The following is a 55646-nucleotide window of genomic DNA, read 5'->3' on the forward strand; positions in this document are numbered from 1 at the left end:
GCAAAAGAGTTCTTCTAGACTAGACATGAGGGCAAATTGGGCGGGATTTTTAGCAATTTCAGCCTATCGAGTTTGCCCCTTTCTTGTCCCATTCCTTATCCCGAACTCAGGTTCGCTACTTGATCGACAGCGCAACCTGAAGAGCCTGATTCAGGATTTCAGTCGCTTTTGCTCGATTTGCAACTCCGTCTTTGGCAAGGTACTGGGTCGCGATCACGGTCAGTGCTCGGCTCTTGTACTCCTTCGTGTCTGTCCCTTGGGCAACTTGTAAAGCTTGCTCAAATTGTCCATTTTGAGCAAATGATCGAGCTAAAGCAGGCATCAACCAATCTAAATGAGCAGAATTATTAGACAGCGATGGAATCGACTGCACAATTTGCTGTGCCTGCTGTGGTTTTCCTGCCTCAGCATAAGCAAGCGCGACTTCAGGAAGGATGCCTTGAACTCGTTCTCGTTGAGCAATCTGCAACGCTTGGTCATACTGCTGATTTGCCAGATAATATCTGACGATTTCAGAGAGAGCCAAGTTTTTTGCACTTGAGAGCGATCGCGCCACCTTTACCGCCTCAGCAGCTTTTCCAGCTTTGGCATGCCGCAGCGCGATCACTTGCAACACTTGCTCTCGGTCTGTCTGCGTTTTAAGCTGACCTGCCAACTCACGCGCAGTCTGAAGCTGTCCGATTTCAGCATATCCTCTGGCTACTTGGGCAACGGCAGAATTGCGAAATGGGGATGGGGCTAATGCCTGTGCTTTCGATTGAGCGGTCGCTAAAATCGCCTTAGCTTGACTCAATTTTCCTACGGCCGCGTACTGAGTCGCAGCTTTGCTGAGAAGATGGACTGGCTCGGAGGGAAACTGAGTTGATCGCAGGGCTTGAATTTCCAGTAGAACTTGATTGAGTAGCGCGATCGCTTGCGGTTTCTGTCCACTCCCAATCAGCAAATCGGAGACTTGAAGTGTTTGCGTGATATCCCAGGAACTATCTGCTTGCGATTGCGACTGAGAACGAGCACGAATGCTCTCTAGAGCCTGCTGAAGCACGACTGGCAAGAATTCTGTTTGCCCAGTGCGCTTGAGTTCAAAAGCAATCCCCAGGAGAGTTTGCCGCCGCATTCGGAGATTTGGATTGCGTTGAGTAAAGGCGATCGCTTCATCTAAAACTTGCCTCGCTTGCTCAGGCTTTTGATCCTCCTGATACGATTCCACCACTCTAATCATGGCGATCGGGCGAAACCAGTTATCCACTCCTCGAATAATTGCCAGCGCAAAATCGTAATACCCTGCTTTTGCGTATTCACCCGCTCTGTTGAGCAATGATTCTTCTGGTGAGGTGGCACTGAGGGTACAGTTCGCGATCGTTTGAGTACGCCCAATCTGGAACGCTTTTGTGAGCAATTGTTGCCCTTTACTCGCTTGACCTACCAGCGTGTAGCCGTTGGCAACCCGCATCAACGGTGTTGCTTTATAACAATCACTCTGCATCGTTTCTGTGAGGGATAGCGCCTGATCCAAAACGCTCACAGCCGCGGGAGATCGATCAATTGAGGCATATTGAAACGCAATCTCAGCCACTAAAGGAGCTTTAGACTCGCTTCTTTCCTTCCCAAATCCCGGCTGGCTGGGCAATAGCACCGTAAGCAGAGCGATAGCCATTAAACTTTTACTGCGTCTGATTCCTAGTGCCATGTCTCTGCCCTCACGTTTGGAAATGTGACTATAACTTATGGTGACGCAAAATCAATGGTGACGCAAAATCAAATGATGAGTTCGGCTTGTGCGAAGGTTCACCCAAACTTTATCAATGCTTATAACTGTTATAGAGAGCGGGGGATTGTGTGCTAGACATGAGGATGGCTTTTAAGAAGCTGCGTTTAGAAGCAGAATTCAACGATCCTGATCCACACGCCTAGCACATTACCAACATTAGGTTTAGTATCGCTATTATTGTTTGAGACTCAGAATAAGATGACAGAGACCAGCATAGTTTATGACTACGAACAGAATGAGGTGCGCGTGTTCACTGATCGCGGTGGCGTTGCCAATCAGATCGAAAAGCGACTTAAGGGGGACTGCACGATCGCAGAGAACAGATCCGGCGATCGCATCACTTCTTGGAACATCACGATCAATATGAAGTATTGCAGAAATGCTTATGCGATCGCTAAAGTTCTGCGTTTCACCCTGCAAGTAGAGCCGCGCAATCTCTGCTAAATCTGATTCTCTCTGTGATGGTGATCGTCCGTTAGCCATAGAAAACTTGTCCCAGCGCTTACAAACTTCATTTCACGAGGGTGAAAGTTCTGCAAGTTCACATTATGGCTCCGCTGAGACCGACGGCTATTCACCTCAGCCCACGCAATTCGACTAATGGATCGAATATTCCCATACCAAGTTGCGTTCAATCTGGACTTTGACTCTAGTATGTGTGAACCGCAGTATAAGCCTTCTAGTTAAATAAATCAGCTTCGCACACAACAAAAACGGCGCCATAAATCTCGGCATTCATAGCTTTTATAGGTGAAATAACCATTAAAAGCTGCAAATACGGAATCAATGCCGCCGTTTTTGTTATTCAGTTTGTTCTCGGCTCGATCAGATTTGGCTCACAATTTCAAGCCAATCGCTAGAACCAGGGCGAACGAGGGGACTCGAACCCCCGAGTGGAGGAACCACAATCCTCTGCCTTAACCACTTGGCTACGCTCGCCATTGCGATACTTAGTATAGCACAAGAAACGAAGATGGATGAAAAATTCAGAGAACTTGTAAACGTGATACAACGTCGAAAGAACTCGGATCGACAGTCGAAGTGGTGTGTGATGAAAACTTCTCAAATTGTCCTAGGTGTGTTGGGGTTAGGTGTGGTTGGCTTTGCAGGACTCATGGTTCTGACCAATCCTGATGAAGCAGCCTTCGGCGAATTTGCGCTGGAGCAGGTTAAAACTCAAGGATGTAGAGAAGCACCGCAATTTATTCGTAGTCAGTGTCCTCGATTTGTGCAAGACAATCAGGCACAGGTGAAACGGCTGATTCTGCAAAGCACTGCTCGTCAGAATTACGGATTGTTTAGTCTCTACAGCACGACACTATCAACGCGATCGATCGTTCCAGATTTGCCGATTTTTCTGGATTTACCCGCTTTTCAGTTAGAAACGGTTGGCTTGATGGGCAAGTTTTATATCTATCAAGCCGAGAAACAGCCACGTTAGGCTTGATTCAACTGATAATTGTCATCTTTTGCAAGGAGTTTTTCTCGCATCTGCGGAATTGCAAAGAGTAGCGTGACGGCGTATGCCAGCATTCCGCTGCTGTTTAGAAATGGAGGCATAAACAGCGGCAGAATTAAAACAAACTTTCCTAAATGATTCGCCTTTCCAAATAAGTAGACAAACAGCGGAATAAACCAAACAATTCCCATAATCCAGGTTTGCGGATTGAACAGATGAATACAATTAACGATCGAAAAGAACTGATGTTCAGCCGATTCGCGTCTTAGGTAATACATCAAAATTAAAAAGGCAATGAATCCAACGGTTAAAGATGCGATCGGCTTTCCTCGCAAAAATGGATTCATAAATCCATGCACAAAATCATGCGTAACTCGTAATCCAGTGCTATCGACTGACATCACAACTCGATTAATCACCGTTTGTCCATGTACTGTGATCGGTACTTCGCTTGTAATTCCTGCAAATACTCCGGGCAACATCCGTTTGAGATAGCTTGTATAGATAGAGTTCCCCAGGATAGGCAGGGGTGCAAGCAGTAGAACTACGATCGAAGCAAATGAGTAGAGAACGACTCTAACCTGGCGTTTTGCAATGAAGTAGAGAATGGCGATTGCAGGAAATAGCTTAATACAAAAAGCTAACCCAAATAGTGCCCCCGCTAGAAATCTCTGGCGATGTTGCTGGTGTAAAAAGAAACCTAAAATTGTGAGATAGCAAACAAGAATATCAATTTGTCCTCGCTCAAATGCAGCAAGAACAGGAAAAGAAGTCATCGCAAATAGTAGTGCTTCTCCTTTAATTTTGAAATTGCTTCGACGAACTAATTCAAATAAAAGAAGCCACAGCAAAATTAGGATAAACGAACTGTAGATGATCTTTGCCGTTGAATAAGAAAATATGGCAAGCGGTGTGAAAAATAAAGCGGCGATCGGTAAGTAAATAAATCCCGACATAAGTGCTTCTCCTGCATTCACAGGAACGAAGAACTCAGGATGTTTTGTCACATGATTGATGTATGGATCTAAACCGTATAGAACCGATTTTCCTGCAATGTAATAAGGACGAAAATCGATTTGATAGGACTCTAAAACTAAATAAACAATGAATACAGACGGCAATAAATAGGTAAAATAAGCTCGCATAAATCGGAAAAGATCTTTTAGGAAAATTGGGATTTGAGACATGACGATTCGCGCTCCTTTACCGTTGTGAGCGTAGCATTTTCTTTTGATGCGATCGCGCCTTCCTTGTAGAGAGCTGCTTTTTTCCCTATCTTTCGTAAAATCAGCATCAATAAAAACCTATGGTATACCGACGACTGCACTTTATTCTCAAGCGTCCATTGCCTGTGTACCATAGAGTGTCTAGACCCTATTTACAGATGTAGCAGGTGAAGCATGACCGCAGTGACTCCCAATCCAACGTCTACCAAACCCGCCTTTACCGAAGGCATTCAATACTTTAGCGATACAGTGCCAGGGTTTGAGACGTATGGCAAAACGTCTGCGATCGCAATCGGACAAACCGCTATTTCTGATCCAACCGATCCGACCGCAGGCTATCAAACGCTTCTGGCTGCGGACGCGCTGCGCTACTTGATTCTGCAAATGACTGCAAGTAAAGCGTCGGGTCATCCGGGCGGGTTTGCAAGCCAAGCCGAAGCCTATGCTGCATTCGTGATGCTCGGTCACAAAAATATCATTACTGAAGTCGGACACCACGCACCGGGCTTTTATAGCGCTATGTTCCTCGATCGCTCCCTCGAAGATATGGGCATCGAAACCGTTCAGCAACTGCGCGATCGCTTCCGCGAAAAACATGGTTTGCTCGGTCACTTGTCCGGTTTTATTCCAGGCATTCTTGCGCCCGCAGGGCCGCTCGGTCAGGGACAACACTTCGCAATGTCAGCCGCGCTGTTACACCGCGATAAACTTTTCCCGTTCACGGTGGGCGACGGAGGCTTGGGTGAGCCGTACATCATGAGTTCGATGGCGCACTTCAATACGGCATTTCCAGGCGTGACGAATTTCCTTCCGGTGCTGGTGTGGAACGGCTATTCGCAAGAGCATCACAGCATGGTCTCGCTCAAAACCAACGAGCAAATGATCGAATACTGGAAGGGCAACGGATTTGAGAATGTGATCTTGGTGGATGCGAAGGATTTTGACGATCGCAATCAACCTAGTGATTACGTTGATAGCACCGTTTTCTCGCTGGAACAGCGCATCAAGTTCGCGAACGCCGTTCTGACTGCTGCCGACAAAGCCGCAACACTAGCGCTCGGCGGTCAGTTAACGGTGTTCATCATCAAGCAGCTTAAAGGCGCAGGAGTTCACGCTAAAGGGTCGAAGTCTCACAATCTTTACGCACAGCATACTTTGGAGAACGAAGACATTATTGCTGCACTAAAAGCCCGTGCTCTAACTCCAGAAGCTTGGGAACTGGTGCGATCGAACTGTGAACGAGCCGGCGGCGGATCGGCAAGCAAAACGGTCGTGACTGAATTTGAGCGCACTCTACCAGACTTGGGACAGTTGCCGCTCGAAGAGTATGCGGTTGGGGGTGATGCTAAGGTTTCAACCACGGCAATGGGTCGATTGGTGGGGCATGTGGGACAGGTCGATCGTGCTTTTCTCGTCACCAATGCAGACGGAAACGAAGCTTCAGGAATCGCCAACATTAACCAAGTGCTGAAGATTATTCACCCGACTGAAGATTCGCTCTACCACCAAGCGCCGAATGGTCAAGTGTATGAACCGCTGAGTGAAGATGCTTGTGCGGGACTGGCAGCAGGATTGGCACTCATGGGAAGTCGATCGCTATGGTGTTCTTATGAATCGTTTGCGATCAATGGTTTACCGATTTGGCAAACAGTGACGCAAGCGATGGCAGAATTACGCCGTTCTACACCTTCGACAATTACCTTATTTACGGCTGGCGCATTAGAGCAAGGTCGCAATGGCTGGACACACCAGCGCCCCGAAATCGAAGCGTATTTTGCTGCAATGATGCGAAACGGCAACGTATTTCCGTTGTTCCCACCCGATGCGAACAGCATTCAAGCCTGTTACGAATGGGCGCTGACGACGAAAAATAAAGGAATTGTGATTACCGCAAGTAAGTCACCGTTACCGATTCGGACAACGTTTGAGCAGACTCGACAAGCGATCGAGCAGGGTGCGATCGTGCTGCATGAATCCACGGGATCGAAAACGATCGTGTTTGTGGTGATCGGGGATATGACGCTTAACCCTGTGTTTGCTGCCGCTTCGACCTTGGAATCGCAAGGGTTTGGAGTGCGAATTGTGTCAGTGGTGAATCCGCGACGGCTGTATCGTGCCAGCGATGTCGCTTGGGAGATTTGCTCAGATCCAGATGGCGGATTTATCGACGATGCAACGTTTGAAACCTTGTTCGGTGGCGATGTACTGATCGGGGTGACAGGGGGTGCAAGCGGAATGCTAGAGCCGATTATGCTCCGGAGTACCGCAAGACGGGATACGTTCGCCTGGAAGCGGGGTGAAACGACTGCAACGGCTGGAGAACTGATGGCAGTTAACGGCATCACGGCAGAAGGATTGGTTAAACGATCGATCGAACTGTCGAAATAGTTGAGCTTTGGCAAGACGAATTAGAGCCGATTCGTCTTGCCAGAGTGTTTTCAATCAATGATTGCAATTCATAACACCGCGATCAGCTCAGATCAGCGAACTGGGCATGATACGCTTGCTCTTTTCAAACTGTGAAACAATGGAAGACAATACAAAGGCTTCAGTTTGTGTTGGCACATTTGATCAATTCGGAATGCCGATCGCCCTCACCAAGCATCTGAGCGAGCCTGCTACAGTCGCATTTCAAGTCGTTACCCTTAATGTGCTGCTCGCTTCCTCACTCGGTCTCGAAGTCGCTGAAACCACGGTTGTTCATCATAGAAATGGTTCTTGCATCCGAATTGAGCGTACCCTCAAAGGCTTTACGGCATCTCTATCGGAGAGCGATTCCGTCGAACCTACAACACCAAAACCCTGAATAATTGCGGCAGAATGAAGATCGTTCGCAATCTTTGAGTAACAACATGGCACAGATGGACGATCGCAAAAAGCGCATCATGGAACACCTATCCCGCAGTACCAACGACTTTAGCAAACCTTTGCCTGCAAGCTCTCTAGAGCGTAAACAGCGAATTTTGGATCACGTTCGTCGGACGACGGGCTAGTGTAAATTCAAGAGCGATCAAGTTTACGATCGCTCTTGCTTATTTCTGGCAAATCGGAATCTCAATGCAAAACTCGGTACCTTGATTCAATTGAGAGCGGCACTCTAGCAAACCTCCGTGTTTTTGCACCACAATCTCATAGCTGATTGCCAACCCCATCCCCGTTCCTCTCCCGATCGGTTTTGTTGTAAAGAAGGGATCAAAGATTTGAGCTTGGGTCTCCGCTCCCATCCCCTTGCCGCTATCCCGAACAGAAATCAAAGCGCGATCGCCCTCAACTCGCTTTGTCGTAATCCAAAGTGTTGGCACCTCTTGATCCGATTCTTCGAGCGCATCGATCGCATTACTCAGAATATTCATAAATACCTGATTGAGTTGTCCGGCATAGCATTCAATTAAAGGCAAAGCTTCATAGTTTTTGACTACCTTAATCCCGCGAGAGGCGCTGTCTGATTTGAGCCGATGCTGCAAGATCATTAGCGTATTATCAATTCCCTCATGAATATTCACTGCCTTCATTTCCGCTTCATCAAGCCGAGAGAAGTTCCGCAGCGATAGGACAATCTGGCGGATTCGCTCAGTTCCAACTTGCATTGAAGCAATGATCTTAGGTAAGTCTTCGCGCAAAAACTCCAAATCAATCTCACTGGCTTGGTCTAAAAGCTCGGCTCCAGGATTAGGATAGTATGCCTGATACGCATCAATCATACTCAGGAGGTTGTTCGTGTAGATGCTGAGGTGGCTGAGATTCCCGTGAATAAAGTTAACCGGATTATTAATTTCATGAGCAACACCCGCCACCAATTGACCTAAACTGGACATTTTCTCAGTCTGAATTAATTGGCTCTGAGTTTGCTTCAAAGTAGAAAGCGCGTCCTTTAGTTGCTTTGCCTGCTGGCGCGTTTGAATCAACAACTCTGCTTGTTCAATCCCAATGCTTAATTGCACTGCAACCTGGCTCACAAACCGAATCTCGGCATCTGTCCACTGACGCGGAAAATCGCATTGATGTACGCAAAGTAAGCCCCACAGCAAATTGCCTCGTAAAAGCGGTGCAACAATGTTGGCTTTGATCTCAAATCGGTCGAGTAAGGCACGATAACAAGGCTGAAATTCAACCTGATTCACATCGGAAATCGAGCTAACGCGCCCCTGTCGATTGCGCGGATACATCTCGTCGAAGCAACGGTCTTCCACATCCAAACCTAGAATCCCTGGAAACCCCGTCCCGACATCCTCGGCAATGACTTTTCCCCAATTGTACTCGCTGCTGCAGTCGAACTGATAGATGCAAACTCGATCGACGCTGAGCGATCCTCGCAGTTCTTGAGTGACGGTTGCAAAAATCGTCTCAACCTGGAGCGACTTCCGCATATTCGTGACGACATTAAATAAAATGCGCTGCTGCTCGGTTGCTTGCTCCAGTCGGGCAGTCCGTTCTTGTACCTGTAGTTCCAAGCTGGCATTGAGCGCCTGCAATTTTTGATGCGTCTCGTATTGCTGAATCGCTGTTGCAAATTGCTGCGCGATCGCACCCGCAAATTCTAAATCCGTCGCCGTCCAAGGCTCAATTTTTCCTCGACAAGATTCGCGCCAGACCTCAAACGACTGACGCGGGTAGAGTTGTCGATGATCGGGATCGACTCTTCCTGCCCAGAGAATTTCCGTTTCGATCTCGTCGCGAAATATAGTGAGATATCCTAACAATTGCCGTCGATACCAGAGCGGAATGACCAATAAGCCGCGAATATTGGTGAATCGGAATGCAGGCTGGAGGTTCCGTAAACTTGATTCTTTATAGAGGTCTACGATCTCCCAAATGGGCGCTTGCTCATGCTGAAATCGATCTTTCCAGGCACTATATTCTTCAAGCAGTGCAAAGGGCGCATTTTCAGGCATTGTTGGCTGGCTCCCTGCCTGAAATAGCCGGACACAATTACTCGGAAGCTGCGGATTGCGAGGCGGAATCGCTGCCAAAGATTCGGCGTAGACCCACAACCGCCCCCCGGAACCATTAAACGCAGCAACCGTACTCTCTAATGCAGCTTGGAGTTCGATCGTAGATAGCGAGTGCAGTAATCCACTAATTTGATTCAGCATTGCCTCACGGGCTGCCTTAGCGCGGGCTTTCTCGGTCAGCGTCGATTGCGCGATCGCAACAGTGAGCAAATCGACCACCAGTTGTAGCGCTTCAATTTGCTCTTCGGAGATCGTCTGCGGCTCGACGTGATGGATAACTAGCAATCCCCACAGCACTGTCTCCTGCAAGATCGGAATCACTAGAGACGATTGAACGCCCATTGCCGTGAGATATTCCGCGTGGCAAGGATCAAGCGGACGATAGCGAATTTCCTCTGGTGCTGCCGGATCGATTCCACTCTGTCCGATCTGGCGCTCGGCTAAATTCACCATTGATCGCGCTCGCGCTTTGACAAATAGTTCCCTAGCGTGGGGTGGAACATCATCTGCGGGAAAGGTTAATCCGAGCAGTGATGGTAAGCGCTGCTCTCGAATCCACTCCGCAACGACCCGCCCGGTCTCATCGGCTTGAAACTGGTAAATCTTGACGCGATCGCAATTGAGAAACTGACCAATTTCAGTTACGGTTGCTTCAAGAATTCCAGACAAGTGTTGCGATCGCCGCACCCAAGACGTGACTCGACTGAACAGTTCTGCGTCCGGGCCTGGAGCAACCGTCTGAAAACCCATACTAACCACCTTATTTATATTGTTCCATGAGAGCAATAAGACTTCATCTTTGCTTCAAGGATCAGTATGGGCAAAGTCTTCTAAATTTTGACAATGAACAGAGAAGTTTTAGCGATGATAGGGCTGGGCTGGCTTAGAATGGCGCGATCGAAAATCTAAACAATCCTTTGCCGCAGGGGTCATCGCGCTATGCGGATTAACTGCACATTTCATGTAGGGATTGTTATTAAAGAATTGGCACTTCTTACACGGATACTGGGCAAGCTGGCGATTGGTTTTGACTTCTTTGCGGCTGAGTTTCCAGGTGTCGGCAATAATACACACAACGCCTGCCCAAATCGCAACGAAACAAATCGGTACGAGCAGGAGCGAGGCATCCTGCACAATTTGTGAGTCTGCGGTTGCACGATCCGCAGGAGGTTGAACGATTTCGGTACGGAGGAGAGGCTTTTCTGAGGGCGACATGGTGACAGGAGTGAGGCGCACGGTTGGGGTTAATCCTTCTATTATTTGTATCGATCGCGCCCAAACACTATCTCTACCGGGGGAATTGAGTTCTTCTCTACTGCGGTATGTCCATAGAAAGAGGTTCACTTGAAAGGCGAATAGCCCGCGAATGCTCAGCAGAAACGCCAACGTTGCAATGGTGATGACGTAAGAATCACGTCTGTATTACAGAGGAATTCTCTTAAACTGTGTAACCTTGAGTGAGCGCTAGAATGACCTAAGCTAAATCTTGCTCGATAGAGACCCATGAGGAGGATTTGAGTTAAACTAGCTCGAATACCAAGCGCCTGATGAGGTTAATGGCACTGCTTGTCCGCTTTTCCACCTTGCTATTTTTCATAAAGTCTGAGTAAGCACTTTTGCTTATCGTACAAAACATCACGAAAGCATAAGATATCTTAAGATTTTCTTTATTTCCCGCTCAGAATTAAGTATCTATAGTAGGGATACGCGGTAAGACCCCATGAATGATTTACTTTCTAGCCCGCCACTTCGCGCTCTGATTGTTGACGATGACTTGGACTCTGTAATTCTGTTAACCACACTGCTTGAAATGCACGGGGTTGATGTGACTTCCGCTTTCTGTGCAGATCAAGCCATGCAGAAACTACGATCGCAGCCTGACATCTTGATTGCAGATTTGGCAATGCCTCATATCGATGGCTACGACCTAATTCGCCAGATCCGCACCCTACCTCCAGAGCAAGGCGGTCAGATTCCTGCGATCGCGGTTTCGGCTTGGGTTGCGATTGAGGCGCAAAATAAGGCGGTCAGTGCGGGCTTTCACACCTTTATTACCAAACCTTACCAACTGACAGAACTGCTTGAAACGGTCTCACAATTAACAGACTGGAGACCGCTCGAATCTGGGGTTACAGCCTAATAATCTTTGTCGCTGTTTTTGAACGTCCGCCGCATCACCCACTGTAAGAGGTCTGGAAACAGTCGATTTGAGAACACTGAGGCTCCCGCAGACCCAACAATCACTTCAGTCTTTTTATGTTTTACAGCGTCTAGAATTGCTTTCGCTACATCGTCTGGTTTCTCGACGACTGGGACGCTGAGAACTTGCTCTAGTTGCTTGCGACGAGCGATCGCGTCTTCTTCATCCTTGCCGCGAAAAATTGCCCGCTCCATGAAGTCGCTCTTGATCAAATTCGGATAAATGCCACAGACGGTAATCCCTTTGGGGGAAAGTTCAGATTGTAAGCTTTGAGTGAGTCCGGTTACAGCAAACTTAGAGGCTGAGTAAGGCACAAGGTAGGGGATAGGAACTTTACCCCCTGAAGATGAAACGTTGACGATCGTGCCGCTTCCTTTTGAGAGGAAATGCGGTAACAAGGCGTGAATGGTGTGAATGTATCCCCACAGATTTATATCGATTGCCGTATGCCAATCTTCGAGCGTAAAACTATCGGCAGGCCCTGAGATATAAACGCCTGCATTATTCACTAACACATCGATCGATCCGTATTCAGAGATAGCTCGATCGATCAGTGTTTTTACTTGGTCTGCATCGCGGGTATCGGTTGGAATTGCCGTAACCCTGGGCGCGATTAATTTTAATTCTTGAGCAGCGGCGTTGAGGCGATCGGCGTTACGGGATGCTAATACAAGGTTGTAGCCACCTTGAGCGAAGCGGAGGGCAGTGGCTTTCCCAATTCCTTGAGATGCGCCTGTGATAATTACTGTAGAAGCCATAACAATCATTGAGATAAAGCGTACTTTTAGTGTGGTTTGAATCCTATCAAATTCGTCTAACCTGCGTTAGATTTTGATAGTTAATCGGCGAAATAAGCAGATTTAGTTAATATTTAGAGATACGCGAAAAGGCTTAAGTTTCAAGGCAGAGTAGAGATTCGCCCCTCAGAGAGATAGCATTGTGTCGTTAAGTTTCTAAGCTGTCATGTAATGCAATTTCATTGCTGTTTCTGCATAGTAAAACAAAAACTTATTTAGAAAGTTTCTTGTTAAAAGCTCGGTCTTTGTCTGATCAAGTTCTACAACACCGCCTAAGAATGTTAATATTTGCAAAGCGTTTGTGTTGAAGCAGCACCTGTGGAAATTTGCCGCTCATTCTGAATGTTTGTGGAGTTATCCCGTGGTTTCTTTTCGTTCCGCCCCGATTCGGTCTACACATGATTCTGGAATCAACATCGATCGTGGTGTCTTCGTTGCGCTCTCGGTTATTGGTGTGTGGGCTGCGAGCCTGACAATTTTGCTCACCACTGATGTCAACTCGATGCCGCTATTTGTAAAGATTGCAGCGATCGCGCTACAGACATTTTTGTATACCGGATTATTCATTACGGCTCACGATGCGATGCACGGCGCTGTTTCTCCTAGCGATCGTAAACTGAATGACTTTATTGGCTCAGTTGCACTCCGCGTTTATGCGTTGTTTTCATTGAAAGAAATGATTCGGACGCATTGGCAACACCATGCCCATCCTGCTTCTGAGTCTGATCCTGATTTCCATGACGGTCAACACAAAAATTTCTTTGCCTGGTATTCCTATTTCATGGTGCGGTACTGGAGCTGGACGCGCATCTTTGGACTGGTTGCAATTTTCCACATTGCACATCGCTTATTTCACATTCCTGAAGCAAATCTAACTCTGTTTTGGGCGATTCCATCGATTTTGAGTTCGGTTCAACTGTTCTTTTTTGGAACCTTCTTGCCGCATCGTGAGCCTGTAGGCGGATATCAGAATGAAAGCCGTTCACAAAGTACGAGCTGGTCGCCGCTCTGGTCGTTTCTTAGCTGCTACCATTTTGGCTATCACCTAGAGCATCATGAGCGCCCGGATTTGGCTTGGTGGCAGCTTCCTGAACTGCATCAGCGCCGACTCAAAGAGGAGCATTCTGCTTAAATATCATGTCAAACTGGGTAGAAGTTCTCAACGAGTATTCGACGAAAGATCTGGAGCAGCGGAAGGTTTGGTATTCTCCGGTTGTAGAAGCCTACGATCGAGCACGACCCCGCTATCCAGAAGCGTTGATTCAGCGAGTGGTTGAGGTTGCTCAGTTGTCGCCTGAATCGAGAATTTTGGAAGTCGGTTGTGGATCGGGCCTAGCGACAGTAGATTTTGCTCGGTTGGGATATGAGATCGATTCGGTGGAGCCGAATTTGGAGTTCTGTCGGTTAGCTCAGCAGAACTGTGCCGCTTATCCGCAGGTGAACATTATTCCTCAGACCTTTGAAGAGTGGCAGGTTGAGTCTGGAAAGTATCAGATTGTACTCGCGGCAAATGCTTGGCACTGGATTGCATCTGATATCAAGTATGTGAAAGCCTCTGAAGCATTACAAAACAATGGTGCTTTGGTGTTGCTATGGAATATGTCACTTGAGCCGAGCCGTGAAGTGCATCGGGTACTGGATGAGGTTTATCAGCAGATCGCACCGTCGATCGCTCCCCAGTATGAGGGCAAGGACACTCAGGAAGAGATTTTGCAAGGGCTTGGAAAGTTAATCGGTGATTCAGGACTATTTGAGGCTCCAGTAACGGAAACGATCGCCTGTGATCGGATTTATGAGGTCGATCGTTATTTGGAGCTTCTAAGCAGCTATTCGCCGTACATCGCTTTGGATGCACCGACGCGAGAAGCGTTGTTTCTGGGGTTGCGGAGTGCGATCAACCAGCAATTCGAGGGCAAGATTCAGCTTTTCAACCTTTCTGCCTATCAGATTGCAAGGAAGCGGTAAATGCTGACTATCGAAACTGAGTAATCAGAAACAGATAGCAACCAAAGTTAATCAATGCAACCATCACTAGCAACATCAACTAAAAGAGTCCTCTTTGCTGCCACCAAAGATCAATGCGCTGCAACATCACCAGCACTTTTGCACCAATTAGCGCCCCGACCATGCCAGCAACCACGATCGAGCTTCTTTGCGTCGGCTTAATCGTATCTCGGCGGAAATTTCGCAGCGACAACCGCAGCGCAACGGTATAAGCGATTGCCTCAAAGAAAATGTGAGGATGAATCTTAAATGCACCAATCCCGATATAAACAGGAAAATTCACACAACGTTTTGAAATAGAGGAATTGCCTCACTATACCGACAGTCTTTGACAAATTAGCGGCATCGTTTCAGAAATCAAAGCTTCTTTACAGACGGTGGCTTGATCGCTGATGTAATCGATCCCTGAAAAAATGGTGATCGCACCCTGTAACAATTGGAACACTCAATGCTAAATTATTCGCTGATTATCTAGGTGCAATCGCACATTTATCAGGCGTATGACTCGATCATTTGCAGCGTTAGTCAGTTTAGTGTGTCTATTTCTAGGTTCCTGTGGATTTCTGATTACAACCTCAGACTGTTATGGCTCAATTCGGGCAGGTGTGATTAGCATCTTTATGTCTGCACTAGCTTGGGGCTATTTGAAACTTGTCAATGAAAAGCCGATCGGCTTCTGGCTGATGCTCTATCGCAGTGGAGTGGCAATTGCAGGCACGATCGTTGTGTTTGCAGTCTGGCGAATCTTAGGTGCAGTGCAAACTACAGGTTGTCAATTAGGCTGATTTAGCGCCGCTCTTAGATTTCCTTGATGCTCAGCCAATAAGCGATCGCACTCTGCTTTTGAAAGTCCTGTCCAGTGCATCATCAAAGCAGTCTTCACAGAGCGATCGCCCTTTTCGAGTAATGCTGCGGCTTGTTCTCGATCTAAATCGGCGAGGTCACAGAGAATTCGTAAGGCGCGATCGTGCAGTTTAGTATTCGTCACCGCCACATCAATCATGCGATTGCCATAAACCTTGCCTAATCGAACCATTGTTCCCGTTGAAAGAATATTCAGCGCTAGTTTGGTCACGGTTCCCGCTTTTAACCGTGTGGAACCTGCTAACACTTCTGCCCCGACTAACAAGCGAATATCAACATCCACCTTAATCTGAACTTGTTCTTGAGGCACACAAGCCATAAAAATTGTGGTTGCTCCGCGTTTTCTTGCTTCTGCTAAAGCTCCATGAACATAAGGAGTCGTCCCACCTGCGGCAATACCCACCACAACATCGATCGTGCTTACCTGCCGCTCCGCGATCGCCGCCGCTCCTTGATCCGCCAAGTCTTCTAGCCCTTCTGAACTTCTCACCAAAGCATCCGCGCCACCCGCAATAATGCCTTGCACCATTTCCGGAGATGTACAAAAAGTAGGCGGACACTCTGCCGCATCTAACACGCCTAAACGACCGCTTGTTCCTGCACCGACATAAAACAACCGTCCGCCTTGACGTAACTTTTCTGCGGTTAAATCAATCGCTTTCGCTAAAGGTTCTCGTGCCTGTGCGATCGCGCTAATCGTTTTCGCATCTTCCTGGTTAAACACATCAACCAGCTCGATCGACGAAAGCTGGTCGAGATTTGCACTCGCTGGATTAACTTGCTCGGTGAGTAAATGTCCGCGCTGTTGAAGTTGCATAACCATTCGGAGAAAAACGCAACCTGTATTCTACCGCTTTGAGTACAGCGAAACTTAAATCCTGATGCTTCTGAACCCTGCTAAAGACAGAGGAACCTTAAGCCAATAAAAACGAAGGTAGAAGTGGACGACTTCTCGATGGGGAAACTATGCCATTAACAGGTAAGGTTGCAGTCATTACAGGCGCAGGATCAGGAATCGGACGAGAGTCAGCACTATTGCTGGCTGAACACGGTGCCATCATCGCTGGAATCGATTGGTCTGCAAGCGAGATCGAGGAAACGGTTGAAAAAATTCAGCATCGGGGCGGCAGTGCGATCGCAGTGGTGGCTGATGTTTCTCAACCGGAGCAAGTAGAATGTGCGATGAATGAAATCGCTCAAAAATTTGGGCGGATTGATATTGTTTTCGCTAACGCTGGAATTAATGGCGTTTGGGCACCGCTTGAAGAGATTACTCCTGAAGAATGGAATGAAACTGTCAATACAAATTTGAACGGAACATTTTATACGGTCAAATATGCTGTTTCATATTTAAAAAAACAGGGTGGAGCAGTGATTGTAACCGCCTCCGTGAATGGAACTCGAACCTTTAGTAACACGGGTGCAACAGCTTACGCTTGTACCAAAGCTGCCCAAGTCACCTTTATGAAGATGATTGCACTGGAACTCGCAAAAAATAAGATCCGGGTGAATGCAATCTGTCCAGGTGCGATCGGAACCAATATTTTCAACACTGCACATCCAAAACACATCGAAACAATCAAAGAGCCTGTGGAATATCCGCATGGCACTGTGCCCTTAAATGGTGGCTTACCTGGAAGAGCCGAGCAAGTGGCTGAATTGGTGCTCTTTCTTGCTTCGGATGCCGCGAGTCACATTACAGGTACAGAAGTTTGGATCGATGGTGCAGAATCTTTGTTAGTTGGCTAATGTTAGTTAGCTAATGTTAGTTGGCTAAATTGTTTATCTGGTCAAGATCATGCCTCAAGTTTTTGGAAAGCTTCCTACCACTCGTCAGCCCTGGATTTCGTTGGGTAATGTCGATCGCGTTGACATTGCCGAGCGCTCAATTTTGCTCACTTGCGGCGAGGCTTGCTTAAAACTTAGTATTTTGGCGACGAATCTAATTCGAGTGCAACTTGCCCCAACGGGCGAATTTCTGCCGCGTCGATCGTGGGCAGTGAATCGACCGGATGAAGAGTGGAAAACAGTCCACTTTGAGATCGAAGATAAGGAAACAATCACAATCAGAACTGCTCAAATGCGGGTCGTGATTGAACGTTCTCCCTGTCGCATTCGCTGTTTTGATCTAGAAGGCAAACCGTTTGCACAAGATACAAACATTGCTTGGCGGATGGGACAGGTTGCTTGCTGGAAAACGATCGAAGCTGACGAACATTTCTATGGCTTTGGGGAACGGGCAGGACTATTAGACAAACGATCGCAGATCAAAACCAATTGGACAGTCGATGCGCTGGATTACTCATCGATCGATGATGAGATGTATCAGGCAATTCCATTTTTCATGGCACTGAGACCGCAGTTAACTTACGGCATCTTTCTCAACATCCCACATCTCAGTCAGTTCGATTTAGGTGTCACTGAACCAGGCACCTGGCAGATGCAAGCTCAGAGTCCAGAATTAGACTACTACATCATTCATGGCACCACTCCGGCTCAGATTCTTGAAACCTACACAGAACTCACCGGACGAATGCCGCTCCCGCCGAAATGGTCGATCGGCTATCATCAATGTCGCTGGAGCTATGAATCTGAAGATGTCGTGCAGGAACTAGCCCAGGAGTTTCGATCGCGCAAAATTCCCTGCGATGTGATCCATCTCGACATCGACTACATGCACGGGTATCGGGTGTTTACCTGGAGTCCAAAGCGCTTTCCTGATCCAGCAAAGCTAATTGCTGAACTGAAGCAAAATGGCTTTAAGACGGTGACGATCGTTGATCCCGGTGTGAAATATGAACCGGATGGAAACTATCCGGTCTATCACGAAGGCTTAGAGAAAGATTGTTTTGTGAGAAGTGCAGACGGTAAGTTAGTCGCGGGCTATGTGTGGCCTGATAAGTCTGTGTTTCCTGATTTCTTGCGCTCCGAAGTGCGTCACTGGTGGGGCGACTGGCAGCGAACCTTAACTGATGTTGGAGTTGAAGGCATTTGGAATGACATGAACGAACCTTGCATTGCCGATCGACCCTTCGGAGATGAAGGCAAATATATCTTTTTCCCAATGGATGCACCCCAAGGCAATCCTGAAGAACAGGGAACCCACGCAGAAACACACAATTTGTATGGCTACAATATGGCGCGTGCTTCGGCAGAAGGCTTAAAACGACTCCGACCAAGTGAACGATCGTTTGTTTTAACGCGCTCAGGATTTGCCGGAATTCAGCGCTGGTCTTCGGTTTGGATGGGTGACAATCAATCGCTTTGGGAACATCTCGAAATATCCTTACCAATGTTATCGAACATGGGATTATCGGGGGTTCCTTTTGTGGGTGCTGATATTGGTGGATTTGCCGGAAATGCAACCGCCGAACTATTTGCGCGTTGGATGCAGGTGGGAATGCTTTATCCTTTGATGCGGGCACATTCAGCCCTGACGACTGCACAACATGAACCCTGGGTGTTTGGCGATCGCGTCGAAGCCATCTGCCGCGAATACATTGAATTACGTTATCAATTGCTGCCTTATTTCTACACTTTATTCTGGCAAGCTTCACAAACAGGTGCGCCGATCCTCCGACCCTTGCTGTATGAGTATCCAAATGATTCAAAGACTTATCACCTTCATGATCAAGTGCTGCTCGGTACACATTTGATGGCAGCTCCCGTCTATCGTCCTGGTGTGGAATATCGCGCCGTTTATCTACCAGAGGGAACCTGGTTTGATTGGTGGACAGGTGAAAAGTTCAGTGGTAATCAACATATCTTGGCTCATGCTCCACTAGAACGAATGCCAATGTATGTCAAAGCGGGCGCAATTATTCCAATGCAGCCTGTGATGCAATATGTCGATGAACATCCGATCGACCAGCTTCGATTGCGAGTTTATCCAGGTGAAGGTGAATTTACGCTGTATGAGGATGATGGTCGATCGTTTGACTATGAATCGGGTCAGTTTGCTACCACAACTTATCGAGTTAACAATTTAACTGTTGAGATTGAAGCACGACAGGGACAGTGGCAACCGAGCGATCGAACTCTCTTAGTTGAGATGGTTGGGGTTGGTGAACAATCAATCGAAGATGACGGTACTGCAAAGCAATTAGTATTTGATGTCTAAGTCGCATGAAGCAGCGATGGCAAACTAGCTTGGACAGAGTTCAGTAGCGATAGACTACCTGTTAACCAAGTGAGCGCAGAAATGCTGTTAATCTGCTTTTCTCGATAACATAAACTTTCTGTAACTTGCCATATGGAACTAAAACTTTAGCATCAGAAAAAGCCACGATCGGCATCACAAACTGTAAGCTTTTTTGTTTTCTGACTTGTAAAGCCTGTTTCATAGCCTGCTCAAGAAAGTCTTTCTCAAAGGGATAAGTTGTGTTTCCTATGCGTCGAACTAACTGTTTCCCATCTGTTGTGACTTCTCCTCGATGAGACTTAACATCAATCACATACGCTTTGTTTTGAGGAGAGATACAAACAATATCAGTATCTCCTAATCTATTTCCTAAGCGCATACCATACTCAATTTCCCAGCCCTCCTGCTTTAACTGAGAAAGTTCCTGAGCAATTTCTTCCTCACCCTTCGCACCTTGATCAGCATGATTAGCACGTTTCCACCAAAACATTCCATTAGCAGCGAAACCCAAGGCAGCGATCGCAAAAAGTACATGAAAGATAAATGCGAAATTTAGTGGACTTTGAGCTTGGGAAACATTGATAGAAGGAATTTGCTTTAAGAAATTGTTAGTGATTCTAACTAAAAAGAAAGGTAAGAAAATACAAAATCCTGCTTCAGTAAAAGAAGTGATAGCTTTTACTCGTCTCTTTGCTGCTAGCTCACGCACATTCTGTCCTGCTTGACGATTTGCTTTGGGCATAGGTTTTGAATACTGTCACAAACTCTATTAAGATTGCCCAATTTTGAAGATTATAGGATCGTCAATACTGATGCCTCCTAAACCAATATTGCTACGGCTTAAGAGGCGTTTAGAACTCATCAAAGAAATATCGCTTAAACTACACCCGTCACCGTTTCAGCACAATTCGATAGCGGGCTTTTCCAGCTTCTAAATGTGCTAATGCTTCATTAATTTGATCAAAGGCAAAGGTTTCTGTCACAGGTTCAATTCCATGCCGCACCGCAAACTCCAGCATCTTTGCTACAGTTGCCGGACTACCAAGCGGACTTCCTGATACAGACTTCTGCCCACTAATCAACGGAAAAGCACCTAACTGAATTGCACCTGGAACGACTCCAACAAAATGCAATCGCCCTTTGGGACGCAGTGCATTGATATAAGCTCCCCAGTCTAAATCTGCATTCACAGTTGAAAGAATAAAATCAAACGACTCCGCAACGGCTTTGAGTGCTTCTGGATCGCGAGAGTTCACAAAATGAGCCGCACCCATCTCTTGAGCTTCAGCCGCTTTATCGGGATTCGTTGAGAAAGCCGTCGCCTCACAGCCCCAAGCTTTGAGAAATCGAAGTGCCATGTGTCCAAGCCCACCAATACCAATCACCCCGACCCTATCGGTCGGCTGCACATCAAACTGAACGATCGGATTAAACACCGTAATTCCCCCACAGAACATCGGGCCTGCCTTGGCTGGATCGAGTCCTTCGGGTAGCGGAGTCACCCATTCTTCAAACGCCCGCACTTTGTCCGCAAATCCGCCGTACCGACCGACGATCGTTTGCTCTGCGGTCGCACACAAATTCTGATCACCCGACATGCAAGATGAGCAATGCAAACATGAATGTGAAAACCAACCCAGCCCCACCCGTTGACCGATCTTGAGTGTTGTTACTTGATCGCCCACTGCCGCGATCGTTCCTACCACTTCATGCCCTGCAACCGCCGGATACTGACTCATTCCCCATTCATTTTTGAGCATACTCAAATCGCTGTGGCAGATCCCGCAGTATTCAACATTGATTTCGACTTCTTGATCTTTCAGCGCTCCTGGATCGTATTCAAAGGGTTCCAGTGTTCCGCCTGCTGTTTTAGCTGCGTAAGCGTGAATCATGCGTGTTTCCTTGTAGGTGGCAATTAGCCTTTAATCATAGGGAAAATAGCTAAAGACAAAGATAGTTTTAGAAACAATTTAGAGTTCTACAATGATCGAATTGCATGAATCAATCCTTCGCAAACTCGTGTAAGAAAGTCGAAATCAATTGTTTCAATGCGATCGCTCGGTTTGTGATAGTGCGGATTTCTCAAGTTTGCCGTATCTGTAACCATTAATGCGCGATAGCCTCGATCCCAAAACGCAGCATGATCGCCTCTACGAGTATCCGGAACAATCTTTCCCCGCATTCCAGCAGGCAACCATTCACAACCAACCTCCGATCGACGAATTCCTCGACTCAATCGAATCAAATCTGGAATTGTTGGAATGTTGCCAATCAACGCGATAAAGTTTCCCTGATCTGGATAAAATCGCTCTAATCCTGCGGGATAGCGTTGTGAGTTGCGATCGTGATTACAATATCCCAACATTTCTAAAGCAATCATCAAGCGCAACGGTTCACCATTTAATGAAATCGCATACTGTGTGTTCCCGAAGGTATCCGACTGTGTAAAAATCTCTTCTAAATCAAAGGCAACTAATCGAATCGGATACCGCGCTGATTGTTCATAAAATGCCTTTGCCATCTCTAACAGCACAGCCACACCGGTTGCATTATCATCTGCACCCGGAGAATTTGGTACTGCATCATAATGTGCGCCAATCAGAATCGGAGGCTTTGTATTCTCACGCCCTGGTAGATTCAGAATCCAGTTGTAGTGCGTCCGCTTGCCAACCTGAAACGCATGAGATTCAACCGTTCCCCATTGTGCAAACTGTTCGCGGATGTATTGCTGAACATAAAAATGTCCCTGAGTTGCAAAGAACGGATCACGATCGCGCACCACCGCTTCGAGGTGCGATCGTAGTCTTGCAGTGGTCTCTTGCATCTACACCTCTATTAAACAAACTCACCTTTTGCAACTAAGATAACTTTGCCGCCTACTGAAATTTCAAAAGCTTCCTTTTCCTTTTTCGCTTGTAGCAGCAACAATGAAGGTCGCCCAATTCCGTAGCCTTGCTCCACTCGAATGTCGATGCTTGCACCGCGCTTCGCGTTCGACCTCTGACCGAAATAATCATGCTGCACCAGATAAGCTGCTAAACATCCATTTGCACTACCGGTGGCTGGATCTTCGGGTGTTCCTGCGATCGCTTCAACAAACACGCGCACACTTAAATGATTCTCTGCACTTCGAGTTTCAGGACAAAAAATCAGAATTGCCTTTGCTTCAGTCGTTTCGATCAGCCTAAACAGTGCGTCTCGATTCACCTTTGCTTGTTGCAAGGCAGCTAAATTCTTAAGCGGTACAATAATAAATGGTAGACCTGTAGAAACTTCCTCAATCGGAGTGCGATCGTCAATCTGTAACGGATTCAGTCCCAAGACAGATGCGATCTGCTCTCTTTCTAGCTGTTTCCCAAATGTTGGTGTATTTTGCCGCCTCCACAGTAGGTCAATCACTCCACCGGAATACGTTACTGTAACGGGAATTTGCCCAACTTGCAGATTCAAGCTAACAGTAGATACTGATTCCTGAATGACAGCTTGTTGCAAAATGAACGCTGTTCCTAAGGTGGGATGTCCTGCGAAGGGAAGCTCCTGATTTGGAGTAAAAATGCGGACTGGATAGCCCTCGTTCTGGGGCGTCTCCGATAGGATGAACGTCGTTTCTGAATAGTTCATTTCCTTTGCGATCGCCTGCATTTGCTCGGTTGTCAGCGTCTCAGCTTGACGAAAGACGGCAAGGTGGTTCCCAGCAAACTTACGCTCAGCAAATACATCCACAATGTAGAACGGTAGCGACATTCATTCCTCTCCAGTATGTGCCAGAAGATACATTAAAAGACAAATCACTTTTTAATGTGAAGAAGATCTATCTCCTCCGGACAGTCCCATTTTGTACCAGGAAAACTTTATACTAAGTTCTGACAAAAAAGTATTGCTGTTTACAATTTTGAAGTCAAACTAAAATGTTGATACTTGGACTTATGTGGGTCGCGTCGTGGTTTAGCGGCATTCCCAGTTTGGGAAGCAAGCTTCTAGACACACCCAAATATCTCACCCATGTTCTATGTCATAGCCGCGTGTGTCAATCCACGCTGCCGCGATCGTCCTCGCCACACCTCGCGATCGCAGCCCAGAACTCTCTCAACTTTGATCTCACCACATCAGACTCCCACAATCATACTCAATCAAGCTGGCTGAACACAGTCGAAGAATTACTCTTATCCTCAAGCTCGAACTCCCATCATCTCAGCGAGTTCCTTGATTCAATGCAATCTCTGTTTGAACAGTTGCCAGTAGTTGCTCCCTCGAAAGACACAGCTTCATCGGTCGCGATCGTAGAGGTGACAGATGACGGAACTCCGCTAAATCACTCAGAACCTCTCGTCCCAAGGCTTGGATTTTGGCACTGTCCCACTACTAAAACTGCATCCAGTGGCTTTCAGCTTTGGGTCAAGGGTTGTCAAATTGCCACAGTCCGCGATCGTGCCTCCGCGCAAATGCTAGCTGATCAGGTCACGCAACTGCTCGAAATTCCTAACCTTGATGCTGCAGCGCTTAAAGCCGTACTCGACAACAACCAGTTTGCAGCAAAACTGGGTGATCGCACCATTTTCACCATCAGCGATCGTGTTGCCTCTCGGCTCGGTCGCCCTGCTGAACTTCTAGCTATTGAGTGGGTGAACAATCTCCGGGTTGCGCTTGGACAAACCAGCATTCCTTTAGCAGAAGCGCAGATAGAGATGTACCAGTTAGCAAAAACCGACCACAGCATCGGGGGCATGGCATCCTGGTATGGCCCTTATTTTCACGGTCGCCAAACCGCAAACGGCGAAATCTTCGATCAAAACGAACTCACTGCCGCTCATCCCACCCTGCCGCTCGGCACCTTTCTCAAAGTGACAAATCGGCTCAACGGCAAGAGTGTGATCGTGCGGATCAACGATCGCGGCCCCTATTTTGATAATCGCGTCCTCGACTTGTCTAAGCGAGCCGCAAGGCTGCTCAGCAGCGAGGAGCGCGGAGTCGTGCCGATCGAAGCCACAGTGATGGAATCTGCCTTGATTGCACAAACTAAAAAACCGCCGCAGCAGGTCGCCCGCGTGATTACAGGCTACTGATGCAAAATAATGTGTCGCTTTGCATCGATCGTCAGCCAGCCTTCTTGTTTAAGCTGTCCAATCAGGCGCGTGACGGTGACGCGGGTAGTGCCGATCGCATTGGCTAGCTGCTGATGAGTCAATCGCACCTGAAGCCTTGTCCCGCGCTGAGCAGGTTGTCCAACTTCGTGCCGGAGTAAAACCAACAACTGTTTCAATCGCTCTTCAACGCGACGGCAACCCGATAGCGCGAGAAACGCTTCAGACTGCTGCAATCGGCGGCTGAGATGGCGAAAGAGTCCTTGACACAGCGCCGGAGATTTCTCAACTTCTGCAACGGTCAAGGGCAACAAATCGACATCGGTCAAAGCGATCGCTTGATACGGCGAAATCCACGTCAGCGGCAAGCCAAACGGCATCGAAGGGGTTGCCATTCCCAGTAACGCCTCATCTCCCGTCGGGTGCAGCGTGTTAAGAAGAACAACGCCTCGACATACCACCCAAAGCTCATTTGAACGTAAAGGAATTCCTTGACCGCCGCGAAATGGCTGTAGAGTCCGCTCCCGATAAAGCTGTTCGAGAAGAAGGCGCGAATCAGGTAGCTCAATCAACGGTGCTGCGAACGATTGGATCATGAATTCTGCTCCCGTGCTGAAATCCCGTCTCTCACTCTAAGGCTCTAATACCAAGGACAGGTAATTTCCAGATTGGCGTTTGGTTAAGATTTGACGATGAATTCTCCAGAGCGTGGCGCGAGTGCGACTTGCAGACTTCCGCTTCTGGCGACAATAATAGTTGCTAACGCTTAGCGAAAGGGTAAGCCAGTGGCACAGGAGAAAACAGTTTCAAGCGGTAAAGCATCGATCGAGTCAACTTACTACGGCTTGTTAGGGTTGCATCCTTCGACTTCGGTGCGAGAGATTCGGCAGGCATATCGAGAATTGAGCAAGCTCTATCATCCTGATACCACTGAGCTACCGCAAGCGATTGCACTCAGAAAATTTCAGTACCTAAATGAAGCATACGCGACCCTCAGCAATCCTGAACGTCGCGCAGCTTACGATCTGTCGATTGGGTACTCTCGCCTAGTCGTGGTGCGCCCGTCACCCAGCCTGCACAAAACTGACAAGCCAGAACCGAACTCTTCTGCTTATTTAGATGCCACCGATCGCCCGCTTTCGCCCGGAGAAGTGTTTGCGCTGTTTATTCTTGGAATCACATTTGTCGGCTGTTTGATTTTGGCGATCACGATCGGCATTACTCGCGGCGATCAAGCTTTTCAGCCGCTTACCGTCCAACGTCCACAGGTTCAGCCGGTAGAATTCATCCAGAACGCTCCCACGCTTTCTCCAGATCGAGCGACAATAGAATCTGCTGAAATGAATCCCTCTTATGACTCTACCTCCCGGTGATACTCCGCTTTACAACCATCCTTTGCCTGCGATCGAAGCTTGGCTAACCGAGCAAGGCTGTGAGCAAGACCCACAAGACTTGCACTGCTGGACGATCGAGCGCCCTAGATGGCAAGCCGAACTAATGCTTGATGTCGATCAACTGAGTGTGCGTTATCTCAATGTGAACGGGCGCGATGTTCAGCGATCGTTCAAATATTCGCTCAGCCGCCAAGATATCGAGGATGCTGTCTTTGCAGGACCTTAACCCCAATGACGCAAGCCAAACCGAGATTCAGCACGTTTGAAGAGTACCTCAATTATGACGATGGCAGCGATCGGGTATACGAATGGATAGACGGAGAGCTAGTTGAATTGCCGCCAGAATCAGAACCGAATACCGCGATCGCGCAAGAACTCTTTTGGCTGTTTGCAACCGCGCAAATCGTCTCACGCCGACTCATCAAGCTTTATGCGTGTCAACTTCAAGTTCCTGTAATCGAATCTGGAGATGCGGCAAATCGGTTTCCTGATTTTGTCGTTTTGCGAGAAGAGCATCTTGCGCTAACCCAATCGCAACTCACCATTACCTCAGAGATGCCGCCGCCCATTCTGGTGGCTGAAATCGTTTCTCCCGGTGATACAAATAGTGAAAACTACCTTCGCGATTATGTAAGAAAACGCGCTCAATATGCAGCCCGTGGCATTCCTGAATATTGGTTGATCGATCCGACTCGCAAAGTCGTGATTGTGCTGTACTTGGAAAGAGAGCAGTACCGCGAAGTGGGACAGTTCAGGGAGAAAGACCGTATTTCTTCCCCGACTTTCCCGGACTTAACGCTAATGGCTGCACAGATTTTGGCCGCAGGACGATAGCCTAGATTTTATTCCCAACCTTTCCAAATCGGCGCTCTCGTTGTTGATAGGAAAGCAAGGCGCGGTGAAACTCAGTGCGATCGAAATCGGGCCAAAGTGTATCGGTGACATACAACTCCGAATAAGCCGCTTGCCACAGCAGAAAATTGCTCAATCGCATTTCACCGCTCGTCCGAATTAGTAAATCTGGGTCACAAACTCCCGCTGTGTACAAATGCCGCTCGAATAAGCTTTCGTCAATATCTTCGGGTTGAATGATCCCTTGCTGAATTTGAGCGGCGATCGACCGACACGCTTTAATAATTTCTTGCCGTCCACCGTAGTTCGTTGCAATGGTGAAGCGAATGCCTTGATTGTCCTTAGTTTCTAACATCGATCTCTCAATTTCTGCTTGTAAGCTCGTCGGCAGCGCATCTAAATTACCGACGAACTTAATCCGCACATTTTCTTTCATCATCTCGCGCAATTCTTGACGTAGCACCCGTTCAAACAGTGTCATCAAAAATTCCACCTCTTCAAGCGGTCGTCCCCAATTTTCAGTTGAGAACGCGTATGCCGTTAGCGCTTCAACTCCCCAATCGCGGCAGCAGCGCAATAAATCTTTCAACACATCCACACCGCGACGATGCCCCATAATTCGGGGCTTGCCTTGGCGTTTTGCCCAGCGCCCGTTCCCATCCATAATCACTGCAACGTGGCGGGGTAAGCGATCGTGGTCTAAATCAGCAGGCAGGTCTCGTAAAATCGTGTGCTTGGCAGTAGTCATTGTGGTTTCGGGGGAACGCCGATGAAAGGGATGAGAAATCAATCTGGTTTTAGCAGAATTAAGAGTCGCCACGCTTGCGTTCGTTTGGAATCCGGCGATCTTTTACACGACCTTCATTCAGTAAACGCGAGAATAAGGATACTGCCTTTATCCGGAGTTGACGACCGAGACTTTTCAGATCGCGTGAGACGGGTTCGCGATCGCCCGATTGTGAAAACCGTTCTTCCAAAAGTTCCTTTAGTTTACTGCTCGTTAAGGGACGATTTAAAGTTCCCCGCTCAGCGAGTGAGATTGATCCCGTTTCTTCAGATACAACGACGCAAATACAGTTTTCCAGTTTTTCCGTAATTCCCATTGCGGCACGGTGGCGAGTTCCGAGTTGTCTTGAGGCAGTTTTTTCTGACAGCGGCAGAATTACTCCGGCGGCAATGATGCGTGACCCCCGAATTAGAACTGCGCCATCATGTAAGAGCGTCGTGGTCTGAAAAATTGTTTGTAGAAGTTCTTTAGAAAGTTCCGCGTTCAGTTTAACACCTGGAACTGAGAAATCTCGATCGTCGATCGCAATTCCTGTTTCAATAATCATCAATGCCCCAGTTCGATTTTGGGACAGCCCTTTCACCGCCTCTACAATCTCATCGCTCACGCTGTCGGAGCCTGGCAGACTCCGGCTCGAAGGCTGAAACAGTTGTGCAATTTCCCCGCGTCCAAGCTGCTCTAAAAATCGACGAAATTCTGACTGTAGAATGAACGCCATTGCCACTGCTGCCCCAACGACAAGATTATTCAGCACGAAGCTCAGCAGCGCCAGATCCATTCGGCGACTAATTGCTGCTGCCAGCATCAGCACAATAAAACCGCGCACCATCCACAGCGTTCGCCGTTCTCGCCCAATGATCACCAACATGACGTAAGTGAGCGCTAGCACCAGTCCTACGTCAAGCAGAAATCGCAGATTTTGAACAACAAAGGTCAGCACAGATTGCAAAGCGGTTGTCAGGAGAAGCAAGGATGAGGATTGAGCAATCGTCTTTGATGGAGCAACGTCAATCAAGGCTTTCTCTAAGCTTAGAGCGGAGAATTGCCACTGAATTACCATCTTTGCCAATCCTCACCCTTTATGGTTCCATGCTTCGTCCTTATTTCAGTCTGTCCGGGACGCGATCGTGTCGAATCAGATCTTCGTATGTTTCTCGCTCTAGGATAATATTTGCTTCTCCTTCGTGAACGAGTACCGCCGCAGGTTTGGTGAGACGGTTGTAGTTCGATGACATACTGTAATTGTAGGCTCCGGTTGCCATGACAACGAGAATATCACCCGGTTGAGTCTCTGGCAGCGCGATGTCTTTGATCAGAACATCTCCAGATTCGCAGTGCTTTCCGGCGATCGTCACCGTTTCTTTTGCTTCATCTGACATCCGATTCGCAATCACTGCCCGACAAATTGCCTGATACGTAATTGGTCGCGGATTATCCGACATTCCACCATCGACACTAATATAAGTGCGAATTCCCGGAACGGTTTTACGTCCGCCAACGGTGTAAGCAGTGATGCAAGAAGAACCGATCAGCGATCGACCCGGTTCACTAAGCAATTTCGGCAGGGGTAAATTTTCCGCTTCACACGCTTTAATCATCGATTCACAAACGATTCTCACCCATTCATCAATGCTTGGCGGATCGTCGTTCTCGTTGTAGCAAATTCCCAAACCGCCACCAACGTTAATCTCTGAGATCGTCAAACCATACTGCGCGGCTTTTTTCACCCATTGCAGCATCACGCCGCCTAAATCCCGGTGTGCTTGCAGTTCAAAAATCTGCGATCCGATGTGAGCATGAAGTCCAATCAGCGAAATGCTCGGATTTTGACTGACGAATTGGAAAACTTCTTCGACGTGGTTTGGATCAAATCCAAATTTGCTGTCTAAGTGTCCGGTGCGAATGTACTCGTGCGTGTGACAATCCAAGCCGGGTGTGATTCTCAGCATGATTCGGATTGGACGATCGCTCTCAATCTGCGTTAATCGCTGCAATTCCAAACGATTATCAACGACGATCGTACAGCCCGATTTCGCCGCTAATTCCAATTCAGCGATCGATTTGTTATTTCCATGCAGATAAATCTTGGCGGGATCAGCCCCTACCTGAAGCGCCGTATAGAGTTCGCCTCCGGTTGCCACATCGATTCCTAAGCCTTCATTGGACACGATCGAGCAAACTGCGAGACAATTCCAAGCTTTCGAGGCGTATAGCACTTGAGCCTCTGCCGGATAGTAGCGTTGAAACGCATTGCGATACTGTTGGCAAGCCGTTCTCAGGCCTGCTTCATCCAAAATATAAAGCGGCGATCCAAAATGTTTCACTAACTCGGTGACATCACAGCCGCCGATTTCGAGATGCTCTCGATCGTTCACCTTGGCGGTCAGCGGCATTAAGAATTGATTGGGAGAGCGATCGGAACCGGATTCCGGTAAATACTGGCGACCCGAATTGTGCGCGACTTGCGCTTGCGTCACTACCATTGCTTGCTTTGTGTCCTCAATGATTCTGGGGAGTTTGGCAATCTTGCCACATTGTTCTAGTGTACAAGCGCAAGGGTATTCAGGTGGACACCAGAGGATTAAGGAAAGCTGTTAAAGCGCGATCGAATGCGGCAAAGTAAGAATGTCTTTGAAGCGATCGGGTCTGGAAGGTTTTAAGAACCGAACCTTCTGCTAACAGCGTCAAACTGGGATGAAGTTGCCCAAATGCAAAGATGACTTGATCTTGATAACCTTGAGCATTTTCGCAAGTTCATGCAGTCTGTAGCTTTTTGCCGAGTAGTGATCGTGCCCATTCAGGTGCAAGTGTATCGCAAGCGTGAACTGTCGGAGTTTGAATGAGTTCGATTTCATCGATCTCTACGATCGCTCTCACAGTCAAAGTTTGGCTTTCAAAAATGAATTGCACCTGATCGAAACAGGGTTCTTCTTGAGTGAAGAGCCTGTCTTCGAGTGCCAGAACATTGACCAACAGTGAACCGATACGGGAAACCTAGCCTGTCTAGTAAATCAGCAAAGTTGCTGTCTTTGGTCATCAGAACAACGGATTGCGCTGTTGCTACCTCGAAAATCTCAGGATCTTCAGCATCTCTCAAACCAACATCTCTTAAGGCGAATGCTGTAATGCCAAACGTATTCGTGATCCAAAGCGCGATCGCAGGCGATAAATGTGCATCGAGCCAGATCGTCATGCAACCAATACTGAATGATTGAGCTTACGTGAAGCATATATAAAGAGATGCTTTCAAATCATCTGCTTCCAAATCGGGCATCTCTTCCAAAATTTGCTCAGCACTCAATCCAGCAGCAAATAAATCCAAAACATCTGATACTCGAATTCTCATCCCGCGAATGCAAGGGCGACCTCCACACTGTCTGGGATTAATCGTGATCCTTCAGAGTAGTTCTGACATCGTGCTGCGCTCCGCAACAAAACCATGTTTCAGTCCAACAAGATCAAGCTTCGATACAATCAGAACCGTTCTGTTACTTGTAACATTGTGAATCGCATCACGCTCCAAACGATCGCTCCCTCCCTCCTCCCCCAAGTCCTCGAACTTGATCGCATTTGTTTCGGGGGTTTATGGACGCTCGAAGGCTATCAGCGCGAAATCGATAGCCCGAACAGCGAACTCATCGCCATCACCTCTGGCGATCGTCTGATTGGATATGGATGCTTTTGGGCGATCGTAGACGAAGCGCACATTACGATTATTGCCGTTCATCCTGATCATCAGCAACAAGGATTGGGAAAACTGCTTTTGTTTGCGTTACTTGATCGTGCTCGTCAGCGTCAGATGAAACACGCTACATTAGAAGTCAGAATTTCTAATCAATCCGCAATTTCCCTATACGAGAAATTTCAGTTTAAGGTTGCGGGACAGCGTAAAGACTACTACACTGACACAGGCGAAAATGCGCTGATTCTTTGGCGCGGCGGACTCCAAGCAGCAGAATTTCAGAGCCTTTTGAAAGAAAAGTGGCTGAAGATACGCGATCGTCTTACGCAGTGCGATCACATACTGATCGATCCCGAATCTCTATTAAGTCTCGAAAAAACTAGCTTGACTAAACCATAAGAGATCGATAAGAATCTCTCTTTGGTCGTAAATCTAACCATTTCTAATCGAGAACTGATCGCACACGTTCGGTAATCTCCCCATTTCCCTGTTGTGAAGCGTCATAACCGGAAAGATCCACTATGCTAGAATCAGACCTACGCAGCAGGTGATGGAAATACGCCATGTTTGAACGCTTCACAGAAAAAGCCATTAAGGTGATTATGTTAGCCCAAGAGGAAGCACGCCGCTTGGGTCATAACTTTGTGGGTACAGAACAGATCCTCCTGGGTCTGATCGGAGAAGGAACGGGTGTCGCTGCCAAAGTCCTCAAGTCGATGGGAGTGAACCTCAAGGACGCTCGCATCGAAGTTGAGAAAATTATCGGTCGCGGATCGGGCTTTGTCGCAGTGGAAATTCCGTTTACCCCACGTGCAAAGCGCGTCTTGGAACTATCACTTGAAGAAGCTCGCCAACTCGGTCACAACTATATTGGAACCGAACACCTGCTTTTAGGTCTCATCCGAGAAGGGGAAGGCGTTGCTGCAAGAGTCTTAGAAAACCTTGGCGTTGACCTCTCGAAAGTACGTACTCAAGTGATTCGGATGCTGGGTGAAACCGCCGAAGTCACTTCCGGCGGCAGCCAAGGTCGCACCAAAACCCCGACTTTGGACGAATTCGGCTCGAATCTCACCCAAATGGCAGCCGAAGGCAAACTTGACCCCGTGGTCGGTCGCCAAAAAGAAATCGAACGAGTGATCCAAATTCTCGGTCGCCGGACGAAAAACAACCCTGTTCTCATCGGCGAACCCGGTGTGGGTAAAACTGCGATCGCAGAGGGACTCGCTCAGCGCATCGCCAACGATGATGTTCCTGACATCCTGGAAGATAAGCGCGTTGTGACCCTCGATATCGGTCTGCTGGTCGCAGGGACGAAGTATCGAGGTGAATTCGAGGAACGCTTAAAGAAAATCATGGATGAAATCCGCTCCGCCGGAAATGTCATTCTGGTGATCGACGAAGTTCACACCCTGATTGGTGCGGGTGCAGCAGAAGGCGCGATCGATGCCGCCAATATTCTCAAGCCTGCCCTTGCCCGTGGTGAACTGCAATGTATCGGTGCAACGACGCTCGACGAGTATCGCAAGCACATCGAACGAGATGCCGCCCTGGAACGTCGCTTCCAGCCCGTCATGGTCGGTGAACCCTCGGTTGATGAAACAATCGAAATTCTCCGTGGCTTGCGTGAACGCTATGAGCAGCACCACAAGCTGAAGATCGCAGACGAAGCGCTTGAAGCTGCGGCAAAACTCTCAGATCGTTACATCTCAGATCGATTCTTGCCGGATAAGGCGATCGACTTGGTCGACGAAGCCGGATCGCGGGTGCGGTTGATTAACTCGCAATTGCCGCCTGCCGCGAAAGAACTCGATCGCGAACTGCGTCAAGTTCTCAAGGATAAAGATGATGCGGTGAGATCCCAGAACTTTGATCGGGCGGGTGAACTGCGCGATCGCGAAATGGAGATCAAAGCAGAGATTCGAGCGATTGCACAAACTCGCAAGACAGAATCCACTGATGAAAATGCTTCCCCGGTTGTGGGTGAAGATGACATCGCGCAAATTGTGGCATCTTGGACAGGTGTTCCGGTGAACAAGCTCACCGAATCCGAATCCGAGAAGCTGCTGCACATGGAAGACACGCTGCATACTCGCTTGATCGGTCAAGACGAAGCAGTGAAAGCCGTGTCAAGAGCCATTCGTCGGGCGCGGGTTGGATTGAAGAATCCGAACCGACCGATCGCATCGTTTATCTTCTCTGGTCCGACTGGAGTTGGTAAGACCGAATTAACGAAAGCGCTTGCCGCTTACTTCTTCGGTTCAGAAGAAGCGATGATTCGGTTAGATATGTCGGAATTCATGGAGCGTCACACCGTTTCTAAGCTAATCGGTTCGCCTCCTGGATATGTCGGTTACAACGAAGGTGGTCAATTAACCGAAGCCGTTCGCCGCAGACCTTACACTGTTGTGCTATTCGACGAAATCGAAAAAGCACACCCCGATGTCTTCAACATGCTGCTGCAAATCTTGGAAGATGGTCGCTTGACCGATGCCAAAGGACGCACCGTAGATTTCAAGAACACGCTGCTGATCATGACCTCGAACATTGGTTCTAAAGTAATCGAGAAAGGTGGCGGCGGACTTGGATTCGAGTTCTCCACAGAGAACGAATCGGAATCGCAGTACAACCGCATCCGCTCCTTGGTGAATGAAGAACTGAAGCAATACTTCCGTCCTGAGTTCCTGAACCGACTCGACGAAATTATCGTATTCCGTCAGTTGAACAAGGCGGAGGTCAAGGAAATTGCCGACATCATGCTCAACGATGTGTTCAAGCGTCTGAAAGAGCAAGGAATTACGCTGCAAGTCACCGAGCGATTCAAGGATCGTTTGGTGGATGAAGGCTACAACCCAAGCTACGGCGCACGCCCATTACGTCGGGCGATCATGCGATTGCTGGAGGACTCGTTAGCTGAAGAGATTCTGTCAGCACGGGTGAAAGATGGCGATACCGCAACCGTTGACGTAGATGAAAATGGACAAGTGACGGTTCTACATGGTCAAGAACGCGAATTGTTGCCGCAAGCAGCAGAATAGGTTCTGACGATCGCATAACTCAAAGCGGCGGAGAGGTTTTAGAACTTCCCGCCGTTTTGCTTTGCAATTTTGGTGAAAATGGGCGAGCTATTCAAATTAATACCTTATTTTTTTAGAAATTGGGCTAGAGGAAGCGGAAGAACTGCGCTCTGCTCTTCGACAAGCGCTTGCAACTCAAGATGCCATTCCCGTCAGCCATAATTCTTATGGACAGAAATACCGAATCGATATTGAGATGACACGATCCGACAAACAAGCGATCATCAGAAATATCTGGATTGTTCGAGACAACGAAAACTTTCCTCGCCTAGTCCCTTGCTACGTTCTCTGAACTATGGAAATGGAAATATGAAACTCTTAGACGTTGTTGCACTCACTAAAGATTTACCAGACCAAAACCTTTACAAAAGGCAAGTCGGTACGATCGTTGAGGTTTACGATCTCACTACCTTTGAGGTCGAATTCGTTGATCCTTAAGGAAAGACGTATGCAGTACAGACCCTGAATGCAAACCAATTAATTCAGCTTCACTAAAAAGTCTTCTAAACGTTAGACTTATACAGTTCAAATATCTCATTCAGGACAATTACAGAAGAAATGGGCGGTCGTATTTATACAGCAAAAGATTTCTCAATGGTCGCGAGTTCAATAGCAGGTGCTTCAAGTACTTTTCGAGCTATGGAACCTGAGCACCGAGCAAGAGTTGCCTTGTATCTCCATGAAATAGGTTCAACACTTAAGCAAGTTTCTAATGCTCTACGTAAAGGTGAATCTCTTGATGAATTGCAGGGTGCAATGCAAATACACGTTTTGATGTTTGCGGAAACTGTTGCTGGCGTTGTCGATCCAGGGTTAATCGATTACCTTCAAGCGATACTCGGCGAACATTGGGTATACGAAAGTTTAGAGTCTCAGATTTACGACAAGGACTATCCATATCTTCAAGGTAGTGAGCAAGATGATTTTCCAGAACATGATCATCTTACGCCCAAGCTTGGACTTACTGAGTATCGCTTAGGAAAACTGGATGAAGCTGCTGGAATGTTTAAAGCTCTTGCAACAGCACTTCAAGCACAAGGTTAAACTCAGGTCGCTGGACATAGAGAGTGTATGAATTTGAATCTTGTGCTTAAAGACTATATCCCACTCTTTCAAACAGTTACTGGTGGGCTACTAACATTTATTGGAGGATTACTAGGTAATATTCTTATTCAACAAAGACAGAGACGTGCTGAGATAAACAGCTTAGCTTCGGCTTTCTATGGAGAGATACAGGCGTTAATGGGAATAGTTGAGAAGCGACAATATATTCAGGGAATTAAAGATGCAATTAATGATCTGCGAGCAGGTAGAAAGATTTTTTATCAGATGCGCGTGACACGAAAATATTTCAACGTATATGAAAAGAACTTAGACAAGATAGGAATCTTACCTAATCCACTACCTGAGAAGATTGTTGAACTTTACACAGTTATGACAGCAATTTTGGAGGATCTAGATATACTTAACGAGCCAAATTTTTATGAGGAAGATCCTGAGATAGTCGCCTCACATTTAGCAGAGTTGCTATCTCTATTTGTGTATGCAACCGAATCAGGTCAAGAAGTTTGCCGACAGATAAAGAGTATGAAACTGCTGAGGTGAAGTAGAGAGAATTTTATCAGTTCACGAAAATTCCTGAAGAATACAGTTATTGATAATTGGAACAATTTTTCATGTTGTCGTAGTAATAAAAGATTTTCCAAAGCAGAACCCACACAAAGGACTGATTGGAGCAATTGTTGAAGCTATGATACTGACACCTTTGAAGTCGAATACGTTACTCTTGGGAAAAACTTATAGGCTTTAGACATTAGATTTAGATCAGTTGCTGCAACTTCACTATCAGCCATTTCTTCAATTGACTCAATAAAAAAAATGCTTCCCCGAAACCAGAGAAGCATTTTTCAATTTAGTAAGCGTCTTGCAGTTCGTAGAAGTCGTGGGAGATGTAGTCCTTGCGGAGTGGATAGCCTACCCAGTCTTCCGGCATCAGCAAGCGTTTCAAGTTCGGGTGTCCTTCAAAGACAATCCCGTACATATCAAACGTTTCTCGCTCCTGCCAGTCTGCGCCTTTCCAAATCCAGAACACAGACGGCACTCTCGGATCTTCACGTGGTAAGAACACTTTCAACCGAACTTCATCCGGTCGATCGGCGTTGTCTGTTAATTTAATCAGGTGATAAAAGCTCACTAACTGATCGCCAGGACCCAAATCGTATCCACCCTGACACTGAAGGCAGTTAAAGCCACTCGCATACAGCGCGGTACAAAACGGAATCAGCAATTCCGGTTCAACTTTAATCATTTCAACGCCACTGGCATCTAGTCCCATGAACTCATGATCAAAGCCGTTCTGAGTCAGCCACTTTGAAGTTTTGCCAGCTTCAACGATCGTTGTTTCAGTCGCTTGTTTTTCTTCAGCCACGATCGCTCTTCTCCTTTTCCGCTTCTAATACCGCAGGCACTTCTAGACCCAGCGCTTCTGCCAACTCACGTGGCGGTGAAATACGCGTATCCGCTTGCAGGTATTTACCATCGTGAACGAGCGGTGCAGCATGCATGTTGTGAGTCGTGCTGTAGTAACGGTGCGTTTGCCGCAGTTCACCCCGTTCTTGAATCGACTCGTTTGAAATTTTCTTGCGGAGTTTAATGATCGCATCCACGATCGCTTCCGGTCGTGGAGGGCATCCCGGCAAATAGATATCTACTGGGATTAGCTTGTCCACGCCTCGAACCGCAGTCGTAGAGTCAGCGCTGAACATTCCGCCTGTGATCGTGCAAGCACCCATTGCGATCACGTATTTCGGTTCGGGCATTTGCTCATAGAGACGCACCAAAGCCGGAGCCATCTTCATCGTGATTGTGCCTGCGGTAATGATCAGATCCGCTTGGCGAGGGCTTGATCGGGGCACCAGACCAAAGCGATCGAAGTCGAATCGAGAACCAATCAATGCGGCAAACTCGATAAAGCAGCAAGCCGTTCCAAACAGAAGCGGCCACAAGCTCGATAATTTAGCCCAGTTGTACAAATCATCTACTGTCGTCAAAATGACGTTTTCGGATAATTCTTGCGTCACACCTGGACGCTCGATGGGATTGATAAGTGACCCACTGTTAACAGCAGGTGCTTCAGGATTCATGACCATTCCAATGCTCCTTTCCGCCAAGCGTAGACCAGACCGACAACTAGAATCGCAATAAAGATCAGGGCTTCAATAAACGCCAGCAATCCGAGGCGATTGAAAGCGACTGCCCAAGGGTACAGAAACACCGTTTCTACGTCGAAGATCACGAAGACCAAAGCGAACATATAGTAACGGATATTGAATTGAATCCATGCACCCCCGATCGGTTCCATCCCTGACTCGTAGGTGGTACGACGTTCAGGACCTCGACGGCTAGGGCGAACTAGCTTAGAAGCCAGAAGAGCCAGAACCGGAACTAAACTGCAAATCAGCAGGAAGCCTAATAGATATTCATAGCCGCTTAGGACATACACAGGTATTCGCCGCCTCTCGTTCTACAAAGTGGACTGGTTTACGTCGCTTTACACTTTAATTATAGTGTGCCGCAACATATCATCGTGCGCTGAAACCGCGCCCAAATCAAGGACTCTGATGCGATCGCTTCTGAATCGAAGTCATCAAGAGAAATCTATCGAAGCTGAGTCATTTCTAGAAAGAGTATATGACGATCGCCAAACATTTTCGCTTTAGACGATCGATGTTTGAGGAGATCGCAATAATGTCATAATAATTAACGAACACTTTAAGGTTTGGGTCACTCCCTGACGTTTTGCCATGAGTACCGAAGCTGCTGATCCGAAAGAAAACGCGCTAGAGCCTGAAGTTAAGCCTATCGATCCGAGAGATCTCGATCGACATGAGTGTGCAGCCTGTGGCTACACCTACGAGCCAACGAAGGGCGACGATCGCAACGATGTCCCCGCTGGCGTGGCGTTTGAGGATTTGCCGTTGACTTGGAAATGCCCAGTTTGCGGTGTGCCGAAAAAGCGCTTTCAGAATGTGGGGCCGCTGAATGCACCTTCTGGATTCAAGCAGAATCTAAGCTACGGGTTGGGGGTCAACACCTTAACGCCAGGGCAAAAGAACCTCCTCATCTTTGGCGGACTGATTCTGGCATTTATTTTCTTTCTAAGTCTTTACGGGTTGCAGTAGTGCAACGGATTGAACCCTTTATTCACTGAGATCAAGTGCGATGTATCGGATTTTGAGAGCCTGGAAACAGTTTGTAATTTTGTTAGCGGTTGTCTTCCTGGCGACTGGCTGTAAAGGGTTTTTACCCGCGGTTGTAAATAATCCATGGCAAGTGGTGCCGCTGCCGATCGAGGAAAATATGCTCGATATTGGGTTCACGGGTGACAAGCAGCACGGCTGGATGGTGGGTACGAATTCAGCGCTGCTTGAAACGACAAACGGCGGTAAAACCTGGAAGCAGAAGGTTTTAGAACTGGGTGAACAAAAATATCGCCTCACTTCAGTTCATTTCTTAGGAAACGATGGTTGGATTGCCGGTCAGCCTTCGATTTTGCTGCATACTAGCGATGCCGGTAAATCGTGGTCACGTCTGCCACTGAGTAGTAAGCTTCCCGGATCTCCGGAGAAGATAGTTGCACTGGGTAAGGACAGTGCTGAGATGACTACCGATGTGGGTGCAATTTATCGCACCACCGATGGGGGGAAGAACTGGAAAGCCCTTGTTTCCGAGGCGTTTGGGGTGATGCGGAGTATTGATCGCACTCCCGATGGCAAGTACCTCGCTGTTTCTTCAACAGGTAACTTCTTTTCGACCTGGAAGCCCGGTCAAGATATTTGGCAACCTTACAACCGTAACAGTTCACGCAAGCTACAGAACATGGGCTTTGCTCCTGACGGCCATTTGTGGATGTTAGCTAGAGGTGGACAAATTCAATTCACTGCTTCAGACAATCCAGAAGATTGGCTAGAAGCTCAAAATCCTGAATTCTCGACCAGTTGGGGGCTGTTAGATTTGGGATATCGCACTCCCAAAGAACTCTGGGTTGTCGGCGGAAGTGGCAATCTCTTAGCAAGCTTTGATGGCGGTAAAACTTGGCAAAAGGATCGCGATGTTGAAAACATTCCCGCCAACCTTTACAGAGTTATTTTCTTCGACTCAAACACAGGATTCATCATGGGTCAGCGAGGGACTTTATTAAAGTATGAATCCACTCCGCAAACTGCATAACTGAGGATCAGGGGATCAATTTCACAGATTCCCTTGTGAGGGTATCTCCCGTCCCGTATGATACAGATAAGGCTTTTGTTCGTTGACTTCTGGAGAGAGCTAATACATGGCAGGTACTACTGGTGAGCGTCCGTTTGGGGACATTATTACAAGCATTCGCTATTGGGTGATTCACAGCATCACGATTCCTGCATTGTTTATTGCAGGTTGGTTGTTCGTCAGCACAGGTTTGGCATACGACGTTTTTGGTACGCCTCGCCCGAATGAATACTATCCCACTGCCCGTCAAGAGCAGTTGCCGATCGTCAGCAACCGCTCCGAAGCAAAGCAGCAGGTTGATAAGTTTGCCTCGCAAGTTGGCAAGTAGTTTTTAGTTCTACGAGGTTATAAAACAATGACAAGCAACACTCCGAACGAACCGATTTCATATCCGATTTTTACCGTTCGCTGGTTAGCAGTGCATACTTTGGCAGTTCCAGCGATCTTCTTTATTGGCGCGATCGCTTCAATGCAATTTATTCAACGATAGGAGCTTGAACTGTGGCAGGAATTAAAGGTTCTCCAAACCCGAACAAGCAGCCCGTTGAGCTGAATCGGACTTCGCTGTATTTGGGTCTTTTGCTAATTTTTACGCTGGGGATTTTGTTCTCTAGCTATTTCTTCAACTAGATACTCGTTTCATTTGTGTTAGGAGGATAAGACTGTGCAAACTGGTGGAAGAATTCCCTTGTGGCTTGTGGCAACGGTTGCAGGCTTGGGTGCAATCGGTGTTTTGGGACTGTTCTTTTATGGTTCCTACACCAGCATTGGTTCGTCGCTGTAAGCCGATCGAACCGTTCAGATAAGAAAAGCCGTCCAATGGGTTATGTTGGACGGCTTTTGTATGCTAATGCGTTTGGAACTAGAGGCTAGATGCCGCTTGGATCTTCGCGCTCGATGTACAAGAACAACAAACCGAAGACGACCGTGGGAACTAACCAGGTCACGACGGGAATGAGAATCCAGGGCAGATATGAAGCTGCGTATGAACCTGTCATAAGAAAAGTTTCCTATTCGTTAGATGATTCCATTTGTGAATGTACCTGTGAAGGGTGACACGGATCTGAGGTTTCTCAAGATTCTTAACATTCGGATGAGCAGGTGTAGTGCTTAATTGATCGATTCCAATTCACTTAGAGACTGAATCTTAACGTCGCCCCCCTCGATCGTATCGAGTTGCACTAGCTATGGAGCAAACCCATTCCAGTCCCTAATTCGCAGGCTAACAGTAGAATTCAGGTGCTCATCGAGTTCAATCATCATGCCCGTATCCTCAAACATTCCCAAAATCATTCTCGATACCGATCCGGGTGGCGATGATATTTTTGCGCTGCTTTGGCTGCAAAGTTTCGCGAAACAAGGTTTAGCAGAATTGATTGCGGTCACGACCGCAGGCGGCAATGTCTCGACTGAAAAGACATTTTCTAGTGCAAGTCGAATTCTAAGCTTAGGGGGATTGGCAGAGGTGGAAGTGGGGCGGGGAGTTACGATCGCTCATTCCCCCAATGATGCTTCACACATTCACGGTAACGATGGCATGGGTAATTTATCCTCGCAGCTTCCCGATGCGATTCACAGCTATGAAATGGCTCGGCACTCTGATGATCTTCTAATTGATCGATTGAATGCGATGCCTGGGGAAATTACGATCGTCGCGATTGCCCCACTCACAAATCTCGCAGCCGCAGAGAAAAAAGCCCCCGGTGTTCTCAGAAACGCAAAGGAAATTATCATCATGGGCGGTGCATTCGGCTGTCCCGGCAACATTACTTCTCATGCAGAATTTAATGTCTGGTTTGATCCAGAAGCAGCAGAGATTGTGCTGAATAGTCGTTGTGATTTGGTGATCACTCCGCTCGATATTACGCGGCGGCTGATCTTCACGAGAGAAGTGGCACAGTCGATCGTTCAAAGCAATCCACACAGTGAATTAGCACAATTTTTGATCAGTCTTTGTGAGTTCATGATTGGTACTGCCTTAGAGTATCGAGAAACAAATGAAATCTTAGGGTTTCTTGTGCATGATGCGGCAACTTTAGGGTACTTGTTTTACCCAGAAACAATGATGTGGAAACGGGCAAGAGTGCAGATCGAAACGCGGGGAGAATGGACACGAGGACAAACATTGATCGACGATCGTAATCTTGCAAAGCAACCTGCAAATGCTTGGGTTGCCACCGAAGTCGATGCAGCAAGATTTTTCACCAGCCTGATTGAAGATTTGAAGACGCTGATTCGATGCAAACATAAAAGGGTCAGATAAAAGCTGACCCAATCAATGCAATTAGCAATCTAAAGTGTTTTCCAGTTCCCAAGGCGTGACGCAACTCGTAAATTGATTCCATTCTTGGTGTTTGAGCTTGAGATAAGCAGTGGCGAATGGTTCACCCAGCGATCGAGTAATCATTTCATTCGATGCTAAACACCGCAGAGCGTCGAGTAGATTCTTAGGTAAGGGTGTTGCTTCACCCGCAGGTAGCGGATCAGTATAGCTATTGTTATCGCGTCTAACGCCCGGATCACGTTTTTGAACGATGCCATCTAATCCGGCTGCAATTAATGCGGCCGGTAATAGATAAGGATTCGCTGCACCATCGGCTAAACGGAATTCAAAGCGTCCAGCGTCGGGAATGCGAATCGTATGTGTGCGATTGTTGCCACTGTAGCTCGCTGTGTTCGGAGACCAGGTTGCACCGGAGAGTGTGACAGGTGCATTGATGCGTTTGTAAGAGTTGACGGTTGGATTCGTGATGGCGCAGAGGGCTTCGGCCGAATGCAGTACCCCTGCAATGAATTGATAACCGAGTTGGGACAGTCCTAACTCGCCTTGCGGGTCGTAGAAGAGATTTTCCTGTCCGGCATTGTCCCAGAGTGAAACATGGGTGTGACAGCCGTTTCCGGTAAGATGGGCGAACGGTTTTGGCATAAAGCTGGCTCGGAGTCCATGCTTTTCTGCGATCGATTTGACCATGTATTTGAAGAACGCTTGGCGATCTGCCGTCACTAACGCATCCGCATACATCCAGTTCATCTCGAACTGCCCGTTTCCGTCTTCGTGATCATTCTGATATGCGCCCCATCCGAGTCCTAACATCGCATCGCAGATTTCGCGAATGACATCATATTGACGCATTAAAGACTGTTGATCGTAACAAGGTTTGCTTTGGAGATCGCGCCCATCTGCAATCTGTTCACCGTCTGGACTGAGCAAGAAATACTCGCATTCTACGCCCGTTCGCACTCGGTAGCCGAGGTCTTGTGCCTGTTGTAGAACTCGCTTCAAGACAACACGCGGCGCTTGCTCTAAAGGTTCTCCAGTAATAGTGTGTAAATCCGCGGCTAGCCAAGCCACTTCAGGTTGCCAAGGCAGTTGAATTAAGCTGGATGGATCGGGAATGGCTAAAATATCTGGATCTGCGGGAGTCATGTCTAACCAAGCGGCAAAGCCTGCAAATCCGGCTCCGCTGATTGCCATCTGATCAATGCTTTCAGTCGGAACGAGCTTCGATCGCGCCACCCCAAACAAATCCGTAAACGAAATCAGAAAGTAGCGAATCCCTTGAGATTGAGCGATTTGGGAAAGCGTCGTCATAATGAGTGCTGGAGTAGGGTTTGAATGTGCGATCGGATAAAGGCTGCGTCGTTGGGATTGTCATAGGGATTGCCCGCTCGATGACCCCAGATCGAGTCGATTGCATGATATTTTGCATTCGACAAGAGAGCAGCTTCTGCTGCACAATCTTCCGGTGTAAAGTACAAATCTGTTGTTGCAGGCATTACAAATGTTTTTGCCTGAATCGCACTCATCGCCGCAAGGTAATCTCCCTGGTAGATTGGATTGTCGCTGACATCGCAATGCAGCCAAGTATCAATCATGGCTAAAAGGTTGTGCGGGTTGCGCTTACGGTAGTTCATTTCCCAAAATCGCGTGATGTAGTTCTCCAGCGAACTATATCCAAGCTGATAGTAGCAACCCTCTCGATAGAAAGCCTGGGAAGCCGCCCAACTTGCATAAATGCGGGCAAAGGCTCGAAATCCACGATCAGGCACTGTTTCAAATCGCGTTCCTGTCCAAGCTGGGTCAGCCGTCAGTGCAGTTCGTAAGCTTTGCAGGAAGATGCGATTGTGATCGGTGGTTCGAGCCGTACCGCAGAGGGCAGCAATGCGTAACACACGATCGGGATAAAGCGCTCCCCAGTGATACGCCTGCTGTGCGCCCATTGACCAACCGTAGATCAGGGCAAGTTGTTCAATCTGAAAGACTTCCTGAAGGAGCCGTTGCTGTGCACGAACGTTGTCAAAGTGACTAAACCAAAAGCCTTGTTCTTCTAAACCAACATCACTATTGCTGGGCGAGGTTGATAGACCATTGCCCAGCATATTCGGAATGATAATGAACCATTCGCTTGGATCTAAGATTCCGTCGGGGCGAATTAACCAATCGATATCGGTGTGCTGCGCTCCGTATGAAGTGGGGTAGAGAATGGCATTGGTACGATCGTGGTTCAACGTCCCGTAGGTTTGATAGACAATCTGTGCTTCGGGTAAGGCCGCACCACAGTACAACGAGAAGTTTTTCAGCGTAAAACAACTTGCAGATTGGGTCATACTAGCTCTTTTGCAAAGTTGTAGTTCACTTCAACATAGCCTTGATCTTTGAAGGTGAACTGCTCTCTTAACTGCTGATGGGCTGCGGAAAGTTGATGAAACGGAATTGAGGGATAAAGATGGTGTTCTGCATGAAAGGGCATATTCCACATCAAAAACTGAAGCGGAAATAGGGTTCTGGTCGATCGAGTGTTCGTAAACGGATTGTCATCATGGGTGCATCCGGTATGTTCCGACAACAGAATCATCCGCAGAATCGGCTGTCCAACGGCTAACGGCAGCACCCAATAGACGACAAACCAAGGCTGATGAGCATAGATTGAAACCGCGATCGCAACCGCATACACGGCTAACTGCGATCGGACTGAAAGCATTACACCCGCACGAGCTTCTTCCGAGATGTAGGGATAATCCTCTAACTGTCCCAAAGCAACGCGAAAATGCGTTTTCAGCTTGCCCCACCACCACGTAATACCGCTCATAGTAATGAGATAGTCTACTAAAGTTTGAGGAAGCGGATCGCCAAGTTCTGGGTCTTTGTCGAACAGTTGGGTGTAGCGATGATGCCATTTGTGATAGCGACGGTAGAACGCGCCATTGTAAAAAGATAAGAGACCTGCGAGCCAGCAAACGACATCATTCAATAAATTGTTCTCGAATGCAGTCCGGTGTGAACACTCGTGCATTGGAGCAAACATCGCAGCAAACCCAAACCCGTAAACAATCACGGCGGGAATTGCAATTGCCCAATTGTGTCCTAAATTCGTGCCCCAAAGATAACCGCTAGTGCCTAAGATCGCTAAATGTCCAAAAAGTTGAAGCAGACCCCTGAGGGTCGATCGCGTATTCAACGCTTTCAAAGCTTCGCTACTGAGAGGTGTGTATCGCTTTGACTCGGATTCAATCAAGTTAGACTCAGAAATGGATAAACTCATCGTCTTTTTCCTACCATTAAGCTGAACTTGTTATAACAAGCAAGAATAGCAATATATCACCAAAACTCTGTAATGAATGCTACTAAATCATGGGAACTCCTCTACACACGATAATCTCCAAACACCTACGCGATCGTATGGTTAGCGGTCAGTATAAACCCGGAGATCAACTACCGAGTGAGCATCAATTAATGTCGGAATTTGAAGTCAGCCGGATTACGGCAAGACGAGCGATCGCAAATCTGATGCAGCAGGGTTTAGTCGTCGTGCAGCAAGGGAAGGGGGCGTTCGTCGCCAGTCAGCAGAAAGTCACGCATTCTTTATCGAGCCCATTGTTGCTCGAAGCAGATATGGCGCAGCAAGGCGTAACGATCACAGTTCGGACGTTAGTGTTTGAATTAGTTACCGTTCCGCAGGACGTTCAGGAAATCTTGGCGGCATCGATCGCCTACTTTCAAAAGAAAGTATTGCTATTCAATGGGGTTCCGGGCTGTGTTGATATTACTTACATTGTTCCAGAGCTAGGGGAGATTTATGCGGAAGATCTTAAGCAGCAACTCAGCCTCACCGTGCTTGAGAAGCATGGAATTTTTACAGAGAAGCTTGATGCTGTGATTGAATGTACACAAGCAGATGACGAAACCAGTGAGCAATTAGAAGTGCCCTTGGGACATCCGCTCATCGTTTATCAGCACACTGCTTATATCGAAGGGAATTGTGCGATCGTACACGGTAAATCCATCTCACGCGGCGATCGTCTCTGTTATTCGGTACAAATTAATCGAAACTAAGTTATGTCACTCTAAGTTATGTCACTCTAAGTTATGTCGCTCTAAGTTATGTCACTTTATGCTTTAGCCATTCACACCAGTAGTCCTGATTTGGGATTGATGATTTCAGATTTTGAGGGCAATCAGCGATCGTCCGTTCAAAATTTAGGACGTGAATTATCAAGTTCGCTGCACGTTCACCTCACCGAATTTCTCAAACCTCAATCTTGGCAAGATCTTGCCTTTCTTGCTGTCGCCATCGGCCCAGGTGGATTTACTGGAACTCGTATCGGTGTTGTTGCCGCCCGAACGCTTGCACAACAGCTAGAAATTCCATTATTTGGAGTGTCGAGTTTAGCAGCGATCGCGCTTCAATCGGGGTACCGTGGCACGATCGCCGTGCAAATGCCGGCGCAGCGAGGTGAACTTTATACTGCAATCTATCAGCGCGATGAAACGTTAAAGGTCATGCAGCCTGATGCCGTGATGACCGCCCCAGAATGGGAGCAAATAAAACAATCGATTGATTTCCGAGTTGAAGCGGAGCCGCATCAAGGACGCTATGTTGAGGGGATAAGCGAGATCGCGCTCATCAATTGGAAAAAAGGGGAGCGCCCCCATTGGTCAGAAGCGCTCCCCTACTATGGTCAACATCCTGTTGAAACAAAATTAAATTAGTTCGATCGATTCAGGCTGTCTTGCAGGGCATCACCGCTACGCTCTGCGGTATCCGGGTACATTTGTCCGAAATCTTTCACCGCTTCGCCTGTTTCTTTCCCAATGCGGTTCAGACGTTCGCCCAAGTTGCCGGAAGTTTCACGAGCTTCGCGGTTCCATTCTCCGGTGGTTTTGGGGCGATCGCTGGTGTCACTTTGTAAATCTTGCTTGATCTTACCCATCAAGTTCTGAGTTCCAGGTTGCTCTCCTGCACTCACCACCCGACGACCTTCGTACAGAGTTTTTTCTTTCTTATTCGGGCTATCTGGCGCACCTGGAGAATAAGACGGATCTGCTGCCGCATGAGCGACTTGCATCGGGGCAAGCAACAGAACTGCAAACAGTAGGATTGCTAATACAGCGAGACGAAGTTCTTTTAACACTAGCTTTAATCTATTCATGCGTCATATCCTCAAAATTGAAGTAACTCATGAATCCTAGAAAGAATTTAGAAAACGATCGTCAACCGGAAGAAAGGTTCACGATGAACCACAGGAGAGATTTTCATGCAACCGTCAACAATTCGCTCAATTCAAGCCCAACCCATCACCGCTGAAGCCTTTCGTCCCTTTGGACAACTGATTCAAGCCTCACCCGACGGGAAAGGCTTCGATCGAGATGATGCTCAGCTCTATCTTGAAGATGGCATCCCTCGCTTCTACATTATGCGGCTCCAGCATCGCGGGCGGAAATTTCACAAAATCACGCGTCATCAGCAGTGCACTCAGTGCCTCGGTTCTCTAGAAGGCAAAGAATGGCTGATCGTGGTTGCGCCTCCAGGTGAAAGCGTGAGTCCAGCGCTCTCGGATCTCAAGGCTTTCCGCATTCCAGGAAACTGCTTCATCAAACTAGAGATCGGCACCTGGCACGCTGGCCCCTACTTCGACGATGAGATCGTTGATTTCTACAATCTCGAACTCAGTGATACCAACATTGCGGATCACGATACTTGCAATTTGAAATTAGATTACGGCTTTCAGTTCGAGATCACTTAATCCGAACGCCGTGCGTTTCCACATCGATCGCGCCTTCGATTTCTCGCGCGATCGAAACAAAGTGCTTCAACACTTCCAACGATGCAACGCTCCCCAGGAAAATAACGACTTTTCCTCGCTGCATGACCCTCAATTTCTCAAGATCTCTAGCAGAAAAGCGAACCCTAAGCGCCTGCCACACCCGCTTGGCTAAACCATGATGATCATATTCACCATTTAGACCAATTCTCTCCGGTGGAATTGTAGCGAATAGAGAGCAGAGTCCGCTCTCGGAATCAGAGGCTGCGGCAGTTGCCGTAGTAGAAAATTCCCGTAGTTGCACCGATGTTTTTGTCATGTGGCGATGCCAGACCCTTGTATACAGAGGTTGAATTCTGAGATTATTAAAGGTTTCACAGAGCTTTAGGGCAATCTATCCTGAGATAGAAGTCCGCCTTACCGTATAATCACTGGTTACAAATGAAACTGGATAGTGACCGATCGAAGCCCCTGTTCTTCTTACCAGAACTGAGATAAGACACACGATCTGCCATACCGTCGGATCACGTCAGTAGAAATAGCGACTTAACATTGATTGCCCTATTGCCGCACAACCTGCCGCATATAATCACCCCAAAGTTTCGCCGCAAGTCCACTGTTTCCATCCGTGGGCGCATTATCGTCATTGCCCAACCAAACACCAGTGACGATCGTTTGACTCGGAACATAGCCAATAAACCACAGATCTTTATTGTCGTTGGTCGTTCCCGTTTTCCCGGCTTCACCCAGCCCGATCGCGGCACTGCGTCCGGTTCCCGATCGTACGACTCCTTGCAGTAGCGTTGTCATCGTATTCGCAACTTCCGGCGCAATCACCTTTTGATTATTCTCGCCATCTTGATCGGCCTGATAAATCACACGGCAAGTATTAATGTCTTGGCGATTCTTGCAGTCTCCACTATCCAGAATGCGCTTAATCGTATGAGGACGGTTTCGTACTCCTTGATTTGCCAGCACTCCAAAAGCACTCGTCATTTCTAGTGGAGTGACTTCGCTTTGCCCCAAGACCAGCCCCGGAACCGCTTTGAGAGTGGACTTTACACCCATGCGCTGCGCCATTTGCACCACTTTGTCTAATCCCACATCTTGAGCCACTCTGAGCGCAACGGCGTTTAACGACTGCGCGACTCCAGTGTAAAAATCTGCCGCTCCGCCCCCGCACCCTGCAAATGTCTGTCCGCCCCAGTTCAAGGGCGCACAAGAATAGCTCGTTCCAGGAGAAATGCTCTGCTCGATCGCAGCCGCATAAGCAAAGATTTTAAACGTCGATCCGGGCTGCCGCAGAGCTTGCGTCACTCGGTTAAACTGGCTTTGTTGATAATCAACTCCTCCAGCCATGGCTAGAATTTCGCCTGTTTTCGCGTCGATCGTCACAACCGCACCCTGTGAGTAATTTGCGCTTGCGCCGCTTGTCGCCACACTATTTCTCAAATTAGTTTCAGCTCTCGATTGCATTTGGCGATCGAGTCCTGTTTCGACAATAAAATTCCCTTCACTCGCAAGACTGCCACCGAGTAAAGATTCAAGCTCATCAAAGACTGCACTGTAAAAATAAGGAGCGATCGCGCTTTGCAATTCTTGTCTAGCTCTGGGGCTGATCTCAATTCGCGATCGTCGGGCGCGATCAGCTTCTTCTTGTGCCACCATGCCCTGCTGCGCCATCCGTTCTAGGACACGATCGCGATATTCGATCGCCGCTTTGTAGTTTGTCACCGGATTAAAGCTATTCGGTGCGGGCAGAATTCCCACTAACGTTGCGGCTTCCGAGAGATTGAGATCTTTTGACGATTTTCCAAAGTAAAACTGAGCGGCATCCTCAAAGCCATAGATTCCGCTACCAAGATAGACGCGATTGAGATACGTTCTTAATATGAAATTTTTGCTATAGACCGTTTCGAGCTTGAGGGCTACGATCGCTTCTCGAAGTTTGCGCCCTGCGGAATCTTGTCGCCCGACATAATCCGGCAAAACGCTTCTGGCAAGCTGCTGTGTGAGCGTACTGCCTCCTTCTCGGATCTCACCGCCTCGAACATTGGTAAATAGCGCACGGGCAGTCCCGATCGGGTCAACCCCCAAATGCCAGAAGAACCGCGAGTCTTCAGAAGCCATCACTGCATTAGGGAGATAAGGCGAAAATCCTGAAAGGTTTTCCACTTCAATGTGGCGATCGGTTCTAGGGGTTCGCAACGGCTGTCCATCCCGTGAATTGATCACCACAGGGCCTTGCACCGATTCCGGTAAGGGATAAACCGAAAATCGCTGCCATTCGATCCCAATGACAAATGCAGTTAGGGCGGTCACGCCACTAATCCCGAACAAACCGTAGCGCACCGCTTTGAGATACCACGGCAGCGGGTCTTTATATTGAAGACGGACGGAGGCAGCAAGTTCAGGTGGCCCTAAGCTCACAATATCGCCATTGTAGAGAATCTTTGACTTCAGCTTGCGCTTGCCGCGATACAGTCCATTCGTTGAGCCTTCATCGCGAATCATAAATCTCGATCGCGTCGGCAGTCCCAAGAATTTCCGTTTGCGATCGCGCTTGATTACCGCATGAACCTGGCTGACCACCGGATTGCGAACCACGATATCGCAGGATTTAGAGCTGCGTCCCACCGAATAGCGATCGCCCAGCAGCGGAAAGACCTGCGCTTTCGGCGCATCTGCATCCTGCACCAACAATTCCGGGACACGCGCATTCGGTCTCAACTTCAGCTTAGAGAAATTGATCCGCGTCAACGTTTTCACGGCTTGCGTAAGATTGCCAAGCATGGTTTGCGATCGGCGAGGGGGCAGCGGCGGTTGAGTCATGCAAAAAGAGATCGAGGGACTGCGATTATTCTAGACAAATGTGGGGAGTAGTAATGAGAGTGGGGGATCAAGAAAGATTTCTATGCCCTACTCTCCACTCTCATTACTACTTCTTAAATGGATCATGTTCCGATAAAAGTCGCTCTAATTTTGCCTCATCCACCCGCGACACAATCCATGAAAATAACAGGATTTATTGATTAGTCAGGAGATAAGCGATTCTTAGAACGCTAAGCGATCGCAATAGATACTCCTGAATTTGTCCTGCACCTACCGAAAGCACAAATTAGAGATGAAGAAAGTCGCTCAAATATCAGCAAATTATGACGCTATAGTAAAATCTTCCAAATTCGGTTACAATCTGTCACAAATTTACGATCAGGCTAAGTACACTGAAGTAGAGATCGGGCATTTTTGAACGAGGAGCGAGGAACCGAGATCGATGAGTTGAACGTTATCACCCTATCACTTGGCTTTTCGGACTGCTTTATCCGTTCGAGTGCATTCTTCCTAGCCTTGCCTGCCCACATAAGCATTGTTGACAACCTATGGAACCAGTGACGAACCTGCCCAAGCATCGTGTGGTCATTATCGGAGGTGGATTTGGGGGCTTATATGCTGCTCAAAATCTCAACCGCGCTGATATTGATGTGACCCTGATTGATAAACGTAATTTCCATCTATTCCAGCCGCTCCTCTACCAAGTTGCTACCGGAAGCCTCTCTCCTTCTGACATTTCTGCGCCTCTGCGCTCGATCCTCAGCCGTCAGAAAAACGCCAAAGTGCTCATGGAAGAAGCGATCGACATCGATCCCGAAACTCAGCACGTTAAGACAAATCAGGGATTAATTCCTTACGACTCGCTAATCGTTGCCACTGGAGTCAGCCATCACTACTTCGGCAATGACCAGTGGAAAGATACTGCACCCGGCTTAAAAACCGTGGAAGACGCGATCGAGATGCGCCGCCGGATCTTCATGGCATTTGAGGCAGCAGAAAAAGAAACCGATCCCGAAAAGCGTAGAGCGCTCCTTACCTTTGTCGTGGTCGGCGGCGGCCCAACGGGCGTTGAGTTAGCAGGCGCGATCGCGGAACTGGCAAACAATACGCTCAAGCATGATTTCCGCAGCATTGATACGACCGAAGCCCGGATCCTATTAATCGAAGGGTTAGATCGCGTACTGCCGCCTTACCCGGCTGAGCTGTCTGCAAAAGCAGCAGAATCGCTGACAAAATTGGGTGTTACGGTACTGACTAAAACCAAAGTGACGCAGATCGAGGGCGAAACGCTGAAGATCGAATACAACGACCAATGCGAAACGATTTCGGCAAAAACGATTCTATGGGCAGCAGGGGTGAAAGCATCTGGTGTCGGTCGCGTGATTTCTGAGCGCACAGGCGCATCGCTTGATCGGGTGGGTCGCGTCATGGTCAATTCAGACTTAAGCGTTCCGAACCATCCGAATGTCTTTATCATTGGCGATTTGGCGCACTGTGCCGATCCTGAAGGCAAGCCCTATCCAGGAGTTGCACCTGTGGCCATGCAGGAAGGCAAATACGTTGCCAGACTGATTCAAGCAAGATTACAAGGTCGATCGCTCTCTGCATTTAGCTACAAAGATTTCGGTAGCCTTGCGGTGATCGGGCAGAATGCTGCTGTTGCCAACCTGGGTGGAATTCACTTGTCTGGTTTCATTGCTTGGTTTATTTGGATTGTGGCTCACATCTACTTCCTGATCGAGTTTAATAACAAGCTTGTCGTGATGATTCACTGGACTTGGAGCTACATCACTCGCGGACGAGGAGCGCGGTTGATTACCAATACGACCTCAGCCCCTGTTGAAACGCCGCCTGCGCGATCGCTTCAAGAAGAGCCGCTCAAAGTCTAAAGCAGCTTCATCATCAAGCATTGCGAAAGCAGATGAGAACTGGTTAGGCTCATCTGCTTTTCTTTTGGAGAAGCAGGGGGTTGAGCATTTTTGCTGTCCATACTAAATCGGGCATTGCGTTCTAGTTTGTTATGACCGATCCTGTTGATCCTCAGTCTGAAATTTACCTTCAACAAGCGCAGCAATTTAGCAAAGCGGGAATCTACAACGAGGCGATCGCTGCACTCGATCAGCTTTTGCAGCAGCAGCCGAGTGCGGCAATCGCTTGGTTTGAGCGCGGGAAAGTTTTTTATCAACTACGGCAATACGACAGCGCGATCGCTAGCTTTAAAGAATCAATTTTGCTCAAGCCGGATCACGAACTCGCCTGGAATTTACAAGGCGTGGCGCTCTCTAAGCTTGAGCGTCATGCGGAGGCGATCGCTTGCTACGATCAAGCCCTCAAGCTTTGCGGCACAAATTACAAGGTCTGGTACAACCGTGGTAACGCTTTACTCAAGATCGGATCAATCTACGAAGCTCTTTACAGCTACGAAGAAACCCTAAAACTCAAGCCCAGTTATCCCAAAGCTTGGTACAACCGAGGCATCGTGTTGACGCACCTGAAGCGCTTCGAGGACGCGATCGAGAGCTACAACCGCGCTCTCATCTTGCGCCCTTATTTCTCTGCGGCTCACTACAATCAAGGCAATCTGCTTTACCGTTTAGGACGCTACAAGGAAGCTTTGAAGAGCTATGAGCAGGTGTTGAAGATCCGCCCTGACCTCGATGAAGGTTGGCACAGTCAAGGAAACGCCCTCTATCAATTGGGACTGCTTCAGTGCGCGATCGACAGCTACGATCAAGCCCTGACTCTCAATCCCGAAAGCGACAAAGTTTGGTACAAGCGCGGTATCGCTCTGAGCCGCATTGGACAGCAGCAGCAGGCGATCGCGTCTTTCGATACTGCGCTCAGCTTTAACCCGAACTTTCTAGAAGCGAGAACACAGCGCGATCGTCTCCTCAGCGGTTGAACCGAGCAGATTTGCTCTGATGCTCGGCGTACTGCTTCAGTTCCCATGCCATCCGCTGAATGCCTTGGCGCTCATCCTGCCGAATAAAAGGCATCAAAAATCGAGCAAGCGTACCAGAGAAATTCTGTCGATAGAAAAACCGCGTTTGATTCACGCCCACGTCCTGAAGCTCTAAAACGTGCTCGTTTCGCAAACCTGGAATCGTTGAGAGCCACTTAAGGCAGTAATCAGGCTGAACCAATGTGACGATCGGGCGAAATTGAATTTCTTCTTCTCCCGGTACGCGCAGCAGCGAGAGCGCAACATCGCGCCCCTGAATAAACGGCAGTGAGGGATCACAGTCATATAAAAAGGTATTCCAATATTTCCAGCGCTCTTTGGCAATGAGAATTTGCCACACTTGCGATCGTGCTGCACGAATATCGATTTCGGTGTACAAACTTGGCATGGGTTCTAGTCCTAGTCGTTCGCTTTTTACAATTCCTGACCCTCAAGTGCGGTAAGATTTGCCGAGTCGCAAATCACCCAGATTTTACTCATGTCAGACCTTCTTACTCCCAATTCCAGTTTTAGCTTGACGATTCGGTTTCAGGTTCCCAATCGTCCGGGAATGCTTGCTAGTGTGATTCAAGTGATTTCGGCGCGCGGTGGTAGTTTGGGTCAGATTGATCTGATCGAACAATCGCGGGATATTTCGATGCGCGATATTACAGTCGATGCTGCCAGCACCGAACACGCAGAAACGATCGTGCAGGCGGTCAAACAATTGCCTCATATTAAAGTGCTGGAAGTGTATGATCGCACCTTCACGCTGCACCGGGGCGGCAAAATCAGTGTTGTTAGTAAGATTCCCCTCCGAGGGCAGGCAGATCTCGCGATGGCGTACACTCCCGGTGTGGGGCGGATTTGTACGGCGATCGCGCAAGACCCGAATCGAGTTTACGAACTGACAATCAAGCAAAATATGGTGGCGATCGTCACGGATGGCAGTGCGGTTTTGGGCTTGGGAAATCTGGGGGCGGAAGCATCGATGCCGGTGATGGAAGGCAAGGCGATGTTATTTAAGGAGTTCGGAGAAATTGATGCGTTTCCGATTTGTTTGGCGACTCAAGACACGGATGAAATCGTGGAAACAGTGAAGCGAATTGCTCCGGTGTTTGGGGGTGTGAATCTGGAAGATATTGCGGCTCCTCGCTGTTTTGAAATTGAGGCGCGACTTCAGCAAGAATTAAATATTCCAGTGTTTCACGATGACCAGCATGGAACCGCGATCGTCACCCTTGCTGCTTTGACGAATGCGTTGAAATTAGTCAAAAAACCCATGTCAGAGGTGCAGATTGTGATTAACGGGGCAGGAGCAGCCGGAGTGGCGATCGCCACTCTTCTGAAAAAGAACGGGGCAAACCGGATTGTGATGTGTGACTCAAAAGGGATTCTTTCGCTCGATCGTGCCGACTTAAACGATCAAAAACGCGCCTTTGCGGTCGAACAATCTGGAAAGCTTGCCGACGCGATGAAGGGAGCAGATGTCTTTTTAGGAGTGAGTGCGCCTGGAGTAGTTACGCCTGAAATGGTGCGGGCGATGGCAACTAACCCGATCGTCTTTGCAATGGCGAATCCGATCCCCGAAATTCAGCCCGAACTGGTGAAAGACGATGTAGCCGTGATGGCAACCGGACGCAGCGACTATCCGAATCAAATTAATAATGTGCTGGCGTTTCCGGGTGTGTTCCGGGGTGCGCTGGATTGTCGGGCTTCTGCCTTTACTACAAATATGTATTTACAAGCAGCGCTGGCAATCGCGTCTTTAATTAAGACGGAAGATCTCGATCGTGAACACATCGTTCCTTCGGTGTTTGATCAACGAGTGGCGACCGTGGTTGCAGCAGCGGTTCAACGCGCCGCGAGAGAAGATGGAGTCGCGCAGCGATAAGCCCCATTTGGGGCGCAATCGCCCTAAACGAAGCGGCAATTCTCACGCAAACTCTATCAATCCCGTATCAAACCTGTCCCCTAAACCGCTACATTAAAAACATTGCATCGGAGAGACATTATGTTTAACTTGGGCTGGGTCGAAATCGGAGTCATCTGCGCCGTTGCCCTACTGATTTTTGGCCCAAAGAAAATTCCTGAACTGGGTGGAACGTTTGGTAAAACCCTTCGTAACTTCAAAGAAGGCTTGACTAAACCCGAAGAAACCGACATCTCCGAAGACGATCGCGCCTGAAAGCGAGAAGAGAAATCATCTTTTCTACTCGCCCCTCTCCGTCTCTCGACCTAGTACGGTTGTCTCTGCTTTTTGACGGTTATCCTCCCTCGC

Annotated in this window: 59 protein-coding genes, 1 tRNA gene and 5 pseudogenes; 35 read left to right on the plus strand and 30 right to left on the minus strand. The window is 48.0% G+C overall.

Features of this window, described 5'->3' with window-relative positions; all coding sequences use genetic code 11:
- Positions 1 to 115: 115 nt before the first annotated feature.
- Positions 116 to 1654 (minus strand): hypothetical protein, encoded by a 1539-nt coding sequence (locus NC980_RS18460; RefSeq protein WP_190375754.1) that lies wholly within the window; start codon positions 1652 to 1654, stop codon positions 116 to 118.
- A 312-nt stretch (positions 1655 to 1966) separates the two neighbouring features.
- Here NC980_RS18460 and NC980_RS18465 point away from each other — a divergent pair, with 312 nt between their 5' ends.
- Complete coding sequence (locus tag NC980_RS18465; protein ID WP_190375755.1) at positions 1967 to 2212, plus strand: hypothetical protein; 246 nt, start codon at positions 1967 to 1969, stop codon at positions 2210 to 2212.
- 422 nt (positions 2213 to 2634) lie between these two features.
- On the opposite strand, the gene NC980_RS18470 is transcribed toward NC980_RS18465, so the two are convergent.
- Positions 2635 to 2707: transfer RNA gene (locus tag NC980_RS18470), tRNA-His, on the minus strand.
- A gap of 112 nt (positions 2708 to 2819) precedes the next feature.
- On the opposite strand from NC980_RS18470, the gene NC980_RS18475 reads away from it, so the two are divergent.
- The gene (locus tag NC980_RS18475) at positions 2820 to 3209 is read left to right on the plus strand and encodes a DUF4359 domain-containing protein (RefSeq protein WP_190375756.1); all 390 of its coding nucleotides are present in this window, start codon (positions 2820 to 2822) and stop codon (positions 3207 to 3209) included.
- On the opposite strand, the gene NC980_RS18480 is transcribed toward NC980_RS18475, so the two are convergent.
- A complete protein-coding gene (locus tag NC980_RS18480) occupies positions 3206 to 4414 on the minus strand; it encodes a glycosyltransferase family 87 protein (RefSeq protein ID WP_348253947.1) in 1209 nt (402 codons plus the stop codon). The two genes, NC980_RS18475 and NC980_RS18480, sit on opposite strands and share 4 nt — an antisense overlap.
- A gap of 213 nt (positions 4415 to 4627) precedes the next feature.
- Between NC980_RS18480 and NC980_RS18485 the strand changes: the two genes are divergently transcribed.
- From NC980_RS18485 to NC980_RS18495, 3 genes are all read left to right on the plus strand, one after another.
- Positions 4628 to 6841: a phosphoketolase gene (locus NC980_RS18485; RefSeq protein WP_190375758.1), complete on the plus strand. Its 2214-nt coding sequence runs from the start codon at positions 4628 to 4630 to the stop codon at positions 6839 to 6841.
- 106 nt (positions 6842 to 6947) lie between these two features.
- Positions 6948 to 7259 (plus strand): hypothetical protein, encoded by a 312-nt coding sequence (locus NC980_RS18490; RefSeq protein WP_348253949.1) that lies wholly within the window; start codon positions 6948 to 6950, stop codon positions 7257 to 7259.
- Positions 7260 to 7305: 46 nt separating this feature from the next.
- The gene (locus NC980_RS18495; RefSeq protein ID WP_190375760.1) at positions 7306 to 7446 is read left to right on the plus strand and encodes a hypothetical protein; all 141 of its coding nucleotides are present in this window, start codon (positions 7306 to 7308) and stop codon (positions 7444 to 7446) included.
- 39 nt (positions 7447 to 7485) lie between these two features.
- Here the strand turns inward: NC980_RS18495 and NC980_RS18500 are convergent, their stop codons facing one another.
- Both NC980_RS18500 and NC980_RS18505 read right to left on the minus strand, forming a co-directional pair.
- The gene (locus tag NC980_RS18500) at positions 7486 to 10155 is read right to left on the minus strand and encodes a GAF domain-containing protein (protein ID WP_190375761.1); all 2670 of its coding nucleotides are present in this window, start codon (positions 10153 to 10155) and stop codon (positions 7486 to 7488) included.
- Positions 10156 to 10263: 108 nt separating this feature from the next.
- Entirely contained in the window at positions 10264 to 10749 is a 486-nt protein-coding gene (locus tag NC980_RS18505; RefSeq protein ID WP_348253952.1) for a hypothetical protein, read from the minus strand.
- A gap of 376 nt (positions 10750 to 11125) precedes the next feature.
- On the opposite strand from NC980_RS18505, the gene NC980_RS18510 reads away from it, so the two are divergent.
- Positions 11126 to 11545, plus strand: a complete 420-nt coding sequence (locus NC980_RS18510) for a response regulator (RefSeq protein WP_190375763.1) — start codon at positions 11126 to 11128, stop codon at positions 11543 to 11545.
- Here NC980_RS18510 and NC980_RS18515 read toward each other — a convergent pair.
- Complete coding sequence (locus NC980_RS18515; RefSeq protein WP_190375764.1) at positions 11542 to 12363, minus strand: SDR family oxidoreductase; 822 nt, start codon at positions 12361 to 12363, stop codon at positions 11542 to 11544. The two genes, NC980_RS18510 and NC980_RS18515, sit on opposite strands and share 4 nt — an antisense overlap.
- A gap of 400 nt (positions 12364 to 12763) precedes the next feature.
- Between NC980_RS18515 and crtW the strand changes: the two genes are divergently transcribed.
- A complete protein-coding gene (gene crtW, locus NC980_RS18520; RefSeq protein ID WP_190375765.1) occupies positions 12764 to 13534 on the plus strand; it encodes a beta-carotene ketolase CrtW in 771 nt (256 codons plus the stop codon).
- 5 nt (positions 13535 to 13539) lie between these two features.
- On the plus strand, positions 13540 to 14367 hold the full coding sequence (locus tag NC980_RS18525) for a class I SAM-dependent methyltransferase (RefSeq protein WP_190375766.1): 828 nt from the start codon (positions 13540 to 13542) through the stop codon (positions 14365 to 14367).
- An 82-nt stretch (positions 14368 to 14449) separates the two neighbouring features.
- On the opposite strand, the pseudogene NC980_RS18530 reads toward NC980_RS18525, so the two are convergent.
- A pseudogene (locus NC980_RS18530) lies at positions 14450 to 14689 on the minus strand (diacylglyceryl transferase); the annotation flags it as partial.
- 217 nt (positions 14690 to 14906) lie between these two features.
- Between NC980_RS18530 and NC980_RS18535 the strand changes: the two are divergent.
- The gene (locus NC980_RS18535; protein ID WP_190375768.1) at positions 14907 to 15191 is read left to right on the plus strand and encodes a hypothetical protein; all 285 of its coding nucleotides are present in this window, start codon (positions 14907 to 14909) and stop codon (positions 15189 to 15191) included.
- On the opposite strand, the gene murQ is transcribed toward NC980_RS18535, so the two are convergent.
- On the minus strand, positions 15179 to 16087 hold the full coding sequence (gene murQ, locus NC980_RS18540) for an N-acetylmuramic acid 6-phosphate etherase (protein ID WP_190375769.1): 909 nt from the start codon (positions 16085 to 16087) through the stop codon (positions 15179 to 15181). The genes NC980_RS18535 and murQ overlap by 13 nt on opposite strands.
- Positions 16088 to 16236: 149 nt before the next feature.
- On the opposite strand from murQ, the gene NC980_RS18545 reads away from it, so the two are divergent.
- Together NC980_RS18545 and NC980_RS18550 are read left to right on the plus strand one after the other, a co-directional pair.
- A complete protein-coding gene (locus tag NC980_RS18545) occupies positions 16237 to 17019 on the plus strand; it encodes an SDR family NAD(P)-dependent oxidoreductase (protein ID WP_190375770.1) in 783 nt (260 codons plus the stop codon).
- A 49-nt stretch (positions 17020 to 17068) separates the two neighbouring features.
- Positions 17069 to 19390 (plus strand): glycoside hydrolase family 31 protein, encoded by a 2322-nt coding sequence (locus NC980_RS18550; RefSeq protein ID WP_190375771.1) that lies wholly within the window; start codon positions 17069 to 17071, stop codon positions 19388 to 19390.
- Positions 19391 to 19451: 61 nt separating this feature from the next.
- Here NC980_RS18550 and NC980_RS18555 read toward each other — a convergent pair whose 3' ends face one another.
- The 4 genes from NC980_RS18555 to NC980_RS18570 form a co-directional block, all read right to left on the minus strand.
- Positions 19452 to 20153 (minus strand): nuclease-related domain-containing protein, encoded by a 702-nt coding sequence (locus NC980_RS18555; protein ID WP_190375772.1) that lies wholly within the window; start codon positions 20151 to 20153, stop codon positions 19452 to 19454.
- A gap of 148 nt (positions 20154 to 20301) precedes the next feature.
- The gene (locus NC980_RS18560) at positions 20302 to 21303 is read right to left on the minus strand and encodes an NAD(P)-dependent alcohol dehydrogenase (protein ID WP_190375773.1); all 1002 of its coding nucleotides are present in this window, start codon (positions 21301 to 21303) and stop codon (positions 20302 to 20304) included.
- Positions 21304 to 21389: 86 nt separating this feature from the next.
- Positions 21390 to 22235, minus strand: a complete 846-nt coding sequence (locus NC980_RS18565) for a M28 family peptidase (RefSeq protein WP_190375774.1) — start codon at positions 22233 to 22235, stop codon at positions 21390 to 21392.
- Between the two features lie 11 nt (positions 22236 to 22246).
- On the minus strand, positions 22247 to 23155 hold the full coding sequence (locus NC980_RS18570; protein WP_190375775.1) for a PhzF family phenazine biosynthesis protein: 909 nt from the start codon (positions 23153 to 23155) through the stop codon (positions 22247 to 22249).
- A gap of 182 nt (positions 23156 to 23337) precedes the next feature.
- Here NC980_RS18570 and NC980_RS18575 point away from each other — a divergent pair, with 182 nt between their 5' ends.
- On the plus strand, positions 23338 to 24474 hold the full coding sequence (locus NC980_RS18575; RefSeq protein ID WP_348253957.1) for a septal ring lytic transglycosylase RlpA family protein: 1137 nt from the start codon (positions 23338 to 23340) through the stop codon (positions 24472 to 24474).
- On the opposite strand, the gene NC980_RS18580 is transcribed toward NC980_RS18575, so the two are convergent.
- On the minus strand, positions 24468 to 25088 hold the full coding sequence (locus NC980_RS18580) for a Crp/Fnr family transcriptional regulator (protein WP_190375776.1): 621 nt from the start codon (positions 25086 to 25088) through the stop codon (positions 24468 to 24470). The two genes, NC980_RS18575 and NC980_RS18580, sit on opposite strands and share 7 nt — an antisense overlap.
- A gap of 189 nt (positions 25089 to 25277) precedes the next feature.
- Here NC980_RS18580 and NC980_RS18585 point away from each other — a divergent pair, with 189 nt between their 5' ends.
- Genes NC980_RS18585 through NC980_RS18595 form a run of 3 tightly spaced genes read left to right on the plus strand, consistent with a single transcriptional unit; the run spans position 25278 to position 26720 of the window.
- Positions 25278 to 25865, plus strand: coding sequence for a DnaJ domain-containing protein (locus NC980_RS18585; protein WP_190375777.1), 588 nt, complete (start codon positions 25278 to 25280; stop codon positions 25863 to 25865).
- Complete coding sequence (locus tag NC980_RS18590; RefSeq protein WP_190375778.1) at positions 25846 to 26112, plus strand: DUF3143 domain-containing protein; 267 nt, start codon at positions 25846 to 25848, stop codon at positions 26110 to 26112. The genes NC980_RS18585 and NC980_RS18590 overlap by 20 nt, the downstream gene beginning before the upstream one ends.
- Positions 26113 to 26117: 5 nt before the next feature.
- A complete protein-coding gene (locus NC980_RS18595) occupies positions 26118 to 26720 on the plus strand; it encodes a Uma2 family endonuclease (protein ID WP_190375779.1) in 603 nt (200 codons plus the stop codon).
- Position 26721: 1 nt separating this feature from the next.
- Here the strand turns inward: NC980_RS18595 and NC980_RS18600 are convergent, their stop codons facing one another.
- The 6 genes and pseudogenes from NC980_RS18600 to NC980_RS18625 all read right to left on the minus strand — a co-directional run bounded on the left by NC980_RS18600 (position 26722) and on the right by NC980_RS18625 (position 30919).
- Positions 26722 to 27486 carry an isoprenyl transferase gene (locus NC980_RS18600; protein ID WP_190375780.1) on the minus strand — a complete coding sequence of 255 codons (765 nt, stop codon included), beginning with the start codon at positions 27484 to 27486 and terminating at the stop codon, positions 26722 to 26724.
- 58 nt (positions 27487 to 27544) lie between these two features.
- Entirely contained in the window at positions 27545 to 28585 is a 1041-nt protein-coding gene (cdaA, locus tag NC980_RS18605; protein WP_190375781.1) for a diadenylate cyclase CdaA, read from the minus strand.
- Positions 28586 to 28625: 40 nt separating this feature from the next.
- Complete coding sequence (gene lysA, locus NC980_RS18610; RefSeq protein ID WP_190375782.1) at positions 28626 to 30008, minus strand: diaminopimelate decarboxylase; 1383 nt, start codon at positions 30006 to 30008, stop codon at positions 28626 to 28628.
- A 79-nt stretch (positions 30009 to 30087) separates the two neighbouring features.
- Positions 30088 to 30498 (minus strand): annotated as a pseudogene (locus NC980_RS18615) (DUF6334 family protein).
- A 13-nt stretch (positions 30499 to 30511) separates the two neighbouring features.
- Positions 30512 to 30682: pseudogene (locus NC980_RS18620) on the minus strand (DUF5615 family PIN-like protein); the annotation flags it as partial.
- 32 nt (positions 30683 to 30714) lie between these two features.
- Positions 30715 to 30919, minus strand: a pseudogene (locus tag NC980_RS18625) (DUF433 domain-containing protein).
- Between the two features lie 45 nt (positions 30920 to 30964).
- Between NC980_RS18625 and rimI the strand changes: the two are divergent.
- From rimI to NC980_RS18655, 6 genes and pseudogenes are all read left to right on the plus strand, one after another.
- The gene (gene rimI, locus NC980_RS18630) at positions 30965 to 31606 is read left to right on the plus strand and encodes a ribosomal protein S18-alanine N-acetyltransferase (RefSeq protein WP_190375784.1); all 642 of its coding nucleotides are present in this window, start codon (positions 30965 to 30967) and stop codon (positions 31604 to 31606) included.
- Between the two features lie 164 nt (positions 31607 to 31770).
- Positions 31771 to 34242, plus strand: a complete 2472-nt coding sequence (locus NC980_RS18635; RefSeq protein WP_190375785.1) for an ATP-dependent Clp protease ATP-binding subunit — start codon at positions 31771 to 31773, stop codon at positions 34240 to 34242.
- Between the two features lie 118 nt (positions 34243 to 34360).
- Positions 34361 to 34573 (plus strand): DUF6883 domain-containing protein, encoded by a 213-nt coding sequence (locus NC980_RS18640; protein WP_347272574.1) that lies wholly within the window; start codon positions 34361 to 34363, stop codon positions 34571 to 34573.
- Between the two features lie 17 nt (positions 34574 to 34590).
- A pseudogene (locus NC980_RS18645) lies at positions 34591 to 34716 on the plus strand (DUF4926 domain-containing protein); the annotation flags it as partial.
- Between the two features lie 123 nt (positions 34717 to 34839).
- Positions 34840 to 35325, plus strand: coding sequence for a hypothetical protein (locus NC980_RS18650; RefSeq protein WP_190375787.1), 486 nt, complete (start codon positions 34840 to 34842; stop codon positions 35323 to 35325).
- Positions 35326 to 35352: 27 nt separating this feature from the next.
- The gene (locus NC980_RS18655) at positions 35353 to 35886 is read left to right on the plus strand and encodes a hypothetical protein (protein WP_190375788.1); all 534 of its coding nucleotides are present in this window, start codon (positions 35353 to 35355) and stop codon (positions 35884 to 35886) included.
- 307 nt (positions 35887 to 36193) lie between these two features.
- Here NC980_RS18655 and NC980_RS18660 read toward each other — a convergent pair whose 3' ends face one another.
- The 3 genes from NC980_RS18660 to ndhC are packed head-to-tail and all read right to left on the minus strand — an operon-like array spanning position 36194 to position 37783.
- Entirely contained in the window at positions 36194 to 36709 is a 516-nt protein-coding gene (locus tag NC980_RS18660) for an NAD(P)H-quinone oxidoreductase subunit J (RefSeq protein WP_190375789.1), read from the minus strand.
- Positions 36702 to 37424, minus strand: a complete 723-nt coding sequence (locus NC980_RS18665; RefSeq protein ID WP_190375827.1) for an NADH dehydrogenase subunit K — start codon at positions 37422 to 37424, stop codon at positions 36702 to 36704. The genes NC980_RS18660 and NC980_RS18665 overlap by 8 nt, the downstream gene beginning before the upstream one ends.
- Positions 37421 to 37783: a photosynthetic/respiratory NAD(P)H-quinone oxidoreductase subunit C gene (ndhC, locus tag NC980_RS18670; protein WP_068387027.1), complete on the minus strand. Its 363-nt coding sequence runs from the start codon at positions 37781 to 37783 to the stop codon at positions 37421 to 37423. Before ndhC ends, NC980_RS18665 begins: the two co-directional genes overlap by 4 nt.
- Before the next feature lie 301 nt (positions 37784 to 38084).
- On the opposite strand from ndhC, the gene NC980_RS18675 reads away from it, so the two are divergent.
- The 6 genes from NC980_RS18675 to NC980_RS18700 all read left to right on the plus strand — a co-directional run bounded on the left by NC980_RS18675 (position 38085) and on the right by NC980_RS18700 (position 40333).
- Positions 38085 to 38462, plus strand: a complete 378-nt coding sequence (locus NC980_RS18675; protein ID WP_190375790.1) for a rubredoxin — start codon at positions 38085 to 38087, stop codon at positions 38460 to 38462.
- A gap of 40 nt (positions 38463 to 38502) precedes the next feature.
- The gene (locus NC980_RS18680) at positions 38503 to 39510 is read left to right on the plus strand and encodes a photosynthesis system II assembly factor Ycf48 (RefSeq protein ID WP_190375791.1); all 1008 of its coding nucleotides are present in this window, start codon (positions 38503 to 38505) and stop codon (positions 39508 to 39510) included.
- Positions 39511 to 39616: 106 nt separating this feature from the next.
- Complete coding sequence (psbE, locus tag NC980_RS18685) at positions 39617 to 39877, plus strand: cytochrome b559 subunit alpha (RefSeq protein ID WP_190375792.1); 261 nt, start codon at positions 39617 to 39619, stop codon at positions 39875 to 39877.
- A 27-nt stretch (positions 39878 to 39904) separates the two neighbouring features.
- A complete protein-coding gene (gene psbF / locus NC980_RS18690) occupies positions 39905 to 40039 on the plus strand; it encodes a cytochrome b559 subunit beta (RefSeq protein ID WP_058999377.1) in 135 nt (44 codons plus the stop codon).
- A 20-nt stretch (positions 40040 to 40059) separates the two neighbouring features.
- Entirely contained in the window at positions 40060 to 40179 is a 120-nt protein-coding gene (locus NC980_RS18695; protein ID WP_190375828.1) for a photosystem II reaction center protein L, read from the plus strand.
- A gap of 34 nt (positions 40180 to 40213) precedes the next feature.
- Complete coding sequence (locus NC980_RS18700) at positions 40214 to 40333, plus strand: photosystem II reaction center protein J (RefSeq protein ID WP_190375793.1); 120 nt, start codon at positions 40214 to 40216, stop codon at positions 40331 to 40333.
- An 85-nt stretch (positions 40334 to 40418) separates the two neighbouring features.
- Here the strand turns inward: NC980_RS18700 and NC980_RS18705 are convergent, their stop codons facing one another.
- Positions 40419 to 40547, minus strand: a complete 129-nt coding sequence (locus tag NC980_RS18705) for a photosystem I reaction center subunit VIII (protein WP_190375794.1) — start codon at positions 40545 to 40547, stop codon at positions 40419 to 40421.
- Between the two features lie 263 nt (positions 40548 to 40810).
- Between NC980_RS18705 and NC980_RS18710 the strand changes: the two genes are divergently transcribed.
- A complete protein-coding gene (locus NC980_RS18710; RefSeq protein ID WP_190375795.1) occupies positions 40811 to 41812 on the plus strand; it encodes a nucleoside hydrolase in 1002 nt (333 codons plus the stop codon).
- A 21-nt stretch (positions 41813 to 41833) separates the two neighbouring features.
- Here the strand turns inward: NC980_RS18710 and glnT are convergent, their stop codons facing one another.
- The 3 genes from glnT to NC980_RS18725 are packed head-to-tail and all read right to left on the minus strand — an operon-like array spanning position 41834 to position 45092.
- Positions 41834 to 43141 carry a type III glutamate--ammonia ligase gene (gene glnT / locus NC980_RS18715; protein ID WP_190375796.1) on the minus strand — a complete coding sequence of 436 codons (1308 nt, stop codon included), beginning with the start codon at positions 43139 to 43141 and terminating at the stop codon, positions 41834 to 41836.
- Positions 43138 to 44157, minus strand: coding sequence for an alpha/beta fold hydrolase (locus NC980_RS18720; protein ID WP_190375797.1), 1020 nt, complete (start codon positions 44155 to 44157; stop codon positions 43138 to 43140). Before NC980_RS18720 ends, glnT begins: the two co-directional genes overlap by 4 nt.
- On the minus strand, positions 44154 to 45092 hold the full coding sequence (locus NC980_RS18725; RefSeq protein ID WP_190375798.1) for a fatty acid desaturase family protein: 939 nt from the start codon (positions 45090 to 45092) through the stop codon (positions 44154 to 44156). The genes NC980_RS18720 and NC980_RS18725 overlap by 4 nt, the downstream gene beginning before the upstream one ends.
- 89 nt (positions 45093 to 45181) lie before the next feature.
- On the opposite strand from NC980_RS18725, the gene NC980_RS18730 reads away from it, so the two are divergent.
- Positions 45182 to 45883, plus strand: coding sequence for a GntR family transcriptional regulator (locus NC980_RS18730; RefSeq protein WP_190375799.1), 702 nt, complete (start codon positions 45182 to 45184; stop codon positions 45881 to 45883).
- 48 nt (positions 45884 to 45931) lie between these two features.
- The gene (tsaB, locus tag NC980_RS18735; protein ID WP_190375800.1) at positions 45932 to 46540 is read left to right on the plus strand and encodes a tRNA (adenosine(37)-N6)-threonylcarbamoyltransferase complex dimerization subunit type 1 TsaB; all 609 of its coding nucleotides are present in this window, start codon (positions 45932 to 45934) and stop codon (positions 46538 to 46540) included.
- Here tsaB and NC980_RS18740 read toward each other — a convergent pair.
- Positions 46537 to 46980 (minus strand): hypothetical protein, encoded by a 444-nt coding sequence (locus NC980_RS18740; RefSeq protein WP_190375801.1) that lies wholly within the window; start codon positions 46978 to 46980, stop codon positions 46537 to 46539. The two genes, tsaB and NC980_RS18740, sit on opposite strands and share 4 nt — an antisense overlap.
- 105 nt (positions 46981 to 47085) lie before the next feature.
- Between NC980_RS18740 and NC980_RS18745 the strand changes: the two genes are divergently transcribed.
- Positions 47086 to 47574 (plus strand): ureidoglycolate lyase, encoded by a 489-nt coding sequence (locus NC980_RS18745; protein ID WP_190375802.1) that lies wholly within the window; start codon positions 47086 to 47088, stop codon positions 47572 to 47574.
- Here NC980_RS18745 and NC980_RS18750 read toward each other — a convergent pair.
- Both NC980_RS18750 and NC980_RS18755 read right to left on the minus strand, forming a co-directional pair.
- Positions 47567 to 47911 carry a hypothetical protein gene (locus NC980_RS18750; protein WP_190375803.1) on the minus strand — a complete coding sequence of 115 codons (345 nt, stop codon included), beginning with the start codon at positions 47909 to 47911 and terminating at the stop codon, positions 47567 to 47569. The two genes, NC980_RS18745 and NC980_RS18750, sit on opposite strands and share 8 nt — an antisense overlap.
- A 242-nt stretch (positions 47912 to 48153) precedes the next feature.
- A complete protein-coding gene (locus NC980_RS18755) occupies positions 48154 to 50424 on the minus strand; it encodes a PBP1A family penicillin-binding protein (protein ID WP_190375804.1) in 2271 nt (756 codons plus the stop codon).
- A 548-nt stretch (positions 50425 to 50972) separates the two neighbouring features.
- Here NC980_RS18755 and NC980_RS18760 point away from each other — a divergent pair.
- Positions 50973 to 52313 (plus strand): NAD(P)/FAD-dependent oxidoreductase, encoded by a 1341-nt coding sequence (locus tag NC980_RS18760; protein ID WP_190375805.1) that lies wholly within the window; start codon positions 50973 to 50975, stop codon positions 52311 to 52313.
- Between the two features lie 131 nt (positions 52314 to 52444).
- Positions 52445 to 53326, plus strand: coding sequence for a tetratricopeptide repeat protein (locus NC980_RS18765; protein ID WP_190375806.1), 882 nt, complete (start codon positions 52445 to 52447; stop codon positions 53324 to 53326).
- Here the strand turns inward: NC980_RS18765 and NC980_RS18770 are convergent.
- Complete coding sequence (locus NC980_RS18770) at positions 53316 to 53774, minus strand: SRPBCC domain-containing protein (RefSeq protein WP_190375807.1); 459 nt, start codon at positions 53772 to 53774, stop codon at positions 53316 to 53318. The two genes, NC980_RS18765 and NC980_RS18770, sit on opposite strands and share 11 nt — an antisense overlap.
- Before the next feature lie 90 nt (positions 53775 to 53864).
- Between NC980_RS18770 and NC980_RS18775 the strand changes: the two genes are divergently transcribed.
- Together NC980_RS18775 and tatA are read left to right on the plus strand one after the other, a co-directional pair.
- The gene (locus tag NC980_RS18775; protein ID WP_190375808.1) at positions 53865 to 55259 is read left to right on the plus strand and encodes a malic enzyme-like NAD(P)-binding protein; all 1395 of its coding nucleotides are present in this window, start codon (positions 53865 to 53867) and stop codon (positions 55257 to 55259) included.
- Between the two features lie 120 nt (positions 55260 to 55379).
- Complete coding sequence (gene tatA, locus NC980_RS18780; protein WP_190375809.1) at positions 55380 to 55553, plus strand: twin-arginine translocase TatA/TatE family subunit; 174 nt, start codon at positions 55380 to 55382, stop codon at positions 55551 to 55553.
- The last annotated feature ends 93 nt before the right edge of the window (positions 55554 to 55646 follow it).

It is taken from the genome of Leptolyngbya sp. AS-A5 (assembly GCF_039962495.1).
Lineage (GTDB): Bacteria > Cyanobacteriota > Cyanobacteriia > Leptolyngbyales > Leptolyngbyaceae > Leptolyngbya.

Bases quoted from the DNA above. Each gene is read 5' to 3' on its own strand.
- NC980_RS18580 (WP_190375776.1), bottom strand. From the start codon at position 25,088: ATGATCCAATCGTTCGCAGCACCGTTGATTGAGCTACCTGATTCGCGC.
- NC980_RS18485 (WP_190375758.1), top strand. From the start codon at position 4,628: ATGACCGCAGTGACTCCCAATCCAACGTCTACCAAACCCGCCTTTACC.
- tsaB (WP_190375800.1), top strand. From the start codon at position 45,932: ATGTCACTTTATGCTTTAGCCATTCACACCAGTAGTCCTGATTTGGGA.
- NC980_RS18535 (WP_190375768.1), top strand. From the start codon at position 14,907: ATGACTCGATCATTTGCAGCGTTAGTCAGTTTAGTGTGTCTATTTCTA.
- NC980_RS18570 (WP_190375775.1), bottom strand. From the start codon at position 23,155: ATGTCGCTACCGTTCTACATTGTGGATGTATTTGCTGAGCGTAAGTTT.
- NC980_RS18675 (WP_190375790.1), top strand. From the start codon at position 38,085: ATGAGTACCGAAGCTGCTGATCCGAAAGAAAACGCGCTAGAGCCTGAA.
- NC980_RS18465 (WP_190375755.1), top strand. From the start codon at position 1,967: ATGACAGAGACCAGCATAGTTTATGACTACGAACAGAATGAGGTGCGC.
- NC980_RS18650 (WP_190375787.1), top strand. From the start codon at position 34,840: ATGGGCGGTCGTATTTATACAGCAAAAGATTTCTCAATGGTCGCGAGT.
- NC980_RS18550 (WP_190375771.1), top strand. From the start codon at position 17,069: ATGCCTCAAGTTTTTGGAAAGCTTCCTACCACTCGTCAGCCCTGGATT.
- NC980_RS18500 (WP_190375761.1), bottom strand. From the start codon at position 10,155: ATGGGTTTTCAGACGGTTGCTCCAGGCCCGGACGCAGAACTGTTCAGT.
- NC980_RS18705 (WP_190375794.1), bottom strand. From the start codon at position 40,547: ATGACAGGTTCATACGCAGCTTCATATCTGCCCTGGATTCTCATTCCC.
- NC980_RS18490 (WP_348253949.1), top strand. From the start codon at position 6,948: ATGATACGCTTGCTCTTTTCAAACTGTGAAACAATGGAAGACAATACA.
- rimI (WP_190375784.1), top strand. From the start codon at position 30,965: ATGTTTCAGTCCAACAAGATCAAGCTTCGATACAATCAGAACCGTTCT.
- NC980_RS18775 (WP_190375808.1), top strand. From the start codon at position 53,865: ATGTCAGACCTTCTTACTCCCAATTCCAGTTTTAGCTTGACGATTCGG.
- NC980_RS18720 (WP_190375797.1), bottom strand. From the start codon at position 44,157: ATGACCCAATCTGCAAGTTGTTTTACGCTGAAAAACTTCTCGTTGTAC.
- NC980_RS18555 (WP_190375772.1), bottom strand. From the start codon at position 20,153: ATGCCCAAAGCAAATCGTCAAGCAGGACAGAATGTGCGTGAGCTAGCA.
- psbE (WP_190375792.1), top strand. From the start codon at position 39,617: ATGGCAGGTACTACTGGTGAGCGTCCGTTTGGGGACATTATTACAAGC.
- NC980_RS18545 (WP_190375770.1), top strand. From the start codon at position 16,237: ATGCCATTAACAGGTAAGGTTGCAGTCATTACAGGCGCAGGATCAGGA.
- NC980_RS18600 (WP_190375780.1), bottom strand. From the start codon at position 27,486: ATGACTACTGCCAAGCACACGATTTTACGAGACCTGCCTGCTGATTTA.
- NC980_RS18680 (WP_190375791.1), top strand. From the start codon at position 38,503: ATGTATCGGATTTTGAGAGCCTGGAAACAGTTTGTAATTTTGTTAGCG.
- NC980_RS18525 (WP_190375766.1), top strand. From the start codon at position 13,540: ATGTCAAACTGGGTAGAAGTTCTCAACGAGTATTCGACGAAAGATCTG.
- NC980_RS18460 (WP_190375754.1), bottom strand. From the start codon at position 1,654: ATGGCTATCGCTCTGCTTACGGTGCTATTGCCCAGCCAGCCGGGATTT.
- NC980_RS18725 (WP_190375798.1), bottom strand. From the start codon at position 45,092: ATGAGTTTATCCATTTCTGAGTCTAACTTGATTGAATCCGAGTCAAAG.
- glnT (WP_190375796.1), bottom strand. From the start codon at position 43,141: ATGACGACGCTTTCCCAAATCGCTCAATCTCAAGGGATTCGCTACTTT.
- NC980_RS18495 (WP_190375760.1), top strand. From the start codon at position 7,306: ATGGCACAGATGGACGATCGCAAAAAGCGCATCATGGAACACCTATCC.
- NC980_RS18755 (WP_190375804.1), bottom strand. From the start codon at position 50,424: ATGACTCAACCGCCGCTGCCCCCTCGCCGATCGCAAACCATGCTTGGC.
- NC980_RS18745 (WP_190375802.1), top strand. From the start codon at position 47,086: ATGCAACCGTCAACAATTCGCTCAATTCAAGCCCAACCCATCACCGCT.
- tatA (WP_190375809.1), top strand. From the start codon at position 55,380: ATGTTTAACTTGGGCTGGGTCGAAATCGGAGTCATCTGCGCCGTTGCC.
- NC980_RS18510 (WP_190375763.1), top strand. From the start codon at position 11,126: ATGAATGATTTACTTTCTAGCCCGCCACTTCGCGCTCTGATTGTTGAC.
- NC980_RS18595 (WP_190375779.1), top strand. From the start codon at position 26,118: ATGACGCAAGCCAAACCGAGATTCAGCACGTTTGAAGAGTACCTCAAT.
- NC980_RS18515 (WP_190375764.1), bottom strand. From the start codon at position 12,363: ATGGCTTCTACAGTAATTATCACAGGCGCATCTCAAGGAATTGGGAAA.
- NC980_RS18475 (WP_190375756.1), top strand. From the start codon at position 2,820: ATGAAAACTTCTCAAATTGTCCTAGGTGTGTTGGGGTTAGGTGTGGTT.
- NC980_RS18575 (WP_348253957.1), top strand. From the start codon at position 23,338: ATGTGGGTCGCGTCGTGGTTTAGCGGCATTCCCAGTTTGGGAAGCAAG.
- NC980_RS18635 (WP_190375785.1), top strand. From the start codon at position 31,771: ATGTTTGAACGCTTCACAGAAAAAGCCATTAAGGTGATTATGTTAGCC.
- NC980_RS18665 (WP_190375827.1), bottom strand. From the start codon at position 37,424: ATGAATCCTGAAGCACCTGCTGTTAACAGTGGGTCACTTATCAATCCC.
- NC980_RS18560 (WP_190375773.1), bottom strand. From the start codon at position 21,303: ATGATTCACGCTTACGCAGCTAAAACAGCAGGCGGAACACTGGAACCC.
- lysA (WP_190375782.1), bottom strand. From the start codon at position 30,008: ATGGTAGTGACGCAAGCGCAAGTCGCGCACAATTCGGGTCGCCAGTAT.
- NC980_RS18565 (WP_190375774.1), bottom strand. From the start codon at position 22,235: ATGCAAGAGACCACTGCAAGACTACGATCGCACCTCGAAGCGGTGGTG.
- NC980_RS18760 (WP_190375805.1), top strand. From the start codon at position 50,973: ATGGAACCAGTGACGAACCTGCCCAAGCATCGTGTGGTCATTATCGGA.
- NC980_RS18730 (WP_190375799.1), top strand. From the start codon at position 45,182: ATGGGAACTCCTCTACACACGATAATCTCCAAACACCTACGCGATCGT.
- cdaA (WP_190375781.1), bottom strand. From the start codon at position 28,585: ATGGTAATTCAGTGGCAATTCTCCGCTCTAAGCTTAGAGAAAGCCTTG.
- NC980_RS18480 (WP_348253947.1), bottom strand. From the start codon at position 4,414: ATGTCTCAAATCCCAATTTTCCTAAAAGATCTTTTCCGATTTATGCGA.
- NC980_RS18590 (WP_190375778.1), top strand. From the start codon at position 25,846: ATGACTCTACCTCCCGGTGATACTCCGCTTTACAACCATCCTTTGCCT.
- NC980_RS18770 (WP_190375807.1), bottom strand. From the start codon at position 53,774: ATGCCAAGTTTGTACACCGAAATCGATATTCGTGCAGCACGATCGCAA.
- NC980_RS18740 (WP_190375801.1), bottom strand. From the start codon at position 46,980: ATGAATAGATTAAAGCTAGTGTTAAAAGAACTTCGTCTCGCTGTATTA.
- NC980_RS18655 (WP_190375788.1), top strand. From the start codon at position 35,353: ATGAATTTGAATCTTGTGCTTAAAGACTATATCCCACTCTTTCAAACA.
- NC980_RS18765 (WP_190375806.1), top strand. From the start codon at position 52,445: ATGACCGATCCTGTTGATCCTCAGTCTGAAATTTACCTTCAACAAGCG.
- NC980_RS18710 (WP_190375795.1), top strand. From the start codon at position 40,811: ATGCCCGTATCCTCAAACATTCCCAAAATCATTCTCGATACCGATCCG.
- murQ (WP_190375769.1), bottom strand. From the start codon at position 16,087: ATGCAACTTCAACAGCGCGGACATTTACTCACCGAGCAAGTTAATCCA.
- NC980_RS18750 (WP_190375803.1), bottom strand. From the start codon at position 47,911: ATGACAAAAACATCGGTGCAACTACGGGAATTTTCTACTACGGCAACT.
- psbF (WP_058999377.1), top strand. From the start codon at position 39,905: ATGACAAGCAACACTCCGAACGAACCGATTTCATATCCGATTTTTACC.